This window comes from Nocardia sp. NPDC003693 (assembly GCF_053981095.1).
This window is the reverse complement of record NZ_JBSFNO010000051.1, coordinates 1-55,272: the sequence shown is the minus strand read 5'-3', so window position 1 is coordinate 55,272 and position 55,272 is coordinate 1. Positions and strand designations below refer to the sequence as shown.

The 55,272-nt window shown below is 71.1% G+C and carries 39 protein-coding genes; 16 read left to right on the top strand and 23 right to left on the bottom strand.

Features of this window, described 5'->3' with window-relative positions:
- Together ACWDOP_RS35235 and ACWDOP_RS35230 are read left to right on the top strand one after the other, a co-directional pair.
- Positions 1–10,893, top strand: a 10,893-nt coding sequence (locus ACWDOP_RS35235) for an amino acid adenylation domain-containing protein (protein ID WP_456348528.1), incomplete at its 5' end; no start/stop codon positions are given.
- A gap of 211 nt (positions 10,894–11,104) precedes the next feature.
- Positions 11,105–11,674, top strand: a complete 570-nt coding sequence (locus ACWDOP_RS35230) for a Uma2 family endonuclease (protein WP_456348527.1) — start codon at positions 11,105–11,107, stop codon at positions 11,672–11,674.
- A gap of 60 nt (positions 11,675–11,734) precedes the next feature.
- Here ACWDOP_RS35230 and ACWDOP_RS35225 read toward each other — a convergent pair whose 3' ends face one another.
- Positions 11,735–12,874 carry a GDSL-type esterase/lipase family protein gene (locus ACWDOP_RS35225; RefSeq protein ID WP_456348526.1) on the bottom strand — a complete coding sequence of 380 codons (1,140 nt, stop codon included), beginning with the start codon at positions 12,872–12,874 and terminating at the stop codon, positions 11,735–11,737.
- A gap of 111 nt (positions 12,875–12,985) precedes the next feature.
- Between ACWDOP_RS35225 and ACWDOP_RS35220 the strand changes: the two genes are divergently transcribed.
- Entirely contained in the window at positions 12,986–13,459 is a 474-nt protein-coding gene (locus ACWDOP_RS35220) for a MarR family winged helix-turn-helix transcriptional regulator (RefSeq protein ID WP_456348525.1), read from the top strand.
- A 24-nt stretch (positions 13,460–13,483) separates the two neighbouring features.
- Here the strand turns inward: ACWDOP_RS35220 and ACWDOP_RS35215 are convergent, their stop codons facing one another.
- The 4 genes from ACWDOP_RS35215 to ACWDOP_RS35200 all read right to left on the bottom strand — a co-directional run bounded on the left by ACWDOP_RS35215 (position 13,484) and on the right by ACWDOP_RS35200 (position 18,552).
- Positions 13,484–15,502, bottom strand: coding sequence for a 5-oxoprolinase/urea amidolyase family protein (locus ACWDOP_RS35215; RefSeq protein WP_456348529.1), 2,019 nt, complete (start codon positions 15,500–15,502; stop codon positions 13,484–13,486).
- Positions 15,503–15,507: 5 nt separating this feature from the next.
- Positions 15,508–16,125, bottom strand: a complete 618-nt coding sequence (locus tag ACWDOP_RS35210) for an urea amidolyase associated protein UAAP2 (RefSeq protein ID WP_456348524.1) — start codon at positions 16,123–16,125, stop codon at positions 15,508–15,510.
- Entirely contained in the window at positions 16,122–16,874 is a 753-nt protein-coding gene (locus ACWDOP_RS35205) for a DUF1989 domain-containing protein (protein WP_454201701.1), read from the bottom strand. The genes ACWDOP_RS35210 and ACWDOP_RS35205 overlap by 4 nt, the downstream gene beginning before the upstream one ends.
- A gap of 85 nt (positions 16,875–16,959) precedes the next feature.
- On the bottom strand, positions 16,960–18,552 hold the full coding sequence (locus ACWDOP_RS35200) for an amino acid permease (RefSeq protein WP_454201702.1): 1,593 nt from the start codon (positions 18,550–18,552) through the stop codon (positions 16,960–16,962).
- A gap of 218 nt (positions 18,553–18,770) precedes the next feature.
- Between ACWDOP_RS35200 and ACWDOP_RS35195 the strand changes: the two genes are divergently transcribed.
- A complete protein-coding gene (locus ACWDOP_RS35195; protein ID WP_456348523.1) occupies positions 18,771–19,445 on the top strand; it encodes a TetR/AcrR family transcriptional regulator in 675 nt (224 codons plus the stop codon).
- Between the two features lie 10 nt (positions 19,446–19,455).
- On the opposite strand, the gene ACWDOP_RS35190 is transcribed toward ACWDOP_RS35195, so the two are convergent.
- Entirely contained in the window at positions 19,456–20,787 is a 1,332-nt protein-coding gene (locus tag ACWDOP_RS35190; RefSeq protein ID WP_456348522.1) for a TerD family protein, read from the bottom strand.
- A 340-nt stretch (positions 20,788–21,127) separates the two neighbouring features.
- Between ACWDOP_RS35190 and ACWDOP_RS35185 the strand changes: the two genes are divergently transcribed.
- The gene (locus ACWDOP_RS35185) at positions 21,128–22,801 is read left to right on the top strand and encodes an MFS transporter (RefSeq protein WP_456348521.1); all 1,674 of its coding nucleotides are present in this window, start codon (positions 21,128–21,130) and stop codon (positions 22,799–22,801) included.
- A 27-nt stretch (positions 22,802–22,828) separates the two neighbouring features.
- Here the strand turns inward: ACWDOP_RS35185 and ACWDOP_RS35180 are convergent, their stop codons facing one another.
- The 8 genes from ACWDOP_RS35180 to ACWDOP_RS35145 all read right to left on the bottom strand — a co-directional run bounded on the left by ACWDOP_RS35180 (position 22,829) and on the right by ACWDOP_RS35145 (position 28,644).
- Complete coding sequence (locus ACWDOP_RS35180) at positions 22,829–23,227, bottom strand: NUDIX hydrolase (protein ID WP_454201706.1); 399 nt, start codon at positions 23,225–23,227, stop codon at positions 22,829–22,831.
- Positions 23,228–23,258: 31 nt separating this feature from the next.
- Positions 23,259–23,789, bottom strand: coding sequence for a hypothetical protein (locus tag ACWDOP_RS35175; protein ID WP_456348520.1), 531 nt, complete (start codon positions 23,787–23,789; stop codon positions 23,259–23,261).
- A gap of 125 nt (positions 23,790–23,914) precedes the next feature.
- The gene (locus ACWDOP_RS35170; RefSeq protein WP_456348519.1) at positions 23,915–24,790 is read right to left on the bottom strand and encodes a peptidoglycan recognition protein family protein; all 876 of its coding nucleotides are present in this window, start codon (positions 24,788–24,790) and stop codon (positions 23,915–23,917) included.
- Positions 24,791–24,983: 193 nt separating this feature from the next.
- Positions 24,984–25,781 (bottom strand): family 1 encapsulin nanocompartment shell protein, encoded by a 798-nt coding sequence (locus ACWDOP_RS35165; RefSeq protein ID WP_456348518.1) that lies wholly within the window; start codon positions 25,779–25,781, stop codon positions 24,984–24,986.
- A gap of 3 nt (positions 25,782–25,784) precedes the next feature.
- Positions 25,785–26,825, bottom strand: coding sequence for a Dyp-type peroxidase (locus tag ACWDOP_RS35160; protein ID WP_456348517.1), 1,041 nt, complete (start codon positions 26,823–26,825; stop codon positions 25,785–25,787).
- A 57-nt stretch (positions 26,826–26,882) separates the two neighbouring features.
- The gene (locus ACWDOP_RS35155; RefSeq protein WP_454201713.1) at positions 26,883–27,209 is read right to left on the bottom strand and encodes a cupin domain-containing protein; all 327 of its coding nucleotides are present in this window, start codon (positions 27,207–27,209) and stop codon (positions 26,883–26,885) included.
- Between the two features lie 104 nt (positions 27,210–27,313).
- Positions 27,314–27,814, bottom strand: coding sequence for a dihydrofolate reductase (locus ACWDOP_RS35150; protein WP_456348516.1), 501 nt, complete (start codon positions 27,812–27,814; stop codon positions 27,314–27,316).
- The gene (locus tag ACWDOP_RS35145) at positions 27,811–28,644 is read right to left on the bottom strand and encodes a thymidylate synthase (protein WP_456348515.1); all 834 of its coding nucleotides are present in this window, start codon (positions 28,642–28,644) and stop codon (positions 27,811–27,813) included. Before ACWDOP_RS35145 ends, ACWDOP_RS35150 begins: the two co-directional genes overlap by 4 nt.
- Positions 28,645–28,664: 20 nt before the next feature.
- On the opposite strand from ACWDOP_RS35145, the gene cobF reads away from it, so the two are divergent.
- The 4 genes from cobF (at position 28,665) to ACWDOP_RS35125 (ending at position 32,834) form a co-directional block, all read left to right on the top strand.
- Positions 28,665–29,426, top strand: a complete 762-nt coding sequence (cobF, locus tag ACWDOP_RS35140) for a precorrin-6A synthase (deacetylating) (RefSeq protein WP_454201715.1) — start codon at positions 28,665–28,667, stop codon at positions 29,424–29,426.
- 34 nt (positions 29,427–29,460) lie between these two features.
- Positions 29,461–30,900: a MocR-like pyridoxine biosynthesis transcription factor PdxR gene (gene pdxR / locus ACWDOP_RS35135; RefSeq protein WP_456348514.1), complete on the top strand. Its 1,440-nt coding sequence runs from the start codon at positions 29,461–29,463 to the stop codon at positions 30,898–30,900.
- A 43-nt stretch (positions 30,901–30,943) separates the two neighbouring features.
- Positions 30,944–31,189 carry a DUF2630 family protein gene (locus ACWDOP_RS35130; protein WP_456348513.1) on the top strand — a complete coding sequence of 82 codons (246 nt, stop codon included), beginning with the start codon at positions 30,944–30,946 and terminating at the stop codon, positions 31,187–31,189.
- A gap of 133 nt (positions 31,190–31,322) precedes the next feature.
- Complete coding sequence (locus ACWDOP_RS35125; RefSeq protein WP_456348512.1) at positions 31,323–32,834, top strand: carboxylesterase/lipase family protein; 1,512 nt, start codon at positions 31,323–31,325, stop codon at positions 32,832–32,834.
- Positions 32,835–32,925: 91 nt separating this feature from the next.
- On the opposite strand, the gene ACWDOP_RS35120 is transcribed toward ACWDOP_RS35125, so the two are convergent.
- Entirely contained in the window at positions 32,926–33,792 is an 867-nt protein-coding gene (locus ACWDOP_RS35120; protein ID WP_354985947.1) for an Fpg/Nei family DNA glycosylase, read from the bottom strand.
- Between the two features lie 992 nt (positions 33,793–34,784).
- Between ACWDOP_RS35120 and ACWDOP_RS35115 the strand changes: the two genes are divergently transcribed.
- Positions 34,785–36,032 carry a PucR family transcriptional regulator gene (locus ACWDOP_RS35115; protein WP_456348511.1) on the top strand — a complete coding sequence of 416 codons (1,248 nt, stop codon included), beginning with the start codon at positions 34,785–34,787 and terminating at the stop codon, positions 36,030–36,032.
- A gap of 30 nt (positions 36,033–36,062) precedes the next feature.
- Here ACWDOP_RS35115 and ACWDOP_RS35110 read toward each other — a convergent pair whose 3' ends face one another.
- Together ACWDOP_RS35110 and ACWDOP_RS35105 are read right to left on the bottom strand one after the other, a co-directional pair.
- Positions 36,063–37,043 carry an AraC family transcriptional regulator gene (locus tag ACWDOP_RS35110; RefSeq protein WP_456348510.1) on the bottom strand — a complete coding sequence of 327 codons (981 nt, stop codon included), beginning with the start codon at positions 37,041–37,043 and terminating at the stop codon, positions 36,063–36,065.
- 421 nt (positions 37,044–37,464) lie between these two features.
- A complete protein-coding gene (locus ACWDOP_RS35105; RefSeq protein ID WP_456348509.1) occupies positions 37,465–38,178 on the bottom strand; it encodes a DUF4184 family protein in 714 nt (237 codons plus the stop codon).
- A gap of 81 nt (positions 38,179–38,259) precedes the next feature.
- Between ACWDOP_RS35105 and ACWDOP_RS35100 the strand changes: the two genes are divergently transcribed.
- Positions 38,260–38,952, top strand: a complete 693-nt coding sequence (locus tag ACWDOP_RS35100; RefSeq protein WP_454201722.1) for a pyridoxamine 5'-phosphate oxidase family protein — start codon at positions 38,260–38,262, stop codon at positions 38,950–38,952.
- A gap of 11 nt (positions 38,953–38,963) precedes the next feature.
- On the opposite strand, the gene ACWDOP_RS35095 is transcribed toward ACWDOP_RS35100, so the two are convergent.
- Positions 38,964–40,202, bottom strand: a complete 1,239-nt coding sequence (locus ACWDOP_RS35095; protein ID WP_456348508.1) for a hypothetical protein — start codon at positions 40,200–40,202, stop codon at positions 38,964–38,966.
- A gap of 65 nt (positions 40,203–40,267) precedes the next feature.
- Entirely contained in the window at positions 40,268–41,029 is a 762-nt protein-coding gene (locus ACWDOP_RS35090) for a crotonase/enoyl-CoA hydratase family protein (RefSeq protein ID WP_456348507.1), read from the bottom strand.
- A 65-nt stretch (positions 41,030–41,094) separates the two neighbouring features.
- Here ACWDOP_RS35090 and ACWDOP_RS35085 point away from each other — a divergent pair, with 65 nt between their 5' ends.
- Both ACWDOP_RS35085 and ACWDOP_RS35080 read left to right on the top strand, forming a co-directional pair.
- Positions 41,095–41,721, top strand: a complete 627-nt coding sequence (locus ACWDOP_RS35085; protein ID WP_456348506.1) for a TetR/AcrR family transcriptional regulator — start codon at positions 41,095–41,097, stop codon at positions 41,719–41,721.
- Between the two features lie 29 nt (positions 41,722–41,750).
- Positions 41,751–43,373, top strand: a complete 1,623-nt coding sequence (locus ACWDOP_RS35080; protein ID WP_456348505.1) for an acyl-CoA dehydrogenase family protein — start codon at positions 41,751–41,753, stop codon at positions 43,371–43,373.
- A 51-nt stretch (positions 43,374–43,424) separates the two neighbouring features.
- On the opposite strand, the gene ACWDOP_RS35075 is transcribed toward ACWDOP_RS35080, so the two are convergent.
- On the bottom strand, positions 43,425–43,619 hold the full coding sequence (locus ACWDOP_RS35075) for a hypothetical protein (RefSeq protein WP_456348504.1): 195 nt from the start codon (positions 43,617–43,619) through the stop codon (positions 43,425–43,427).
- Positions 43,620–43,698: 79 nt separating this feature from the next.
- Between ACWDOP_RS35075 and ACWDOP_RS35070 the strand changes: the two genes are divergently transcribed.
- Positions 43,699–45,090 carry a DUF1731 domain-containing protein gene (locus ACWDOP_RS35070; protein WP_456348503.1) on the top strand — a complete coding sequence of 464 codons (1,392 nt, stop codon included), beginning with the start codon at positions 43,699–43,701 and terminating at the stop codon, positions 45,088–45,090.
- Positions 45,091–45,138: 48 nt separating this feature from the next.
- Here ACWDOP_RS35070 and ACWDOP_RS35065 read toward each other — a convergent pair whose 3' ends face one another.
- The 3 genes from ACWDOP_RS35065 to pgi all read right to left on the bottom strand — a co-directional run bounded on the left by ACWDOP_RS35065 (position 45,139) and on the right by pgi (position 53,253).
- Positions 45,139–48,174, bottom strand: coding sequence for a LuxR C-terminal-related transcriptional regulator (locus ACWDOP_RS35065; protein WP_456348502.1), 3,036 nt, complete (start codon positions 48,172–48,174; stop codon positions 45,139–45,141).
- A 572-nt stretch (positions 48,175–48,746) separates the two neighbouring features.
- Entirely contained in the window at positions 48,747–51,428 is a 2,682-nt protein-coding gene (locus ACWDOP_RS35060; protein WP_456348501.1) for a LuxR C-terminal-related transcriptional regulator, read from the bottom strand.
- A 181-nt stretch (positions 51,429–51,609) separates the two neighbouring features.
- A complete protein-coding gene (pgi, locus tag ACWDOP_RS35055) occupies positions 51,610–53,253 on the bottom strand; it encodes a glucose-6-phosphate isomerase (protein ID WP_456348500.1) in 1,644 nt (547 codons plus the stop codon).
- A gap of 184 nt (positions 53,254–53,437) precedes the next feature.
- Between pgi and ACWDOP_RS35050 the strand changes: the two genes are divergently transcribed.
- Together ACWDOP_RS35050 and ACWDOP_RS35045 are read left to right on the top strand one after the other, a co-directional pair.
- On the top strand, positions 53,438–54,889 hold the full coding sequence (locus ACWDOP_RS35050; protein ID WP_456348499.1) for an NAD-dependent succinate-semialdehyde dehydrogenase: 1,452 nt from the start codon (positions 53,438–53,440) through the stop codon (positions 54,887–54,889).
- Between the two features lie 28 nt (positions 54,890–54,917).
- Positions 54,918–55,272, top strand: a 355-nt coding sequence (locus ACWDOP_RS35045; RefSeq protein ID WP_456348498.1) for a hypothetical protein, incomplete at its 3' end; no start/stop codon positions are given.

Below are 55,272 nucleotides of genomic sequence, written 5' to 3'. Positions count from 1 at the left end.
TTGGCGCGCGGGTACTTCGGTCGTGCGGATCTGACCTCGGATCGTTTCGTGGCCAACCCGTTCGAGCCGGGTCAGCGGATGTACCGCACCGGCGACCTGGTGGCGTGGAACGCGAACGGTGAGCTGGATTACCGGGGCCGCACGGACTTCCAGGTGAAGATCCGTGGTTTCCGTATCGAACTCGGCGATATCGAGTCCGCGCTGCTGCGCCAGGAACAGGTTGTCTCGGCCGCCGTTGTCGCACACCAGGATCCGGTGCTCGGCGACCGCCTGGTCGCCTACGTGGTCGGTGCTGCGGGCACGATCGACAAGCAGGCGCTGCAGTCGGCGCTGCTGGCCGAACTGCCGTCCTACATGGTGCCGTCGGTCTTCATGCCGCTGGAGGCGTTGCCGCTCAACGCCAACGGCAAGCTCGACCGCAAGGCGCTGCCGGAGCCCACCTTCGAGAAGGCGGTCTTCCGGGCCCCGGTCACCCCGATCGAGCAGATCGTGGCCGGTGTGTTCACCGACGTGCTGCACCTGGAGAACGGCCGCCTGGGCCTGGACGACGACTTCTTCGCGTGGGGCGGCAACTCGCTGCTCGCCACCCAGGTCGCCGCCCGCCTCGGCGAGGCGCTGAACAGCCGGGTGCCGGTGCGCCTGATGTTCGAGGCGTCCACCGTGGCCGCGCTCGCGGCCCGGGTGGAACACGACGCCGGGGCCGGCGGCCGCAAGGCCCTGGCCGCCGGACCGCGTCCGGACCACATCCCGCTCTCACTCGCGCAGCAGCGCATGTGGTTCCTCAACCGCTTCGACAACCAGTCCGCGGCCTACAACGTGCCGGTCGCGGTGCGCCTGACCGGTGACCTGAACGTGGACGCGCTGCGCGCGGCCATCGCCGATGTCGTTGCCCGCCACGAGATCCTGCGCACGGTGTACCCGCAGACCGAGAACGGGCCGGTGCAGGTCATCCTGCCCGCGGCGCAGGCCGTGCCCGAACTCGAGGTGCGCACCGTGACCGGCGCCGACGCGCCCGCCGCGGTGCTGGCGCTGACCTCGACCATCTTCGACGTCACCACCGAGGTGCCGCTGAAGGTCGCGCTGTTCCGGATCGCGGACACCGCCGGCTCGGAGGTTCCGGAATACGTGCTCGCGCTGGTGATTCACCACATCTCCGGTGACGGCTCCTCGGTCGGCCCGCTGACCCGCGACCTGATGACCGCCTACGCCACCCGCGCCATGGGTGAGACGCCGGGCTGGTCGCCGCTCGCGGTGCAGTACGCCGACTACTCCATCTGGCAGCGCGAACTGCTCGGTGACGAGAGCGATCCGGAATCGCTGGCCACCAAGCAGGTCAGCTACTGGCGCAACGCGCTGGCCGAGCTGCCGGACCAGCTGGATCTGCCCGCCGATCGCCCGCGACCGGCCGTGCAGTCCTTCACCGGCGGCCGCGTCGGCTGGAGCATCGACGCCGAAACCCACCGCGCGCTCATCGATCTGGCGCGCGCCGAGGGCGCGACGCTGTTCATGGTCGTGCACACCGCGCTCGCGGTGCTGCTGGCCCGCCTGTCCGGCACCGACGACATCGCCATCGGCACCCCGATGGCCGGTCGCGGCGAGGCCGCGCTGGACGACATGATCGGCATGTTCGTCAACACCCTGGTGTTCCGCACCCGGGTCGAGGCCGGCGAACCCTTCGCCGGACTGCTCGCCCGCCAGCGCGAGACCGACATCCAGGCGTTCGCGAACGCCGACGTGCCGTTCGAGCGCCTGGTCGAGGTGCTCAACCCGGTGCGCTCCACCGCCAGGCACCCGCTGTTCCAGGTCGGCCTGTCCTTCCAGAACCTGGCCCAGTCCAGCCTGGAACTGCCCGGCCTGACCGTGTCCGGGCTCGATATCGACACCGACATCTCGCAGTTCGACCTGCACCTCATCGCCACCGACCGGTACGCGGACGGTGGTGCGGCGGCGGGGATCACCGGCTTCTTCACCTACGCCACCGATCTGTTCGATCGCGAGACCGTGCAGGGCTTCGTGGACCGGTTCACCCGGCTCATCGGCGAGATCATCGCCGCGCCGCGCATCCCGGTCGGCGACATCGAACTCCTCGCCGCGGACGAGCGCGCCGAACTGCTCGGCGGCCGCAACGCCACCGCGCATCGCACCGACCGCTCCGCGACGCTGGCCTCGATGCTCGACGCCACCGTGGCCGCCATCCCCACCGCCGTCGCCCTGATCGGGCCCGACGGCGCGGTGCTCACCTACGCCGAACTCGGCCGCCGGGTCAATCGCCTTGCCCGGCACCTGATCTCGATGGGTGTGGGCCCGGAGGCGCGGGTCGCGCTGGCGCTGCGGCGTTCGGTCGATCTGGTCGTGGCCATGTACGCGGTCTCGGCCGCGGGCGGCGCCTACGTGCCGGTCGATCCAGACCAGCCCGCCGAGCGCACCGACTACATCCTCGAGACCGCGGCGCCGGTGTGCGTGCTCACCAACGCCGAGGCGCGCTTCACCACCGAGGCCGCACCGCTGGTGCGCCTGGATCAGCTGTCGCTCGATCCCTTCGCGGGCGCGGCGATCGGCGACGGCGAGCGGATCGCGCCGCTGCTGCCGTCGAACACCGCGTACGTGATCTTCACGTCCGGCTCGACCGGCCGCCCCAAGGGCGTGGCGCTGCCGCACGCCGCGATCGTCAACCAGTTGCACTGGAAGACCGCGGAATTCGGCCTGGGCGCCGACGACGCGGTGCTGCTCAAGACGGCCGCCACCTTCGACCTCTCGGTCTGGGAATTCTGGTCCGCGGCGGTCTCGGGCGGCCGGCTCGTCATCGCGGCGCCCGACGGTCACCGCGATCCGGTGTACCTGGCCGAGCTCATGGACCGCGAGCAGGTCACCACCCTGCACGTGGTGCCGTCCATGCTCGACGCGCTGCTGACCGCCGCCGACAACGGTGGCGCGCTGACGAATTCGCTGCGCCGCGTGCTGGCGATCGGTGAAGCCCTGCCCGCCTCGGTGGCGCAGCGGTTCCGCGCCGCCAACCCGGCGGCCCAGCTGTTCAACCTCTACGGCCCGACCGAGGCGGCGGTGTCCATCACCAGCCACCTGGTCACCGACGCCGATCGCGGCTCGGTCTCCATCGGCCTGCCGGAGTGGAACAGCGAGGTCTACGTCCTGGACGCGCGCCTGCGCCCGGTTCCGGCCGGGGTCGAGGGCGAGCTGTACCTGGCCGGCGCGCAGCTGGCGCGCGGGTACTTCGGGCGACCCGATCTGACCTCGGATCGCTTCGTGGCCAACCCCTTCGGGGACGGCGAGCGCATGTACCGCACCGGCGACCTGGTCGCCTGGGCGGGCAATGGCGAGCTGGAATACCGGGGCCGCACCGACTTCCAGGTGAAGATCCGCGGTTTCCGCATCGAGCTCGGCGAGATCGAGTCCGCGCTGCTGGACCTGCCGGAGATCGCGCAGGTCGCGGTGCTGGCCAAGTCCGATCAGCGCACCGGCGACCGCCTGGTCGCCTACCTCGTGCCCGCCGATCAGGGCGCGGGAGTCGATGTCGCACGGGTGAAGTCGGTGCTCGCGGCCGCGCTGCCGTCGTACATGGTGCCCTCGGCCTTCGTGGTCCTGGATGCGCTGCCGCTCAACGTGAACGGCAAGCTGGACCGCAAGGCCCTGCCCGAGCCCGAGTTCGAGACCACCGCCTTCCGGGCGCCCGCGACCCCGATCGAGGAGATCGTGGCCGGGGTGTTCACCGAGGTGCTCGGCACCGAGCACGTCGGCGCGGACGACGACTTCTTCGCCCTCGGCGGTAACTCGCTGCTGGCGACGCAGGTCGCGGCCCGCCTCGGCGCGGCCCTGGACACGCGGGTGCCGGTGCGCACCCTGTTCGAGGCCTCGACCGTGTCCGGGCTGGCCGCCAAGGTCGAGCTGTACGCGGGGGCGGGCAACCGGCAGGCGCTGACCGCGCAGCCGCGCCCGGCCGCCGTGCCGCTCTCGCTCGCGCAGCAGCGCATGTGGTTCCTGAACCAGTTCGACACCGCGTCGGCGGCCTACAACATCCCCGTCGCGGTGCGCCTCACCGGCGAGCTCGACGTGGACGCGCTGCAGCAGGCCGTCGCCGACGTGATCGCCCGCCACGAGACCCTGCGCACGGTGTACCCGCAGGTCGACGGCGCGGCCACCCAGGTGATCGTGCCCGCCGCCCAGGTGATCCCGGATCTGACGCCGGTCGTGGTGGATCCCGCCGAGGTGCGCGATCGCATCGCCGAGATCATCTCCACCGGTTTCGACGTGACCGTCGCCGCGCCCGTGCGCGCCCGGCTGTTCCGCGTCGAGACCCCGGCCGCGCCGGTCGAGGAACCGCGCGGCCATGAGGCGGCCGTGCTGGACGCGGCCGACGCCTTCGAGATGGCGACCCTGCGCGCGGTCGGCGAACAGGCCGCCGCGGCGGTGCTGGGTGCGCGCAGCCGGGTGCCCGAGCGGCCCCCGGTCGAGCACGTCCTCGTCATCGTGGCGCATCACATCAGCGCGGACGGCTGGTCCATGGGCCCGCTGACCCGCGACGTGATGATCGCCTACGCGGCGCGCGCGGCCGGTGTCACGCCGGGCTGGGCGCCGCTGCCGGTGCAGTACGCCGACTACTCGCTGTGGCAGCGCCAGGTGCTCGGCTCGGAACAGGACGCGGACAGCCTCATCTCGGCCCAGGCCGAGTACTGGCGGACCGCGCTGGCCGGACTGCCCGACGAGCTGAACCTGCCGTCGGATCGGCCGCGCCCCACCGCGCAGTCCTTCCACGGCGGCAAGGTGCGGTTCCCGATCGGCACCGCCCTGCACCGCGGGCTGCAGCGCATCGCCCGCGAGCAGAACGCGACCATGTTCATGGTCGTGCACACCGCGCTCGCGGTGTTCCTGGCCCGGCTGTCCGGGACCGAGGACATCGCCATCGGCACCCCGATCGCGGGCCGCGGCGAGGCCGAACTCGACGATGTGATCGGCATGTTCGTCAACACCCTGGTGCTGCGCACCGCGGTGGACGCGGACCTGACCTTCGGTCAGCTCGTGTCGCGCGCCAAGGACGCCGACCTGGCCGCCTTCGCGCACGCGGACATTCCGTTCGAACGTCTCGTGGAGATCATCAACCCGGAGCGCTCGACCGCGCGGCACCCGCTGTTCCAGGTGGTGCTCTCGTTCGAGAACCTGCCCGACAGCACCTTCGAGCTGCCCGGACTGCGGGTCGCCGCCGTCGATTTCGAGAACGACACCGCGAAATTCGATCTGTCGCTGACCATCGCCGAGGCCGGTCCGGACACGGGCATGTACGCCGAATTCGCGTACGCCCGTGACCTGTTCGACGAGAGCACGGTCGAGAAGTTCGCGCAGCGCTTCACCAGGCTGCTCGAGCAGATCACCGCGCAGTCGCAGACCCCGGTCGGGGATCTGGGTCTGCTGGCCGCCGCCGAGCGGACCGAACTGCTCACCCGCACCGGCGCGCCCGCGCTCGCGCCGGCGACCCTGCCGGAGATCATGGCCGCCGCCGTGGCGGCCAATCCGGTCGGCGAGGCCGTGGTCTTCGACGGCATGGTGCTGGGCTACTCCGAGCTGGACGCGGCGTCCTCGCGACTGGCTCGCATGCTCATCGAGCGCGGCGCCGGACCGGATGTGCGCGTGGCCGTTGCCATTCCGCGCTCGTTCGAATCGGTGCTCGCGGTCTGGGCCGTGGCCAAGTCCGGCGCGGCCTTCGTGCCGGTCGACCCGGCCTACCCGGCCGACCGCATCGCGCACATGGTCTCGGACTCCGGCGCGGTGCTGGGCCTGACCGTCAACGCCGAGATCGACGCGCTGCCGCCGGTCGCGAGCCTGGCCGGCTGGATCGCACTCGACGACGCGCTGACCATCGCCGAGATCGAATCGCATTCGCCCGCCGCGGTATCGGACGCCGAACGGTGGTCCGCCATCCGCCCGGCGACCGCGGCGTACGTCATCTACACCTCGGGGTCGACCGGCCTGCCCAAGGGCGTCGTCGTCACCCACGCGGGTCTGGCGAACTTCAGCCGCGAGCAGGTCGAGCGCTACCGCCTCGACAGCTCCTCGCGCGCACTGCATTTCGCCTCGCCGTCGTTCGACGCCTCGATTCTCGAGCTGCTGCTGGCGCTCGGGGCGGGCGGCACGCTGGTCGTGGTGCCCCCGGGCACCTACGGCGGTGACGAACTGGGCGAGCTGATCTCCGGCGAGCGCGTGACCGTCGGCCTCATCACGCCGTCCGTGCTGGCCTCCCTCGAGCCGGCGCAGCTGGCGAGCATGGAGGTCATCATCGCCGGTGGTGAGGCGGTGTCCGCGGATCTGGTGGCCAAGTGGTCGGTGAACCCTGCCGGCCCCCGCCGCTTCCACAACGCGTACGGCCCCACCGAGGCCACGATCGCCACCAACATCTCCGGTGCGCTCGCGCCCGGCGACACCGTCGTCATCGGCGGACCGGTGCGCGGTATGCGGGTCATGGTGCTGGACTCGCGCCTGCACCCGGTGCCCGAGGGCGTCTCCGGCGAGTTGTACGTCGCCGGACCGCAATTGGCGCGTGGCTATCACGCCCGTCCGGGACTGACCGCCGAGCGTTTCGTGGCCGACCCGTACGGCGAACCCGGCGAGCGGCTCTACCGCACCGGTGACGTGGTGCGCTGGCAGCGCGACGCCGCCGGCGACCTCGTCGTGGAGTACGTGGGCCGCAACGACTTCCAGGTCAAGGTGCGCGGTTTCCGCATCGAACTGGGCGAGATCGACGCGGCGCTGGCCGCGCACGAGAGCGTGGACTTCGCGGTCACCGTCGGGCACAAGACCGAGGTGGGCACCACGATCCTGGCGGCCTACGTGCTGCCGGTCGCCGGCGCCGTCATCGACATCGCGGCGCTCACCGAGCATGCCGCGGCGCGACTGCCCGAGTACATGGTGCCGACCGCGATCACCGTGCTGGACCGGATCCCGCTCACCCCGGCGGGCAAGCTGGACCGGCGCGCGCTCCCGGCGCCGGTGCTGGCGCCGCGCGAATTCCGCGCTCCCGTCAGCGATGTCGAGTCCGTGATCGCCGAGGTCTTCGCCGAGGTGCTGGGCGTGGACCAGGTCGGCGTGGACGATTCGTTCTTCGCGCTCGGCGGCGACTCGATCCTGTCCATCCAGCTGGTCTCGCGGGCCAAGGCGCGCGGGATCCTGTTCAGCCCGCGCGAGGTCTTCGAGAAGCGCAGCGTCGCCGGACTGGCCGAGATCGCTGTACTCGGCGGCGACGGCGAGACCGAACGCCTGGCGGAACTGCCCGGCGGCGGGGTCGGTGACGTCCCGCTGACGCCGATCATGACCGCGATTCTGTCGAGTGGCTCCGCGTACCAGCGCTTCTCGCAGTCCATGGCGCTGCGCCTGCCGGACGGCATCGACCGGGCGACCCTGGTCGGCACCCTGGCCGCGGTCTTCGACCACCACGACATGCTGCGCTCGCGCCTGCGCGGAAACGCGGTGGACGGCTGGGAATTCGAGGCGCTCGAGCGCGGCGGCGTGAACGTGGACGCCCTGGTGCATCGCGTCGAACTCGCCGCCGACATCTCCGACGAGGAGCTGTCGCGGGTCGCGAGCGCCGAACTCGACGGCGCGCTGGGCCGGCTCGATCCCGCGAACGCCTCGATGATGCGGTTCGTGTGGTTCGCCTTCGGCGGCGGCCGGGCCGATGTGCTGCTGATCGCCGCGCACCACTTCGTGGTGGACGGCGTCTCCTGGCGCATCCTGATTCCGGACTTCGCGGTGGCGTGGTCGCAGCTGGCCTTCGGGCAGCCGATCGCGCTCCCGGCCAACGGCACCTCCATGCGCCGCTGGGCGCACGCGTTGCTCGACGCGGCCGTCGCGCCGGAACGCGTTGCGGAACTGCCGTTCTGGCAGGGCGTGGTCGAGACCGTCGACCCGCCGCTGGGCGCGCGCGCCTTCGATCCGGCGGTGGACACCTTCGCCACGGTCGACCGCGTCGAGGTCACCGTGCCCGCGGCGGTCACCGACGCGGTGCTCACCTCGATCCCGGGTCGCTTCCGCGGCGGCGTGAACGACGGTCTGCTTTCGGCGCTGGCCATGGCGGTCGCGCGCTGGCGGGCGGACGGCACCGCCGCGGCGCTGATCAAGCTCGAGGGGCACGGGCGTGAGGAAGAGGTCGTTCCGGGCTCGGATCTCTCGCGCACGGTCGGCTGGTTCACCAGCGCCTACCCGGTGCGGCTGGATCTGGCCGGTGCGGATCTCGACGACGCCTTCGCCGGCGGGCGAGCCCTGGGCGACATCGTCAAGTCGGTCAAGGAGCAGTTGCTCGCGGTGCCGGACAAGGGCGTCGGCTTCGGCCTGCTGCGCTACCTGAACGCCGAGACCGCGCCGCGGCTGCGCAGCGTCGGGCAGATCAGCTTCAACTACCTGGGCCGGGTGTCCAGCGGTGAAGTGCCCGAACAGCTCGCGCAGCTGGGCTGGGCGCCGTCCGGGGATCTCGGGCAGCTGGACGCGGACATGGATCTCGACATGCCCGCCAACGCCACCCTCGACATCAACGCGATCGTCACCGACGGCGAGGACGGACCGCAGCTGGGCGCGGCCTTCTCCTTCCCGACCGGGCTGCTGAGCCGCGAACGGGTCGAGGAGTTCGCCGAGCTGTTCGTGGCGGCGCTGACCGCGCTGGCCGAACACGTGAAATCGCCGGACGCGGGCGGATACACGCCGTCGGACATGACGCTGGTGCGGGTGACCCAGGGCGATATCGCCGGCTGGGAGCGCACCTACCCCGCGCTGAACGACGTGTGGCCGCTCTCGCCGCTGCAGTCGGGTCTGCTGTTCCAGGCCATGCTCGCGCAGAGCCGCGGCGTGCTGGACGTCTACACCATGCAGGCCATGCTCGATCTGAACGGCGCCGTCGACACCGAGCGGCTGCGCGCGGCCGCACAGGGCATCGTCGATCGGTACCCGAGCCTGCGGACCGCGTTCGTCACCGACGCCGACGGTCAGGCGCATCAGGTCGCGCTGGAACGCGCGGTCGCGCCGTGGTTCGAGGTCGATCTCACCGATCTGCCCGAGGCCGAACGCATTCCGCGGGTCAAGGAACTGATGGCGGCGGACCGGGCGAACCACTTCGACCTGTCCGCACCGCCGCTCATGCGATTCACGCTGTACCGCACCGGAACCGAGGCGTGGCACCTGGCCATCACCACCCACCACATCCTGGTGGACGGCTGGTCCATGCCGCTGCTCATGCGCGATCTGCTCATGCTGTACGCGGTGCGCGGCGACATCTCGGCGCTGCCGCGCGTGGTGTCCTACCGGAACTACCTGGCCTGGCTGGCCGGGCGGGATCGGCAGGAATCGTTGCGGGCGTGGACCCGTGCGCTGGCGGGGGTCTCCGAGCCCACCCAGCTCGCGCCCGCGGGCAAGGCCGACGAGCAGTACGAGATCGGGCGGCACGTGCTCGACATCGACGCCGAACGCACGCGTCAGCTCGCCAAGCGCGCCGGTGAACTCAGCGTCACGGTGAACACGCTGGTGCAGACCGCGTGGGCCATCCTGGTCGGCAGGCTCACCGGCCGCGGCGACGTCGTGTTCGGCGCCACCGTGTCGGGCCGCCCCGCCGAGCTGCCGGGCGTGGAGTCGATCGTCGGTCTGTTCATCAACACGGTGCCCGTGCGCATCCGCGTCGACGACCGGCTCTCCATCGAGGGCCTGCTCGAGCGGGTGCAGCGCGAACAGGCCGACCTGCTCGAACACCACCACATCGGCCTCACCGACATCCAGCGGCTGGCCGGGGCCGGTGCGGAATTCGACACCCTCGTGGTGTTCGAGTCCTACCCGGTGGACAAGGACGCCATCGCGGCGGCCAGCTCCATCGACGGCATGACGGTGGCCGGTGTCGGCATGAACGACGACACCCACTACCCGATGACCCTGGCCGTCATGGCGGGCGAGTCCGTCGAGATCGTGATGCGCTATCTGGATTCGCGATTCAGCGCCGACGAGGTCGCGATCCTCGCCGCGCGCCTGAACCGGGTGCTGGACGCGCTGCTGGGCGATCCCACCGCCCTGGTCGGCGGCATCGACATCCTCGATGCCGGCGAGCGGGCGCGGATCCTGGCCGACAGCGCGGTCACCACGGGCGATTCGGCCGTGGAGCCGGCGCGCGTGGGCGCGCGCACGGTGGCCAACGTGCTGGCCGAGGTGGTCGAGGAGGATCCGCAGGCGCCCGCGCTGCTCGCGGGTGGTCAGGAGCTGGCCTACCACGTGCTGGACCGGCGTTCGTCCCAACTCGCGCGGTTGCTCATCGACCGCGGCGCGGGTCCCGGCGACATCGTCGCGGTCGCCCTGCCGCGTTCGGTCGACGCCGTGGTCGCGGTGTGGGCCATCCAGAAGGCCGGTGCGGCAACACTGTTCGCCGACGGACTGTCCTTCGGCGACATCCTCGCCGCCGGAGCCAGTTTCGGCATCGCCCAGGATCCGGCCGCCAGCTCCATCCGCTGGCTGGTCCCCGCCGATCCCAAGGTGCAGTCGGATCTGGCGGCCCGCCCCGCCCACCCGGTCACCTACACCGACCGGATCCGCCCGCTGAGCGAGTCCGACCCGGCGTTCGTCCACCGGGCCGCCGACAACACCTGGGCCACCCTCACCCAGGCCGAGTCCCTCGACCGCGCGGCGACCCTGCGCGCCGAGCACGACATCGACTACGAGTCGACGACGTACACGACCGCGACCGCGGGCCCCGCCGCGATAGCCGAGTTCCTCGCCGTCTCGACCGCGGGTGCGCTCTCGGTCCTGCCGACCGGCGACCTCGCCGCCGATCTGGAAGAGGGCGAGGTGACCCACTGGTTCACCCGCCCCGGCGATCCGGTGGCGGAAGCGGGCGAGGAGATCCGGACGATCGACACCCCGTGATCGGAGCCGGTGGCGGTCATCCGACCGCCACCGGAGCCGTTGCCACGGCCACGCACCGCCGAGTGGAGCCGCAGAGATTCTGCGTTATCGGCGCGTCGCGAAAAGGATCTCGTTAGCCTCGGGGCAGCTCAGGGGGCGGATTTGCCCCGACGCTCCGAGGTCGGAGGTGGTTGCGGTGGCTATGCCGGTCTATGAGGCCGACAATTCGGGTATGCACGTTCCCGATTCCGATCGCTGGACCGCGGCCGACCTCGATCATCTGCCCGAGAACGGACTGAGGTTCGAGGTACTCAATGGTCAGCTCGTCGTGAACGCCGCGCCGAAACCCCGCCATCAGTGGCTGGTTCGCTGGTTGGGGCGGGCGCTGGACGATGCCCTACCAGAGGGGTATTTCGTCATCGAGGGCGTGGGGGTGCTCATCGGTGACGACGAACCGATTCCCGACCTGATCGTCGGGACCGGGGCGATTCCGATGGATGATCGAGGGATCCCGGTCGATCAGATCGTGCTCGCGGTCGAGGTCGTATCCGCGTCCACTACCGTGCAGGATCGGCTGGCCAAGCCGCTGCTGTACGCGGAGGCCGGAATTCCGAACTACTGGCGCTTCGAGGTCAAACCCTTCAAAGGGCAGTTGCCGGGTGAGTCGCTGCCCGTGCTCTTCGCCTACACGCTGGGGGAGAGCGGCGAATACGGTGCGGAACAGCGCATCTCGGGTGGTGCGGCGCAAACCCTGAGCAGCCCTTTCGAATTCACGCTGGATCCGGCGACGCTGCTGCCCTGACGGCGCGAGGCCGCCCGTCCGGTGCGATGTACCGGGCGGACGGCGGTGCGATACGAAGGGTCAGACAGCCATTGCACGACGGGGTTGCAGCGCGGAGAGATTCGCGGTCTCGGCCATGACGCGGGCGCCGGCGTCGTTGAGGTGCATGCCGTCCCCGCTGTCGTAGTCGGGGTGGATGTGGTCGGGGCGGGCCGGGTCCTCGACGGCGGCGGCCACGTCGAAGACGGCGTCGAACACCGGCGTCGTGCGGAGCCAGGCGTTGACCGTCCGGCGCACGGGGATGCCCTCGGCGACCGTCAGGCCGGGGTAGATCGCGCCGGCGAACGGGCCGATGGTGTTGGCGTACACGGGGAGACCGGCGGCGCGGGCCCGTTCGGCCAGGGCGGTGAAGCCGGCGATCAGGTCCTCCGGTGCGGCGGCGCCGGCCAGGATCAGATCGTTGATGCCGAAGTTGAGCCAGACGGCGGCCACCCCGGGGACGGCCAGGACGTCGCGATCGAACCTGGTCAGGCCGCTCTCGCCGATCTGATCACTGAGCAGGCGGTTGCCGGAGATGCCCTGGTTCACCGTCCACCCGTGCGGCAGTAGCGCATTGACGACGTCCACCGAGCGGCGATTGGCGCCGGGGGTGGAACCGACGCCCTCGAACCAGGAATCGCCGAACGCGACCAGGACCGGGGTGGCGGCGTCGGTGAAAACGTCCACGCCCGTGAGGAAGTAGCGGCCGGTGGTCTCCTCGGCGTCGGGCAGGGCGGGCGCGGCCGTGTGGTCGCCGGGGGCGATCCAGCCCGATTCACCGGGCAGCTGGGAGAACGCGGCGAGGCCGGTCGGCTCCGGGAAGTACAGGCTCAGCGCGATGTCCGTACCGGCGGTTACCGCCAGATCGATGGGGTCGCTGACGATTTCACCGCCCGCGGGGATCCGCGCCGTGGCCGAACCCGCGAAGCGCACCACCCGACCCGCGACCCCGTCGACCTCGTGCTCCCCGATACGTGGCGCGATGCGCGCCGCGCCGATCACCACATCCTGTGCGGCGTACCGATTGCCGAGCCGCACCCGCAGTCGGGTGCCGTCTCCGGCCAACCGAACCACCTGCCGCAGCGTCTCGCCGGCGAAGCCGCGCGGTTCCGCCAGTCGAATCTCCTCGGCCGGATTCACCAGCGGAGTACGGAAGGCGGCGACCCAGTCCTGTGCAGTCATTGCGAAACCTCATTTAGTTGCTGTGCGGAATATTGCTTGAGCAACAACATACGGGAAATGTTCCGCATGTCAACTATCCGCAGGGCAACTTTATGGTCTACGCTGGTCACCGTGGATATCGAGCAACTCTTCGACGACCCCCGGCTGACCATGGCCGGTCTGCTGTTCGAGGCGCACGACGGTTTCGTCGCCCGGCTGGAGGACACCTACCGCCGGGCCGGGCTCTCGGGCCTGGACCTCAACGCGCTGCTGCGCCTGACCCGTTCTCCCGGTCGCCGGCTCCGCATGACCGATCTGGCCGTGCAGACGCGGCTGTCCACCAGTGGTGTCACCCGCCTGGTGGACCGGCTCGAACGCAACGGCTTCGTCCACCGCGAACCGGATCCGCACGACCGCCGCAGCGCCTACGCCGTCCTCACCGCCGCCGGCGCGGACCGCGTGGCCGAGGTCCTGCCCGCCTACCTGGCGGGGGTCGAGCAGTGGTTCACCGGCCTGCTCGACCCCGCCCAGCTGGAGACCGTCACCGCCGCGCTGCGCGTCATTCGCGACACCGCCAACCCCGACGCCACCCGGATCACCGGCTGAGGCGGCGCCGGAAACGCCCGCTCGTCAGGGCGTCTCGGTCAGCTCGCCCGCCTCGCGCCACGAATTGCGCTCGGCGGTAAATGCTTTCGACTGACCTGCCCGGAAATCGGCGATGGAGTCGGCGTTCTCGGCCAGGAAGCGACGGTAGTCGGCCAGCCGGAACTCGCCGTCCTGCGCGAGCAGCTCGCCGCGCCCGGCCGCCACGTCGGCGCGCAGATCCAGCAGTTCCTCGGCGCTCACCGGGTACCAGCTGATCCTGTCGAAATAGCGCAGCAGCCAAGGGTCTTCGCCGACACCGGTGGAGCGGTGATTCCACACCTGGGTGGTGCGCCCGACGAACTGGTATCCGCCGGGACCTTCCATGCCGTAGATGCACAGGTACGCGCCGCCGATGCCGACCGCGTTCTCCGGGGTCCAGGTGCGAGCCGGGTTGTACTTGGTGGTGACCAGGCGGTGACGCGGATCGGTCGGGGTCGCGACCGGCGCGCCCAGGTACACATCGCCCAGCCCCAGCACCAGGTACTCGGCCGCGAACACGGTGTCGAAGACCTCGTCCACGGTGGCCAATCCATTGGCGCGGCGGATGAACTCGATGTTCCACGGGCACCACGGCGCATCGGCGCGCACCCCGTGCATGTAGCGGGTGATGGCCTCGCGGGTGGAGGGATCGTCCCAGGACAGCGGCAGTCGCACCGTCCGGCTGGGCACCACCAGCTCGTCCGCTGCGGGCAGTTCGGACTCCACCTCCGCCAGCAGATCGAGCAGCTTGCCCGTCGGCAGCCGGTCCGGATCGGTGCGCACCTGCAGCGACCGGATGCCCGGGGTGAGTTCGGTGACGCCCGGCTCACGTCGCGCCAGCATCGCCTGGTGCAGGGCGTGCACGCGGGCGCGCAGCTCCAGATCCAGTGTCATGTCACCGTATTCGACGAGCAGGCCGTCGTTGCCCGCCCGGCGATAGGTCACGGCGGGTTCGGCGTTGTCCGAGCCCTCACGCCGCGCCAGCACCCCGTCGTCGCCGTCGCCGCCCGAGGACAGCACGATCGGCCAGGACGCGCGCCGTTCGGCGCCCAGTTCGCGCAGCGAGGCCGCGCGATCGGCGCGCACCGGCACGAACCGCACCGTGTCACCGGGACAGAGCTGCCCCAGCTTCCACCGCTCGGCCGCCACCACCGTGACCGGGCAGACGAAACCGCCCAGGCTCGGCCCGTCCGGCCCGAGCAGGATCGGGGTGTCGCCGGTGAAGTCCAGTGCGCCGATGGAATACGCGGTGTCGTGAATGTTCGACGGGTGCATACCCGCCTCGCCGCCGTCCGGGCGCGCCCACTGCGGCTTGGGCCCGATGAGCCGGACACCGGTCCGATCGGAGTTGAAGTGCACCTCGTAGTCGGTGCCGATGATGGTGTCGAAGTCGTTGCGGGTGAAGAACTCCGGCGCGCCGTGCGGCCCTTCGGTGACGGCCAGTTCCCAGCGCCTGGTCAGCACCGGCTGATCGTCGCCGGTGACCCCCGCGGTGACCCTGCCGGGCGTCCCGAGGGCGAACTCGTCCGCCGCCAGCAGCGCCCGCCCGTTCCCGCCGCCGAACTTGCCGAGGGTGAAAGTCGAACGGCTGCCGAGGTATTCGGGCACCTCGATACCGCCGGCCACCAGGATGTACGACCGCATGCCCGGCCCGCGCACCGTGCCGACGTCGAGCACCCCGCCGGCGGGCACCAGCGTGCTGCGCCACTGCCGCACCGGCTGCCCGTTCACCGTGACGGGCACCGAGGCGCCGGTGACGCACACCCAGGTGGGCTCGTCGAAGCGCAATGCCGGTCCGCCGAGCACACATTCGAGTCCGGCCGCGCTCGCGGCGTTGCCCAGGGCCTGATTGCCGAGCCGGAAGGACAGGTCGTCCATCGGCCCGGACGGCGGTACGCCCACGTGCCAGTAGCCGACCCGGCCGGGCCAGTCCTGCACGGTGGTCTGCGCGCCGGGGCGAACCACGTGCATGGTGCGCACGGGTTCGGGCGCGGGCGCGGCGGCGTCGGCGGGGGTGCTCAGCATGGTCGTCATCGGGTCACCACCATGCGCACCGGCGTCGGGTCGAAACCGTTGCAGGGGTTGTTGATCTGCGGGCAGTTCGAGACCAGGACCAGGGTGTCGATCTCCGCGCGCAGCGTGATCGTCTTGCCCGGCGCGGACAGCCCGTCCACGATGCCGAGCGTGCCGTCGGCCTCCACCGGCACGTTCATGAACCAGTTGATGTTCGAGACCAGATCCCGTTTGCCCAGGCCCCATTTCATGGCCTCGGCCAGGAAGTTCTCCACGCAGGCGTGCTGGTGCCGGGTGTGGTGGCCGTAGCGCAGCGTGTTGGACTCCTGCGAGCAAGCGCCGGCCACGGTGTCGTGGTTGCCGACCTCGTCGGCGATCACGGTCATGAGCGCGGTCCCGGAGTCGGTGCGCAGCACGCTGCCGGTGCTCAGGAAGATGTTGCGCTGCGCGGTGATCGTGGCCTGGGCGCTGTAGCGCTCGGCGTGGTCGGCGGCCGAGTACAGCAGGCAGTCCACGGCCTGGTTGCCGTGCAGATCGATGATCTCCAGCTGCTCCCCGGCGCGGACCACGGTGGACCAGGGCGCGCTGGCGGGGACGGTCTCGTCCAGGACGACGGTGCGGGCTGCGGTGATCATGCGAGGGCCTCCAGGGTGCGGGCGTGCCAATCCTGTTCGGTGTTCTCCACCGCGCGCAGGTATTCCGGATCGGTGTTGGGGGTCAGGGCCAGATCTGCGGGGGCGGACCAGGCCACCGCGTCGAGGTCGGTGGGCGGGACCGGATCGAGGGGGTGTTCGGCGTTGGCGAGCAGCAGGGTCACCGGCAGGTGGATCAGCAGTTCGACCGCGCCGCCCGCGCCCGCGCCGCCGGTCGAGACGAGCGAGCCGTCCGCCTCGACCCGCACGCCCCGGAAGAACGACACCGTCGGGCCGATGTCGCGGGGTTCCAGGCCCTGCTTGACCCCGGCCATCCGCAAGCGCGCCCGGGCGGCGTCCGAGGGGCCGCACAGGGTGTCGTGGTGACCCGAGGTGTCGGTCAGCACGGTGGCCAGCACCCGGCCCTGATCGGACAGCAGGGGATGTCCGGCCCCCAGATACGCCTGCCACGGCACTTTCACGGTATCGGCGACATTGAGCCGCTCCCAGGGCGATTCGGCGCGCAGGAGCAGCAGGTGCGCGCACGCCGAGCCCGCCGGATCCGACAGCCGGAGCCGAGTGCCCCGGCCGAGCACGACATTCGCGTAGCCGCCCGGCGGAATCCGCTGGGCGAAGGTAACTCTCGCCGGCTCGATGCCCTCGGGCAGGACCGGGCCGTTGCGGGTCGCGGCCGCTGCCTGCGCGCGGGCGTGCGCCCGGGCGCTCGTGGTATCCGCGGTGGTCGTCGTCATGAGAACTCCTTCCGTGCGCCGCTCGTCGGCGAGCGGCGGGTGGATGTGCTGCGCGATGTCGTGCTCGGCGGTTCGGGCCGCCGGCTCAGGCCGGTTCGACGGCGGGTTCCGCGGTGGGGGAGAGGGTTTCGGCCGACTCGGCCGTCCGAGGCGTCACCGTGCGGTACACCAGCGCGCCGACGGCGATCGAGAGCAGCACGAACAGCGGTGCGGCCCAGAGCATCCACCAGGCGCCGCCCTGCGGGGTGTAGATCTCCGGTCGCGGCCACGCCAGGTTCACCGCCATGGCCAGGCCCCAGGCGACGGCCGCGATATTGACCGGAATTCCCCAGCGCCCCAGGCTGAACAGCGGGGTGCCGTCGGCGTCGGTGCGTTCGAACCCGTGCGTGCCCCGGAGCCGGCGGATCAGCAGCGGCACGGTCACCAGCGCGTAGGCCAGGTAGATCATGACGATGCAGACGCTGGCCAGGGTCGCGAAGATGGCCGGGTTGCCGAGGTTGATCACCAGCAGCACGATCCCGAGCACGCCGACCACCACCGCGGGCAGGACCGGGGTGCCGTAGCGCGGATGCACCGCGGCCAGCTTGGCGGCGAAGGGCAGCTTGCCGTCGCGGGCCATGGAGAACAGCAGCCGCGATCCGGCCGTCTGAATCGCCAGGGTGCACACGATGACCGCCACCGCGACACAGCCGAGCACGACCTTGCCCGCCGGGGTGCCGAGCTTGGCGGTGATGACGTAGCCGAGCCCCTGCGAGCCCAGGGCGCCGTCGGTCAGGCTGGGCGCGGCCATGAGCGCGCCGAGCAGGATCAGGCCGCCGCCCAGGGCGGAGGCGGTGAGCGCGCTGATGATGGTGCGCGGGGCGACCTGACGCGGGTTCTTGGTCTCCTCGGAAAGCTCACCGGCGGAATTGAATCCGACCATCACGTAGGCGGCCATCAGGCCCGAGACCAGGAACGCGGCCCAGTACGGCCCCGGCGCGGCGGTATCGGTCTGCAGCACCACGGCCGGACCGCGTTCGGCGTGGGTGAAGAACAGCGCGATCACCGCGGCCACACCGACGATCTCGATGGTCACGCCGATCGAATTGATCTTCGACATGAGGTCGATGCCGATGACGTTGATGGTGGTGGTGAAGGCCAGCAGCACGCTGCCCAGCAGCACCGCGTTCATCGCGCCGTCCGAGGAGGTCAGCGCCGTCTCGGTGCCGATGATCTGGAAGCCGTCCCAGATCGAGGGCAGCACCACCTGCAGCGCGATGGCGGCCGCGGCGGCGGTGACGATCTGGGCGATGATCATCATCCAGCCCGCGAACCAGCCGACGAGTTCCCCGCCCAGGCGCCGGGCCCACTGGTAGATCGCGCCCGAGATGGGATACCGCGCCGCCAGTTCGGCGAAGTTCAGCGCGACCAGCAGCTGGCCCAGGAACACCAGCGGCCAGGTCCAGAAGAACGCGGCGCCGCCGAACGAGTAACCGAGGCCGAAGAATTGGAAGATCGTGGTCAGGATGGAGACGAACGAGAAGCCGGCCGCGAACGAGGCGAAGCGGCCGAGTTTGCGGTGCAGGACGGGTTCGTAGCCGAAGCCTGCGAGATCGGCGCTGTCGGCGCCGGCGGTACTCGATGCGGGCAGGGTGCTCGGCGGGTGGTCGGGCGTGCGGGACTCGGCGGAGGCAACCATGGGCGGATCTTTCGCAGCGATGAATATCTATCGAGTGAAAGTTTTCCTATCGCGATCGCTGATCCGATGACGCCGATGTATCCGTCAGGTCTCCCGCCGTAACTTCTGCATTGCCGGTATTTCTATCGAGTGACAGGAACCTCACGACGGGCCCGGACGCGGCGCGAGGCGGGTATGCGCCGGGCGGGCCGCGACGCGGGGTAGGACAGAATGGGGGCGTGACCCAAGTCGGACCCGGACGCCCCCGTCTCGAACCTCGCCGCCGTGCGGGACAGACGCCGCGCGCCGAGATCCTGGACGCCGCCGCCGAACTGTTCACCACCAACGGATACGGCAGCACCTCGACCCGCGGCATCGCCGACGCGGTCGGCATCCGTCAGGCGTCGCTGTACCACCACTTCGGCGCCAAGGACGACATCCTGGACGCGTTGCTGGCCGAAACCATCGCCGGGCCTTTGGAACTGGCCGAACGCCTGGCCGGGGGAGCGGACCCGGAGCACGCGGCGCTCGCGCCCGCGGCCGTGCGGCTCTACGCGCTGGCGGCGTTCGACGTCCGCCAATTGTGTTCCGCCCGCTGGAATCTCGGTGCGCTCTACCTGCTCCCGGAACTGCGCAGCGAACGCTTCGCCGCGTTCCGCGAACGCCGCGACGAACTACGCCGCCACTACGAGACCCTCGCCGCCGAGGTCATCACCGTGGCCGGGAACACCGCCGTGCCCGGCGCGGAGCTGCTGCCCTTCCGGCTCGTCGAGTCGGTCATCAATATCCGCTCGGACGAAGGGGAATCGCCCGAGTACGCCGAAAAGCTCATCCCCGATGCCGTGCTGCGCCTGCTGGGGTGGCGCGGGGAACTGACCGAGATCGGTTCCGCCGCGGCCGAATTGCTCGCCTAGGGCAGGCTGTTCAGGACTTGCCCTTGGAGGTGCCCCACTTGAGCTCCCAGCGGTAGGCCTGATCGACCGCGAGCTTGCCCCAGAAGCGGTGACCGTCCGGCGGGCGCACGAACACACCCTCGCGGCGCACCACCAGTTCACCGTTCACGTTCTCGAGGATCGCCAGCACCATCTCGCGGGAGTCGTCGACGCAGCCGCTGACCTCCATCTCGATCGGCGGGGCATCGCGCGGGTAGAGCGTGGCGGTCGCGTGCACGCCCCGGAAATCCTCCGCGCCCTCGTACAGCGAGGCGAAGACCAGGATGCGGCGGAACCGCGCCGTGTGATCGAGATTGATGGACAGGTTCTCCCCGCCCGCGCTCGCGCCGCTGCGATCGTCCTGATCCAGTTCGATGAACGGGGCCCGGTGCAGATTGCCCATGGTGTCCAGCGGGCTGATGCAGCCCTTGGTCCCGTCGGTCAGCTCCCAGAAGCAGCACAGATCCAGATCGAGCCCGCCGTTGCCGCCGCGCTTGCGCCCGAACAGCCCGCTGCTCGCGCCGGGCACCGACCAGTTCAGGTTGACCCGCATGATGCCGCCGGTCGCGCCCGACTTGGTCAGCGAGATGGCCGGGGCTTCCTTGGTCAGCGAGATCTTGCCGAGATTCACCGGCGCGGCGGGCGCGGGCGGCTGCTGATTCGGCTGCGGCGGCGAGTAATTCGGTGCGGGCGGCGCCTGATGCGGTTGCGGCGGAGCGTAGTCCGGCTGCGTCGGGGCGCTGTGCGCCGACTGCGCCGGGGCGGGCTGCGGGCTCGGCTCGTCGACGGTGATGCCGAAATCCGTTGCCAGTCCGGCCAATCCGGCCGTGTAGCCCTGTCCGACGGCACGGAACTTCCACGCACCCTGGCGGCGGTACAGCTCGCCCAGGACGAAGGCGGTCTCGGCGGAGGCGTCGGTGGAATCGAAGCGCGCCAGTTCCGCGCCGTTGCTCGCGTCGACCAGTCGCACGTGCAGACCGCGCAATTGGGCGAAAGTGCCGCCGTCGGAGGAGGCGGCGATGACGATGGTCTCGATCTGCGGTTCGACCTGCGCCAGATTCACCGACAGCACGTCGGTGATCTGCGGGCCCTGCTGTTTGCCCTCGTAGCGCACCGCGCCCGAGGCGTGCGCGGGCTGGTTGTAGAACACGAAGTCGGCATCGGAACGCACCCGGCCCCCGGCCAGCAACAGCGCCGACGCGTCGGCGTCCGGAACGCCGGGACCCCCCTGCCACCCCAGTTCGACTCGGACCGCGGCCGCGCCGACCGGCACGTTGGAACCCTTCATCATCGACACGCGCACCAACGTATCCGATTCGGACACCCGCTGTCCCCCTCGTTACGGGCCGCTTCGCCCTGCGCGGAGCCGCCGGCACGCGCCGCCATCGCCCGGGTCACGACCGCTTTTCAGTGGGGGTGAGCAGAGTGGCAAACCCTTGGCTGCGAACCCCTCGGACACTGCTTCCGGGCTGTGTCCGACATCTCGTCCAAGATCGATATCGGGCCGGAACAGCCGAATCGCGCGCAACTCGTTGTGCTGCCGTGACCTTGGGCTATTGTCCAGCCGCTGGCAACTACACTGAGCGACAGTCATACGGCATATCGATAGCTACCCAGGACATCGGCCCTTCGACGGCGGCCACACTGCGCGGCGGGAGCGACAGATGACGGAAGCACGGCGCGACGACCTCGACGAGCTCGAGGCGAACTCCGGCAGGAAATGGATCACCCTCGCGGTACTGGCGCTGGGCCTGTCCATGGTGGTGCTCGACGGCACCATCGTCACGGTCTCGCTGCCGGTCATCATCGCCGATCTGAATCTGAGTTTCACTCAGGCGCAATGGATCACCAGCATCTACGCGGTCGTGCTGGCCGCGCTGCTCATCACCGCGGGCCGCCTCGGCGACCGCTTCGGCCGCCGCCTGGTCTTCGCCGTCGGCGTGCTGATCTTCCTCGCCGGCAGCGTGCTCGCCGCCTCGGCGACCGCGGCCTGGCCGCTCATCCTGGGCCGCATCGTGCAGGGCATCGGCGCGGCGGCGGTCATGCCCGGCACCCTGGCCACCATGAACGCGCTCTTCCGGGGCCGCGACCGGGTCATCGCCTTCGCCGTCTGGGGCGCGGTCATCGCGGGCGTCGCGGCCATCGGCCCGCTCGCCGGCGGCTGGCTGACCACCAACTACACCTGGCCCTGGATCTTCCTGGTCAACATCCCGCTCGGCGCGGTCGTGCTGGTCGGCCTCGTGCTGTTCGTGCCCGAGACCAAGATGAAGACCAGCGCTCCCGGTCTGGACGTGGACGGTTTCCTCCTCAGCGCGGCCGGATTCGCCCTGATCGTCTTCGCCCTCATCGAGGGGCAGACCTACGGCTGGTGGAAGCCGCTGCGCGAATTCCCGCTGGCCGGGTTCACCTGGTCGGCCACCGCGCCCATCTCACCGGTGCCCATCCTGTTCGTGCTCGGCGCGCTGGCCCTGTTCCTGTTCATCAAATGGGAGCTGCATCGCAATCTCATCGGGCGCTCGGCGCTGCTGGACCCGCATCTGTTCCGCATCCCCAGCTTCCGCTGGGGCAACATCACGGCCTTCGCGGTCGCGCTCGGCGAATTCGGCCTGTTGTTCGTGCTGCCGCTGTTCATGGTGAACGTGCTCGGATTGTCCACGCTCGGTGCGGGTTACGTGCTCGCCGCGATGGCGGTCGGCGCGTTCCTGTCGGCCGGCGTCGCCGAGGGCCTGGTGCGCAAGGTCGGCGCGGTGCGGGTGGTGCAGATCGGCCTGGCGCTCGAGGCGGTGTCCATCGCCGTGGCCGCGCTCTGCGTGACGCCGCACATCTCCCCGGTCTGGCTGGCGGTCATCCTGGTCGGCTACGGACTCGGACTCGGCATGGCTTCGGCGCAGCTCACCGGCACCGTGCTGGGCGACGTGCCGCCGGAGTTCTCGGGCCAGGGGTCGGCGACCCAGAGCACGGTGCGCCAGCTCGGCTCGGCCTTCGGCGTCGCCGTGCTGGGCGCGCTGCTCTCGGTGGCCCTGGGCCACGACCTGCCGCGCCGCCTGGACGAGGTGCCCGATCTGCCCGCCGCGGCCGCGGGCACGGTCGCGACCGCCACCCGCGAATCCGGCGGCGGCGCCATCGACGGCGTGCGCGAACACGGCGGCGCGCCCGCGGTGCTGGACGCGCTGGAACAGGGCTTCGCCGACGCCACCCGCACCACCCTGCTGGCCGCGGCCATCTTCCTCGCGCTCGGCCTGGCCGCGGCGACCAAGATCCCGCACCGCGCGACCGCCGCCGAGACGGCTACCCCGGCGGCCCTCGAAAAGCACACGGCGCCGGGCGAATCCGACTGATCGCGGACGGGAGCGGCGTCGGCTCGGTCAGGGATCGATGAGGTCCAGCCCGCGCAGGCGCTGGAAGACCAGCAGCGAACCCGGCGCGACGTGGTCCATGGCGGCGTACTCGCCGAGCGTGAAATAGCGCAGCTCGGCGATCTCGCCCGACGCCCGCGGATCCGCGCTCAGCTCACCGAGATAGCACGTCATGTGCAGCCGGGTGCCCGGCGTGTGCCCGTACGCCTCGGCTTCGAAGACGCCGAGTTCACGGACCGACACGGTCTCGACCCCGAGCTCCTCGCGGACCTCACGGTGCAGCGCCGACTCCGGCGTCTCGCCCGGGTCGATCTTGCCGCCCGCCATGTAGAAGACTTCTTTGCCCGTGGACCTGGCCTGCAACAGCCGACGGTCCCGGATATACGCCAGTGCCGCTGTGCGAATCACGGCGTCCACCCTAGCCACCGGCCGCGCGGGGTCAGCGGGTCGGCGGTGCGATCCGCCAGTGCTGCTGCAGCGCCGCCGCGATCTCCGGCAGCAGCGTCACCGGAATCCGCTTGTTCCGCAGCAGCTCCCGAATCTCGTTGACCTGCTCGCGCTTGCGCATGTCGTAGGCGTTGGCGACCGGTCCCACCACCGGCGGAATCGAGAGCAGCACCAGTTCGCCGTGCTGCTCGGAACCGCCGTTGAGGTCCAGCGCCAGCGACCAGCGGCCCTTCTCGTCCAGGGCGAACCGGCCCGCCACCACGCGGTCCCACTCGATGCCGAGCGCGCCCCACGGGGTGCGCTGCACGATCGCCTCGTCGCTGAGCACCAGCCCGTCCCGGCCGAAGAGCAGGAACAGCACCGTGAGTCCCGCGGCCACCCCGAGCAGCAGCCCGGTGAACACCCGGTTCCAGCCGAAGACGCCCACCGTGGTCAGGGTGAGGGCGATGGTCACCGCCAGCGCCGCGCCACCGTAGGCCGCGGCCCGCCGCCCGGGCACGACGCCCGCCCGCACCATCGTCATTGCGCCCCAACCCTCGACATGCTCGCCCTTCGCGACCGATCGGTCGTCACCGTACCCGGCCGAGCCACCGCGCTCCAGCGCACGTACCCCGCGCGGTGAGGCCGGAGCGCGGGGCGGGCGGGCGGCTACTTCTGCTGCCGTAGCAACTCCAGAATCGTCTCGGTGTTGCGTCGGGCCAGCGTGGCCTCGCGGTAGGTGGCCAGGACGTAGGAGATCAGCGCTCCGCGCCGGGCCCGGTTGGGCGAGTCCGGTTTCTGATCCGGATCGTCCTTGCCGTCGAGCAGGTCGACGGGATTCACGTACCCGTCCCAGACCGTCTCGTTCCAGATGTCGGCCAGGCCGGCCCTGGTCCAGAACTGACCGTCCTTGACGTTGTAGAAGACCTTCTGGAACGCGGTGCGCACCGCGTGCGGCACACCCACCTGGTTGTGGATCTCGCTGAGCTGCCGATCGGACATGTCCCCGCCCCCTCCGTCGATGATGGTCCGAACCTCCCGGCGGAACGCGTCCATGTCGATGCCGGCCGGATCGATCTTGCCTTCGCTGCTGTACTCCTTGTGCCCGACCACATCGCCCCCGCCGAGCCGGCGCACGATCGCCGCGCAGCCCCGCCGGTAGGCGTCCAATTGCACCGGCGTCCAATCCGATCCGTCGCCCCGGGAGACGGCCTCGATGCCGATCGTGTGCCAGTTGGCGTTGTCGGTGGGCCACCCCGGCCACCGGCCGCGCCCGGCATGCCAGCAGACACCGGCCGCGATCACCCGGTACAGCCCGTCGCGCTCCAGCACCAATTGGGCGAGCGGGCCCGGGAGATCGGGGCGGCCGTCCTGCACGATGCGCCAATCGTTGGCGCCGCCGCCGGCCGTGTGATGGCACAGGACACCGCGGATGTCACGAAAGTCGCCGTGCCCGCGCTCTTTCCAGCCGTCGTGTTCCAGGACGCGCAGGCCCGCGGCCCGCAATACATCGGCAAGCCAGATCGGATCGCCGCTCCACGCCATGATGTCCCCCCGCTCGTCCGGACTCAGCGCGGAATCAGCGGCAGGACAGCCGGTGCGGTCTCGGATGAGGCCGCGAATCGCGGTGAGTATCGATCGACAGGAGTTCGTTCACGCCGCCGGGCGCGGATCGGTCCGCACCCAGACTGGGTGCGGACCGGGCGCGTCGGCGGCCTCGCACCGCACGGTCCGGGGCTCAGGACTCCAGCGCCACGGCCGCTTCCGCGGTGTAGACCAGGAACGTCAGGCTCTCCTGGAAGTACAGCTGGACCGTGTCGGCGTCGTGCGACAGGTAGCCGATGGACAGGTCCTGCCCGATCTGCAGATCGAAGTCGCCGCCGCGGGTGGACAGCACGAACGCGCCGTCGATGGCCGGGGCCCAGATGATGTCGCCGTCGATGAGGCGTTCGATATGGGTGCGAATCGGATGCCCGTGGTCCGAGGTCTCACTGACCGCGGTGTACAGATCGGCCGACAGCAGCACCGAGTACGGGCCGTCCACACCGGCCAGCCGCAGCTTGGACAGCGCCTGGGCGACGGCCTCGGGGGTCAGGCGCTCATCGACCGGCAGCTTGACCGGTTCGCAGACGCTCGAGGACCGCACGCCGGTGATGCCCGCGGCCGGAAAGCCCTCGAAGATGGCGCGATCCTCGGCGAAGGCGATCTTCTTCGCCGCCTCCTTGACCGCGTCCAGGTCGGTGTCCTTCGCGCCGCGTTCGACGTTGTCGAGCTCGGAGCGGTTCAGCACGAACGGCACCCGCAGTTCCACCAGCGGGAGCACCACGCGCTGGCGGGCCTGGATGCCTTCCCCGGGGGACTCGATCGGGGCGGTGCGCCCGACCGTGACCGCGGAGTAGTCCTCGCCGTGCGGTCCCGACAGATCGACCACACGCCGACCGGCGATGTGCCGCTTGAAGGTTCGGCTCGCCTCCTCTTCGATCGCCGCCCAAGCGGCGGAGGTGATCGGAGCGAGTTCGCGGTGGAGGTTGTTCATGCCTTAGCTCCTTTTCAACGTGCCGATGCCCAGGGATCCGTTACCCGAAGGAACAACGCCATCGGTCGCCGAGGATTCCCGGATCTCCTCAACGGTTGTACTACCCACTTCTCCCGCTTCCATGGACCCGGGAGCCTCCGGCAGGGCGTCGAAGAACCCCGCGGGCGGGGTGAAGAAGTTCGTGCCGGTCACGGCCTCGGAGAAATCGAGGATGCGGTCGTACGCCGCGTCCTCGGTCCCCAGGAACATGCGGGTCAGCATCTCCTCGGTCACGCTCGGGGAGGCCGCGTAGGCGATGTAGTACGTCCCGAATTCGCCGTCCTTGACGCTGCCGAACGGCATGTTGGCGCGCACGATGGTGCCGACGTCGTCCTGATCGTTCACCGCCACATGGGAATCGGCGGGCTTCTCGTCGTCGGAGAGTTCGAAGTCCGACATCTTGTGCCGGCCGATGACCTTCTCCTGCTCGTCGACGCTCAGCGCGTTCCACTCGCCCATGGTGTGCAGATACTTCTGCACGATCACGTAACTGCCACCGGCGAATTCGGGGTCGTCGTCGCCGATGAGGGCGGCCGAGACGGCCTGCTGCCCCTCGGGATTCTCGGTGCCGTCCACGAAGCCGAGCAGGTCGCGCTGCTCGAAGTAGCGGAAACCGACGGTCTGATCGACGATGGTGCCCGCGCCGGCCAGGCGATCGCCCAGCGCCATCGCCAATTCGAAACAGGCGTACTGGGTTTCGGCCTTGATGTGGAACAGCAGATCGCCGGGCGTGGCGGGAGCCGAATGCTTGCCCCCCGCGTACCCCGGGAATTCGTGTAGTTCAGCGGGTTTGGGCCCGGCGAACAGGCGGTCCCAGGCCGCCGAGCCGATGCTGGTGATACAGGCCAGGTCGGCCCCGGGGATGCGGAATCCCACGGATCGGCGCAGACCGGGCAGATCTGCGAGCAGGTCCCGCACGACCGCCTCGCCGCCCTCGTCGATGGTGACGACGAGAAAGATGGCGGCGGGCGACAGCGGGTTCAGGATCGGCTGCGGCTCACCCATGCGCTCCAGCCTAGAGGCCGGACGGAGCACCGCTACCAACCGGTAGCGGTGTGGCCGCTATTTCGCGACCGTGAGCAGGAAGGCCACGTCCTCCACGGCCTTCACGCTGTGCCGCGCGTCGGGGATGACCAGCAGGTCCCCGGCCGACCCCTTCCATTCGTTGGTGCCGCTGATCAGCGCCAGCACCCCGCTCAGGACGACCATCGTGGCCTCGCCCGGGTTCTCGTGCTCGGCCAGGGTCTGGCCCGCCGCCATGGCGATCACGGTCTGGCGCAGGCTGTGCGCGTGGCCCCCGTAGATGGTCTGCGAGCTGCGCCCGCTGGATGCCGTCGCCGCCAGCTTGAGCTGCTGACGGGCGACCGCGGTCAGCGATTTCTTGTCCATGGACTGCCTTTCGCCGGAGTATCCGTGAGTATGCCGGACACGTGTCGGCCGATCGGCGGTTTCGGGGGTTCGTTGCGGGAATTGGTGCATGCGGGATACCCGCGTTATACGAGGGCCCGCCCATAACGGCGGATGCGATAGCGCAGACCCGCCGCGGACTCGCGCCACACGTCGTCATCGGCGTGCCAGTGCGGGTCGATGGCGGGGGCCCAGCAGTCGCCGTCGATGTCGGCGTCGACCTCGGTGATCACCAGTTCTGTCGCGAAAGGCATTGCCGCGCGGTAGATCTCGCCGCCGCCCATCACCCACACCGGGTCGTCGCCGGCCAGCTCGAGCGCCTGCTCCACCGAGCTCGCCCGTTCCGCGCCCGCGGCCGACCAGTCGGCCTGCCGCGTCACGACGATGTTGCGGCGGCCCGCCAGGGGGCGGAACCGCTCGGGCAGCGAATCCCAGGTGCGCCGGCCCATCACGACCGGGTGCCCCCAGGTGACCTCCTTGAAGTGCGCCATGTCCTCGGGCAGCCGCCACGGAATGGCGTTGTCCAGGCCGATGACCCCGTCCGGGGTCTGCGCCCAGATCAGCCCGACGGTCCGCGCCGTGCTCACACCGCCACCGGCGCCTTGATCGCCGGATGATGCTGGTAATCCAGGATTTCGACGTCCTCGTACGCGTAGTCGAACAGCGACGCCGCCCGCCGCAGGGCCAGGCGCGGGAACGGGTACGGCTCCCGGGTCAGCTGCTCGCGCACCTGCTCGAGGTGATTGTCGTAGATGTGCACGTCGCCGCCGGTCCACACGAAATCGCCGACCTCGAGCTCGCACTGCTGCGCCACCATGTGGGTCAGCAGCGCGTAGCTCGCGATGTTGAACGGCACGCCCAGGAACAGGTCCGCGCTGCGCTGGTACAGCTGGCAGGAGAGCTTGCCGTCGGCGACGTAGAACTGGAAGAAGGCGTGGCACGGGGCCAGCGCCATGCGATCGAGTTCGGACACGTTCCAGGCCGAGACGATCATGCGCCGCGAATCCGGATCCTCGCGCAGGGTCCGCAGCACCTGGCTGATCTGGTCGATGTGGGCGCCGTCCGGGGTGGGCCAGGATCGCCACTGCACGCCGTAGACCGGGCCCAGGTCACCGTTCGCGTCGGCCCATTCGTCCCAGATGCTGACCCCGTGCTCCCGCAGCCAGGTGACGTTCGAATCCCCGCGCAGGAACCAGAGCAATTCGTAGACAATGGATTTCAGATGCACCTTTTTGGTGGTGATCAGCGGGAAACCGCGCGACAGGTCATAGCGCAGCTGGTGCCCGAAAATACTGCGGGTGCCGGTACCGGTCCGGTCCGACTTGGGAGTGCCCGACTCAAGAACGAGCCTGAGCAGATCCTCGTACTGGGTGTCACCGGCGGCCGTGCTCCGGGGGTCTCGAGAGGCACTGTTCACGCCTGGCAAGCTTACGCACCGTGCGGAAGCTCTTTGTGATCGGAATCGGCGCCGGTAATCCCGACCAGGTGACGGTGCAGGCCGTCAAGGCCATACGCCAGGCCACCACGTTCTTCGTCATCGGTAAGGGCGCGGAGAAACAGGAACTGGTCGACGTGCGCGCCGGCATTCTCGCCGAATACGCCGAACAGCCGCATCGGGTGGTGGAGATCGCCGATCCGCCGCGCGATCGCAGCGTGCCCGCGGCGCACGCCGACGACGCCTACCGGGGCGCGGTCACCGACTGGCACGAGGCGCGCGCGGAGCGTCTCGAGGCCGCGTTCGCCGACGCGGACGGGATCGGGGCCATCCTGGTCTGGGGTGATCCCGCGCTCTACGACAGCACCCTGCGCATCGTGGAACGCGTGCTCGAGCGCGAGGTCGTGCATTTCGACTTCGAGGTCATCCCCGGCATCACCAGCGTGCAGGCTCTGGCCGCGGCGCATCGCATCGTGCTGCACGAGATCGGCGAACCGATGCACGTGACCACCGGCCGCCGCCTGCGCGAGGAAGGGATGCCCGCCGGGCAGTCCACGCTGGTCATGCTGGACGCGGACTGCTCGTTCACGCAGATTCCGGGCGAGGACATCTACATCTGGTGGGGCGCGTACCTCGGCATGCCCGACGAAGTGATCATCGAGGGCCCGCTGCGCATCGTGGAACAGCGGATCGTGCGCCGCCGAGCCGCCCTGCGCGAGGCCAAGGGCTGGATCATGGACACCTATCTGCTGCGCTACCAGTAGCGGTCCGAATTCCCGATTGCGCGGAGGCCACTTCATGAGCGAGCGGGCACAGCCGGCGGCGCGCACCACGCGGGGCCGGCGCGGGCGGGCGGTGGTGGACGATCTGCCGTTCACCGTCGATCGCGCGGCGGCCGCGCCGCTGGCGGTGCAGGTGGCCGACGGGCTGCGCGGGGCCGCCGCGGCGGGCGCGCTGCGCGACGGGGACCGGCTGCCCTCGTCCCGGGAGCTGGCGGCGCGCCTGGGCGTGAGCCGGACCGTGGTCACCGCCGCCTACGACCAACTGCACGCCGAGGGCTGGATCGGCGGACGGCACGGGTCCGGGACCTATCTGACCGCCGCGCCCGCACCGGTGGGGGAGCGCTCCGAGCCGGGCGAACGGGCGAATCCGCTGGCGGGACTGCTGGATCTGGGCGCGGGCGCGCCCAGCATCGAGACCCTGGACCGGGCCGCGTGGCGGCGGGCCTGGCGCGCGGCCTCGGACCGGACACCGCTGATCCGGCGCGATCGAGCGGGCGAGCCCGAGTACCGGGCGGCCGTCGCCGAACATCTGCTGCGCCATCGCGGACTCGGCGCGGGCAGCGGTTCGGTGGTGCTGTCCACCGCCGGAACCAGTTCCGCCGTACAGGAAATCGCCGCCGCCCGGCTGCGCCCGGGCGATGTGGTCGCGATCGAGGATCCCGGCTACGTGCGGGCCGTCGGCGCCCTGCGGGCCGCGGGCATGCGGCCGGTGCCGGTGCCCGTGGACGAGCGGGGGCTGCGGGTCGATCTGCTGCCTGACGACGCCAAGGCGGTGTATTGCACACCCGCGCATCAGTTTCCACTCGGCGCGCGCATGCCCGCCGCGCGCCGCGTCGAACTCGTCGACTTCGCTCGCCGCCGGGGCGCACTGGTCCTCGAGGACGACTACGACGGCGAACTCCGTTACGACACAACGCCGTTGCCACTGCTGGCCACGCTCGCCCCGGACGTGGTCGTGCACCTGGGCACCACCAGCAAGATACTCACACCGACCCTGGGCATCGGCTGGCTGGTCGCCGCGCCCGCCGTGGCCGAGGCCGTGCTGGCGCACCGCGAGGCCACCGGCACCTCTCCCGCGCCCGCCGGGCAGCAGGTCGTGGCCGAACTGGCGCGCAACGGCGATCTGGCCCGGCACCTGCGCCGCCTGCGCCGGGACATGCCGGTGCGCCGGGCCCTGGTCATCGAGGAACTGCGGGCCTTCGGGCTGGCGGCGCGCGGCGACGACGCCGGGTCCCATCTCGTGGTGCCGCTCGACACACCGGACCAGGAGGACCGGGCGCTGGAAGCCGCCCGGGCGCGCGGGGTCTACCTCGACGGACTCGGCCGCCACCACCTCGGGCCGCGACACACCTTCGGCATCGCGCTCGGTTATGCGGCGCTGTCCGGGGCGGTACTGCCGGTGGCGGTCCGCCTGGCCGGGGCCGCGCTGGCCGAAGTCGTACAGTGGTCCGGGTAAGACAGGCGGACCACCCTACGACTACCGAAGTGGGTACGAGAGCATGAGCGAACAGGACATCCTCGCGCGGATCAAGGGCCTCGTCGACAAGGAACACGAGCTGCGCGCCGCCAGCGGGCAGGGCGAGATCGACCCGGAGACCGAACGCCGTCAGCTCGCCGAACTCGAGGTCATGCTGGACCAGTGCTGGGATCTGCTGCGCCAGCGCCGCGCCCGCATCGACCAGGGCCGCAACCCCGACGAGGCGCAGGCGAACTCGGCGCGACAGGTCGAGGGCTACCTGCAGTAGATGGCCGTTCCGCTCTGCCGGCCCGGCGGAGCGCGTGGCTACCATCGATGGACGGCGGCGGCCGTGCGCGCACGCGCGGCCGAGCCGTCGCGACCGGCACGACGCGGTGCCGGCGGAGCGAGTGGGTAGGCACATGGTGGCAACGACAGACATCACGACCGCCGACGGCGCCGTCCGCGGCCTGCGGGGCCGGCGGGTTTCACGCTGGCGGTCCATTCCCTTCGCCGCGCCGCCCGTCGGCGAGCTGCGGTTCCGCGCGCCACAGCCGGTGCAGCCCTGGACCGGGGTGCGCGACGCGACCCACTTCGGGTTCGCGGCCATGCAGCATCGGCGCGGCGCGCAGATCGGGCCGCGGCAGCAGCAGCCGACCGGCGAGGACTGCCTGACCCTGAACGTCACCGCCCCGAACACGCCCGCGGCCACCCCGCGCCCGGTGATGGTGTTCATCCACGGCGGCGGGTACCTGCTGGGCACCTCGGCGCTGCGGCTCTACTCCGGCAGTCGGCTGGCCCTGCTCGGCGACGTGATCGTGGTGTCGGTCAACTACCGGCTCGGTGCGTTCGGCTACGTGGACTTCAGCGAATACTCCACGTCCACACATCGATTCGACAACAACCTGGGCCTGCGCGATCAGGTGGCGGCGCTGGAATGGGTGCGCGACAACATCGCGGCCTTCGGGGGCGACCCGGGCAACGTCACCATCTTCGGCGAATCGGCCGGTGCGCACGCGGTACTCGCGCTCATGGCCACCCCCGCCGCGGCCGGACTGTTCCACCGCGCCATCTCCCAGAGCCCGCCCGCGGACTGGGGGCCGTCGCAGGCCGACGCCGCGCTCTTCGCCCGCCGCTGCGTCGAGCAGCTCGGCGCGGGTGCGGGCGACGGTGCGCAGGCGCTGCTCACCGCGACCCCGAACCGGATTCGCAGTGCGGTGGATCACGCCGTCAGCGCGGTCATGCGCGATCAGCCCGGGCAGTTCCCGGTCGCGCCGCAGGTGGACGGCGACTACCTGCCGCTGCCGATCATCGACGCCTTCACCGGTGGGAGCGCGCACCGGGTGCCGCTCATCATCGGCACGAACCGGGACGAGGGCACGCTGTTCTCCCGCTTCGACGACACCCTGCCCACCACGCCCGCGCGCATGCGCCGCCTGCTGCGGCAGGTGGGCGGCGACGCCGAGACCCGGGTGCTCGGCGCCTATCCGGGCTTTCCCAAGCCGAGGGTGGCGGTGCGCGTCGGCGGCGACTTCACGTTCTGGCGACCGTCGGTGGAGGTCATGTCCGGGCACAGCCGGTACGCGCCCACCTACGCCTACCGCTACGACTTCGCCCCGCGCGCACTGCAACTCGCGGGCTTCGGGGCGACGCACGCGCTGGATCTGATCCCCGTCTTCGGCGCGACGGCCACGCCGTTCGGGCGCGCGCTGTCCGCGGCGGGCGGGCAGCGGGCGTTCAACTCGGTGTCCGAACAGTTCCAGCGGAACTGGCTGTCCTTCGCGCGCACCGGAGCTCCGCTGGCGGCCTGGCCCGCCTACACCGAGGACGAGCGGGCGACCATGATCATCGACGCGCCGCAGCGGGTGGAGTTCGACCCGGAACGGGCCAAACGCCTGGCCTGGCAAGGTATTCGGGTTCCCGCGCTGACGTGAGCGCCGGTTCCGGCGGTCACTCGCCCGGACCGAAGATCCGCCCGCGGAACACGGCGTCGTGGGCGGGCCCCGTCTGCCGGTTCCGGGCAGATCACTTGAGCAGCCGGGACATCCGGCGGTCGGCCAGGATCTTGCCGCCGGTCTGGCAGGTCGCGCAGTACTGAAAGGATTTGTCCGCGAACGCCACTTCGCGCACGATGTCGCCGCACACCGGGCACGGCAGACCGGTCCGCCCGTGCACCTGCATACCGGATCGCTTCTCGCCCTTGAGCCGGGCTGCGTCCTGCCCGACCGAGCGGGCGATGGCGTCGGTCAGGATCGCCCGCATGGCCGCGAACAGCCGGGCCACCTGCTCGGCGTCGAGGCCGGAGGCGGTGGCGAACGGCGAGAGCTTGGCGGTGTGCAGTATCTCGTCGGAGTAGGCGTTGCCGATCCCGGCGAGCACGGTCTGATCGGTCAGCGCGTTCTTGATCCGCTGCGAGGTGCCCCGCAGCAGTTCGGCGAACTCGGGCTCGGTCACCGCCATGGCGTCCGGCCCCAGCCGGGCGATGCCCGCCACCTCCTGCGGATCGCGCACCACCCACACGGCCAGCCGCTTCTTGGTCCCGGCCTCGGTCAGATCGAACGCGGGCGTCGCGCCCTCGGGGGTGAACAGGTGCACGCGCAGGGCCAGCGGCCCCTTGCCGGGCTTGGGCGGCGTCTGGCTGGGTTCGTCGATCCACCGCAGCCACCCGCCCCGCGACAGATGCGTGATCAGCCATATCCCGTCGCAGTCCAGCCCGACGTGCTTGCCCCAATGCCCCGCCCCGGTGACGTCGCGCCCCGACAGCGCGGTGATCGGCGGGTCGAATGTCTTGAGCACGCTCAGCGCGGCGACATCCACCCGCCCGACCACCGCTCCCGTCGCATGGGCGCTCAAGAACTGCTCGAGCGCCACAATCTCCGGCAATTCAGGCACTCCCGCAGCCTACCGATCGGTACCGACAGGTGCGGCGCACACGCCCGGGGTTCGGGTTATCGCGGTGTTCGCGCGGATTCCGGTCACGTGACGGAAGGGCGGGGCCGGCCCCCGGCGCACGGCCGAATCGGGCGCGTGGAGAATCGTGGGCATCGCGCGCGCTCGATCGAACGGCCGGGAATTCCGGGTGCCGTCGGGGCATCCGAGACGAGCCGCCGGGTGAATTTCGAAAGTGGGTGCGCCGAGTCGTTCGAGCGGGCTTCCGGAGCGGTGCGGCTCGAATTCGGCAGGGGCAATTCATCGTACGTATCGGATGCCTCGTAATGATCTCGTGTGCAACGGATCTCGGAGTCCGCGCACTCGCTGATCAGCGCCGGTGCCGGGATGCTGGGAGGGTCGGCGGTGTGCCCTGGGTTCGGGGGAGGGGGTGCCCAGTTTTCGACCCCTCGAGACGGGTCGAAATGGGCCCGAATGATGATATCTGAAATCTCTGAACTGACGTCCATTGGACTGTTGTGCCAATTCGCATAGCGAACCAATGTGAATTATAGGAGCTGTGAAGAATTCGCTCGGTTGCCACTAAATGAACTGTTGATTGTCAATCTCGGGACGTCCGTGCATCGACACCGTAGAAGATATACGGCTGAATGATGCTCTTCGGTAGTAAATTTGAGTCGTGTGCACAGTTTGTCCGCCTTGTCGGTTCTTGTGCTCCGAGCCGCGCCCGGCGGAGAGGTTCGTGCGGACCATGAGATGAACCCGCGTCCAAGCGACGACAAAAACGGCGCTTCACATGATCCGGCAATGCGAAAAGTTTCTCTATTCGAACGCCGAATTTTCCCGGTGCGCTCGAGTTGCCGTCTCCGGGCCGCTCGAACCTCGATCAGCACCCCGCGCGTGCTCGCGGCGGGTGCCGGGCGGGCTGCCCGCCCGTAACGGGTGTCGCGGCCGAAACCGATTCGGCGCGTGTGCGGCGCGGTGATACTCGTTGTATGCCTTCGCCTTTGACGCCGCTACGGATGGACTCACCGCTGCTGCGGCGGGTGGTCGGGCAGTTGGCCGGGCTGGCGCAGGACGCGGTGCGGGGCGCGGTGACCGAGGTGGGGGTGTATCGGCAGCTGTCCGCGGAGTTGGCGGGGGCGGAGCTGAATGCGACTGCGCTGTCCCATCTTCTGACGTTTCTCGCGGTGGCCGAACAGGGCCGGGAGGCGGGGCCGGAGGATCTGGCGGCGATCACGGCGTCGGCGGGACGGCGCGCGGAGGAACGAATCCCGCTGCCCGACATGCTCGATGCCTACCTGACCGGAGCACGGGTGGTGTGGCAGACCGTCATCGCGGCGGCCGAGCCCGGCGACCGGGAGGACGTCGAGTCCTTCGTGGCGCACATGCTCGCGTTCCTGCACCGGACGACGGTGGCCATCACCGCCACCTACGTCCGCGTGCACGCCACCGTCTCCAACGTCGAACGCGACGCGCGGCACGCGCTGTGCACGGCGCTGCTCGCGGGCCAGGACGCCGGAACCCTCGCCGCCCAGGCCGAATTCGCGCTGGTGCGGTCCTACGCGGTGGTGACGCTGACCGTCGGCGGGGTGCCGGGCCGGCCCGGCAACACCGGGGAACTGGCGTCCGCGCGGCGCCGGGTGCGCCAGGCGCACGATCTGGTCGAGCGCCGGCACGGCGGTGAACATCGGCTGGTCGCCTTCGACGGTCACAGCGGCGTACTGCTGCTGCCCGCGGTGGATTCGGTGCCGCCGGACATCCTGGTTCGCGACCTCGCGGCCGCCTTCGCGCTGCCCGTGACCGCGGCGCTCGCACCCGCCGCCGAGGTCGAGGGCATCCCGGATGCCTTCGAATTGGCAGGGGAGATCTACGAATTGGCGCGGGCGCTGGAGCGTCCCGCCGGGCTGTACCGGCTGTCCGATCTCATGGTCGAGTACCAGATCACCCGGCCCGGGCCCGCGCGCGACGCGCTCGAGGCGGTGCTGGGACCGCTGCTCGAACACCCGCATCTGCTCGACACCCTGCGGGTCAACGTGCGCTACGGCCTCGATCGGCAGGCGGCGGCGAAAGCGCTGGGCCTGCACGCGAACACGTACTCCTACCGGCTCCGCCGCATCGCGGAGATGACCGGGCTGGACGCCACGGACGCCGCCGACGGGCGGGTGCTGGCCTCGGCGATGCTGGCGAGCGCGTTCCGCCGGACACCGCGGGCGACCGAGGCGGTGGAACGGCGACGGTAACCGATACCCGTCGCGACCGTCCGGCGCGGTCTACTCCGTCCAGCGCCGGTGGCCCAGGTGCACCGCACGATATTCGCCCGGGGTGGCGCGCATCTCGGTCCGGAAGGCGCGATAGAGCCGGCGCTCGCCGCTGAAGCCGCAGTCGAGCGCGATGGCGGCGACGGCCGCGTGCGGCCGGGCGAGCAGCAGGCGGCACGCGTACGCGACGCGCAGCCGGCGCAGCACAGCCCCGACGCCGCCGTCCGGTTCGAGCACCCGGTACAGGGTGCTGCGGGAGATGTTGCAGGACAGCGCGACGCGCTCCGCGGTCAGGGCGGCGTCGGTGAAATTGGCGCGCAGGTACGCGAGTACGCGCTCTCGGGTGTGCGTCGCCGCGGGGCCGCCGCGGGGATGGCGGTCGGACTCGAGGGTGAGCACGGCGGCCAGCAGATCCACCCCGTACGCCGAGAGCGCAGCCACCTCGTGCGGGGCGGCCTCCGGCGTCGACAGCCCCCGGAAGAACGCCGCGACCGCGGCGGCGGCGCCGTGCACCGGAACCGGCGCGCGCAGTACCCGGCGGAAGTGGTCCTCCGGCAGGCCGGTCCGGGCCAGCAGGACCGTGCGCGGCACACTCACCACGATCGAGGTCGTGGTGTCGCGCACGATGCTGCGCAGCGGCACTCCGGAGTCCACCAGCACCATCGAGCCGGGCGTCAGAGTCAGTGCGCCGCCGTCGTATTCGAGGACCTTCTGCCCGTCGGTGGTGATGACGGCGGTGATGATCTCCGACTCCCCGCGCGCCACGTGCCGGGCGGTGCGCCAGGTGGTCTGCCCGCCCACGGTCGCCGTGGTGATGGTCAATTCCGGGCCGGAGAGCACGGTGCCGGCGGATCCGACGAATCGGGTCCCGGGCAGCGGTTCGAATGCCACGGGGGCGAACTCGGCGGCGAGCCGGGTTTCCCAGAGCGCCGCCGATTCCCGCGCGGTGACGTGCCGTGCCGAGGCATCGTTCCGCCCGGCCTCGCCCCGCATGCCGCGATCCTGGCATATCGGTCGATCGCAAGAGTGCGATCGCCATTGTCTCTGTGGCACTGACAATTTCGGGTGTCACCGCTGTCGAATGTCACAAATGAGCGCGTGCACACCGCGCACGCGGGGCGCGGCGCGCGACGGTCCGGCCCCTTCTTGCAGGTGAAGGGACCGGACCGGGGCCGCTTGGGCGAAACGGCCCGGGGCGGAGGTGAATCCGCCCGGCATTCGAGACGCCGTGCCGGTAGGTAACCGGGTCACGAGCGCGGTGGTAGCGATCCGTATCCGCCGTCGAACGCCTGCCGCGAACTCTAATCGCGCCGCCCAGGTCAGATCGCCCGGTTCGTCGCGCCTGAGACTCAACGTCAGGGTGAATGACACTGAATGTCCGGGGTTTCCGTGAGTTTGCCGGCGACCTCGCAAGTTAGCTGGCCGGAACGGGCCCGCGGTTCGCGAATCTCGCACGGGCGGTGACGATCACGGAGTAGCCGACCAGGAGCGCGCCCCCGCCGCGCAGCGCGCCGATGAGCACACAGCGCACCAGGTCGTAGGGCCCGGCCGCCGCCGCCGGATCCAGGGCGCCGAGCACGCCCCCGGCGATCACGGCGAGCGCCGCCGCGACCAGCACCCGATTCCGCTGCGGCACAGGCGGTATCGGCTCCGCACGCCGGAGCCGGCGCGCGGCGAACCACACGAGGATCAGCACACCCGCCAGCGAGGACACGTAGCCGATCACGTTGTAGACCCGGTGCGGGCCGACGACCGACTCGCGGAACAGGTCCCAGTGGCGCACCGCCGCGCCGTCGGTGTGAGTCAGGGCGTCCCAGGCGAGATGTGTCACGGCACCGGCGATCAGCGCCGCGGTCACCCGCCACCACGCGGGCCGGTCCCCGAACGTGACGGCACGGCCGAGCAGCGCGATCAGAGGCGGGACCAGAACCCGCCCCAGCGCCAGCAGGAGCGCGCCGAGCACCAGGATCACCGGCAGTCCGCGCAGATCGTGCGTGAGGCCGCCGTCGATCCCGATCGGCGCGTAGTACACCGTGTCGGGTGCGAGGCTGCCCGCGGCGAGGGCGGGCAGCCACAGCCGACGGCGCAGCGGCAACACCACCGCGGGATGGGCAAGGGTGAACGGCACGGGCTTCCTCCCCTAGTGGTCTGCGAATCGGGCGCGGAATTGGCTATTCGGCCGAGCCATTCGTCGCGCGATGCTGGTCCCATGACCGAGCACGTGACACGAGCGCCATTGTCGTCCACCCCGCGCAGCAGCCTCACCCGCGCGAAGGAGCGCGGGCGGACCGACCGCGCGGAGTTGGACGCCGTGCTGGACGCGGGCCTGCTCTGCCACCTCGGTGTGCTGCTCGGCGGCGGTCCCGTGGTGATCCCGACCATCTACGGGCGGTCGGGCGACACGCTCTACCTGCACGGCTCGACCGGAGCCGGGAACATGCGGGCGGCGCTGACCGGACCCGTGTCGGTCTCGGTGACGCTGGTGGACGGGCTCGTCTACGCGCGCTCGGCCATGCACTTCTCCATGAACTACCGCTCGGCGGTCATTCACGCCCGGCCGGTCGAGGTCACCGACCCGGCGGAGCGGATGGCGGCCCTGCGGGTGATCGTGGAGCACGCCGCGCCCGGCGCCTGGGACGGCGTGCGCGCGCCCAGCAAGAAGGAGATGGCCGCGACCATGGTGCTGGCCCTGGATCTCACCGAGGCGTCGGTGAAGGTCCGCACCGGCGGTCCCCGGGACGACGCGGCGGACATCGAGAACGGCGGGGTGTGGGCGGGCGTCCTGCCGCTGCGCCAGGTCTGGGACGCGCCGCTCGACGCGGACGACCTGGAGCCGGGAGTCGATGTGCCCGGCCACGTGCTGGCCCGGGTGACGCGGGATCGGAGCCCGGCCGGGGCGTGAACGCGGCGCGGTTACCAGGCGGTCGCGTCGAGTCCGAGGCCGGACAGCACCCCGGTCGCGAGTGTGATCAGCGCCGAATTGTCCGGCACCGCATCGGGATCCAGGCTCACCAGGGACAGGGTGTAGCCGTCGGCGATCCGGGTGAGGTACCCCGAGAGCCGGGTGCGTGGCAGGCCGTCGGCGCGCAGGCCGGGGTGGATGGCGCGGGCCGCCACCCCGGTGCACGGGTGCGGGCCGAGGAACAGCAGCGAGTCGGGCAGCGTTCCGATGTTGGAGCACAGGATGTCTCGCTCTCCCGCACCCTTGGCGAGCCGGTACGCCCAGCGATCGGGAACGACCTGGAGCAGCTCTTCCGGTATGCCGCCGGGACTGCTCATCCGATGTTCGTACGCGGCCCTGGCCCGGTGCCGGATCGAGGCCGGGGTGTCGGCGGGCGTGACGGCGATCTCCGTCATGGCCATGTCGTTGTCGACCCGGGGTTCGTCGCGGGTGTCCACCGGCAGGCTGGCGGCGATGGTGTCCGACCCGAAACCGCTGTCCCACAGTATTTTCGCGACCACGTACACGAACAGGCTGTTGGCGGTGCCGGCGTGCGCCACCGCGACCCGATTCCATTCGCGGGCCGGAATCTGCAGTGCCGCCGCGTGTGTCACGGTGCGGCCGGGGTCGCGCGGCGCCGGCCGCGAGATCGGCGCGGGCGGGCGCGCGGGCAACCCGCGCCGCAGCGCGCGAGCGGTTCCGCCGATGACCGTGCGCCACTGCCGCCGGGCGTCGGCCCAATCGGAGTGGGTCGCGGCCGGGTCGGCCAGGGGCGTGCCCGTCAGCGCGTGGTCGATGGCCAGGGTCAGCGCCCGCCCATCGGCCAGCGCGTGCGAGCACGTCAGCGCGGCGACGCTGCCGCCGTCCAGCAGATTCACGCTCGACAGCCGCCACCCGGGCTCGATTTCGGGATCCAGGTGCGCGCCCTGGGTGTCGGCCCAATCCAGCAGGGCGGTCGCGGGAATCGCGGTCTCGTGCAGGGCGAGCGGATGCGCCTGCGCGTTCGGCTGCCAGCGCGGGCGCGCGCCCGGGACGCGGCCGCGGATCACCCGCCGCCCGAGCGGGCCGGTGCGCAGCGCCTCGTGCACCCGCGCCAGCAGGGCGGTGTCGACCGGATCGGCGGTACGCCACAGGCCCTGCAGGGCGATCGGGGTGCCCATACCCCGGTGCGCCCGCAGGAACATCTCGTCCACCACGCTCAGCCGATTCATCGCTGCGCAGCGTACCGGGGCACGCCGACGCGTTCGCGCCGCCGGATCGGCGTGAGCCGTGCGATTCAGCTCGGCTGTCCGTGCCGTCCCGCGCCGGCGGCGAAGCGGGCCGCGCCGTCCAGCGCGCCGTCCAGCAGCGCGCGCATGCCGTGCCGGAACTCGTTCGCGACGGCGGCCGGCTCCTCCAGCCCCTCCTGCTCCAGCGCGGACATGCGATCCGAGCGCAGGCAGGTCTGCGGGAGAGCGGCCAGCTGTGCGGCGAGTTCCTCTGCCGCGGAACGGGATTCGCCGACCGGTACGACCCGGTTGACCAACCCGATCGCCAGCGCCTCGGCGGCGTCGACCTCGCGGCCGGTGAGGATCAGATCCATGGCGCGCCCGGCGCCGATGATGCGGGGCAGGCGCACCGTGCCGCCGTCGATGAGCGGGACGCCCCAGCGGCGGCAGAAGACGCCGAAGGTGCTGTCCTGCTCTGCAATTCGCATGTCGCACCAGATCGCGAGTTCGAGCCCGCCGGCCACCGCGTAGCCCGAGACCGCGGCGATGACGGGTTTGGACAGCCGCATGCGGGTCGGGCCCATGGGGCCGTCGCCGTCGTCGGCGGCCCGGTTGGAACGCTCGGTGCCCAGCGCCTTGAGGTCGGCGCCCGCGCAGAAGGTGCCGCCGTCGCCCCAGAGCACGGCGACCGCGGCGTCCGGGTCGGCGTCGAACTCGCGGAAGGCCGCGGCGAGGGCTTCGGCGGTGGGACCGTCGACCGCGTTGCGGGCCTCGGGGCGATGCAGGATCACGGTGGTCACGGGGCCATTGCGTTCGACTCGTACGCTCACCGGGCCGACCATACGCCGTAAATCCGCCCTTGCGTCAAGAAATGAATCAATGGTTCACTTCTTGTGTGGCCTACCGCAGAACACCCGCAGTCCAGGCCCGCCTCGATGCCCAGGCCGGATCGATCGTGCGGGCCGCCATGACCGTCCTGTCCCGCGACGGCTACGCCGGGCTCTCGGTCGCGGCCGTGGCCGCCGAGGCCGGGGTCGCCACCGGCACGGTCTACAAGAGCTTCAGCGGCAAGGCCGAACTGGTGACGGCGGTCTTCCGCGAGGTCGTCACCCGGGAGGTCGCGGCGGTCGCCGTCGCGGGCGGCACCGAACCCGTCGACCCCACCGCGGCCGGCGTGTTCGCCCGCGACCGGGTCACCGCCGCCGTCGAGACCTTCGCCGGTCGCGCCCTCAAGAACCCCAGGCTGGCCTACGTGCTGCTGGCCGAACCGGTGGACGCCGCCGTCGACGCCGAACGCCTGCGCTTCCGGCGGGCCTTCGCCGAAACCTTCGAATCCGCCATCGCCGACGGCGTCGCCACCGGTCAGCTCCCGCCCCAGGACGCGCGGACCAGCGCCACCGCCCTGGTCGGGGCGATCGGCGAAGTGCTGGTCGGGCCGCTGGCCGAAGAACTCGAGAGCGAGTCGGTGGTGCCCGAACTCGTCGCCTTCGCATTGCGCGCACTCGGTGTCCCCGCCCGGTGAACGCATGGAAACCGAACAAGGAGTCCCGCATGCAGACGCATGAAGTGTTCAACCAGGTCCCGAATCTGGTGCCCTTCGACAACTCTCGCAATCCCGCGCTGCTGGAGGGCCTGCACCGCGAGGGCGCCGGCTGGGCCGAGGACGAGGTGCGCACCCTCGGCGCGCTGGCCGGCGGCGCGCGGGCGCAGGAGTGGGGGCGTCTGGCCAACGACTACCCGCCGGTGCTGCGGACCCACGATCGCTACGGCAACCGGATCGACGAGGTCGACTTCCACCCGCACTGGCACGATCTGATGCGGGTCGCGGTGGAGCACGGGCTGCACGGTTCGCCGTGGCAGGATCCGCGCCCCGGTGCGCACGTGGCGCGCGCGGCCAAGTTCTACACCTGGGGCATCGCCGACGCCGGCCATATGTGCCCGATCTCCATGACCTACGCGGTGATTCCCGCACTGCGGCACAACCCCGAACTGTCCGCGACCTTCGAACCGCTGCTCGCCTCGCGCGTCTACGACTACGGGCTGCGCGACCCCGCGTCCAAAGCCGGTCTCATCGCGGGCATGTCGATGACCGAGAAGCAGGGCGGCTCCGACGTGCGGGCCAACACCACCGTCGCCACGCCGCAGGCCGACGGCACCTACCGGGTGGTCGGCCACAAGTGGTTCACCTCGGCGCCCATGTCGGACATGTTCCTGACCCTGGCCCAGGCGCCCGGCGGGCTGTCCTGCTTCCTGCTGCCCCGCGTGCTGCCGGACGGATCCCTCAATGCCCTTCGCCTGCAACGGCTCAAGGACAAACTGGGCAACAAGTCCAACGCCTCCTCGGAGATCGAGTACGAGAACGCGGTGGGCTGGCTGGTCGGCGCGGAGGGCGCGGGCGTGAAGACCATCATCGAGATGGTCAACATGACCCGCCTGGACTGCGTCATCGGCTCCGCCACCGGCATGCGCGCGGGCCTGGTGCACGCGGTGCATCACGCCCGGCATCGAAAGGCGTTCGGGGCCAACCTCATCGACCAGCCCGCCATGCGCAACGTGCTGGCAGACCTGGTGATCGAATCCGACGCCGCGACGACCGTCATGATGCGCCTGGCCGGGGCCACCGACCGGGCCGCGACCGATCCGGCGGAGGCGAACCTGCGCCGCATCGCCCTGGCGGTCACCAAGTACTGGGTGTGCAAGCGCGCACCCGTGCACGCCGCCGAAGCCCTGGAATGCCTGGGCGGCAACGGATACGTCGAGGAATCCGGCATGCCGCGGCTGTACCGCGAGGCCCCGCTCATGTCGATCTGGGAGGGCTCGGGCAACGTGGCGGCCCTGGACGCGCTGCGTGCCATGGGGCGTCAGCCCGAGACCGTCGAGGCGTACTTCACCGAGGTGTCGCAGGCGCGCGGCGCGAACGCGCACCTGGACAACGCCATCGACCGGATCGGCAAGGAACTCACCGATCTGGCCGACATCGAGTACCGGGCGCGGCGCGTGGTCGAGCTGATGGCGCTGGTGCTGCAGGGCGCGCAGCTGGTGCGGCACGGCCACCCCGCGGTCGCGGATGCCTTCTGCGCCACGCGTTTCGGCGGCGACTGGGGCATCGCGTTCGGCACCCTGCCCGCCGGGGTGGACACCGCCGCGATTCTCGAGCGCGCCTTCGTCGACTGACACCGGACCCGCGCCGGTTCCCGGAAGCGGCGCGGGTTCACTGCGGCCGGATCAGGCCATGGGCGGCAGGCCGGCCTCGGCCAGGGTTTCCCGCAGGACGCGAATGGCCTTGGGCCCCACCCCGTGCAGGGCCAGCAGCTCGGCCTCGGAGGCGCCGGAGAACTGTTCCAGGCGGGTCAGGCCGATCAGGGCGAAGGCCCTGGTCGCCGGGTTTCCGATGCCCCGCGGCAGATTCGAGTCGGTCATGAGCGCAGCCTAGCCCGGTGCGCCCGGTGCGATCCAGGACACGCTTCCCACCCGGGGACAGCGGTAATAGCGTTGCGGTATGCCTCGTACAACGACGTACAGCCAGTGGATCGCCCTCCCGCCGCAGCGGCTCTGGGCGGTGCTCGGGGACCCGGGCCGGTGGCCCGAATGGAACCCGGCCGTCACCGCGGTGCGGATGCACGCCGCACCGGCCGTCGGCGCGACGGGTGACTACCTGCCGCGCGGGCGAGCGAACGAGGCCGTACACGGCAGGTTCGCGAAACCCTTCACGCTCGCGACCTTCGTTCCGGAGCGCGAAATCACCATCGAGCAGCCCGAACCCGCCGGCGTCATGCGCATGCGGTGGACGCTGACCCCGCGGGACGGGGGCACCGAACTGCGCCAGCAGCTCACCTTCGGCGGGGTGTCCGCCCCGCTCGCGCGGGCCGTGGTCGGCACACTGCTGCAGACCGACGCGCACACCGGATTCGCGCGCCTGGCTCTGCTGGCCGGTCTCGAACCCGCCGCTGACGCGCTCACCGTCGTCATCGCGGGCGGCACCGGCGCGCTGGGCCGCGCGCTGGCCGCCGACCTCACCTGCCGGGGCCGACGGGTTCGCATCCTGACCCGCCGCCGGGTGCCGGAGCTGCCGTACGAGCAGTACGAATGGGACGGGCGCGGCGCCGACGAATGGACTGCCGCGCTGCGGAATCCGGGCCCGGTCGCCGTGGTCAACCTGGCGGGCAAACTCGTCGACGTGCGGCCGACACCGCGCAACATCGCCCAACTCCGGGACAGCCGAGTCGATTCCACGCGGGCGCTGGTGACCGCGGCCGCGGCGCTGGACCGGCCGATCGACTACTGGGTGCAGGCCAGCACCACCGCCATCTGGTCCGACGCGGGCGAAACCCGGTGCACCGAAACGACTCCGCTGCCCGTACCCGGCCTGCCGCAGATGACCGGCGTCGCCGAACCCTGGGAGCGGGCGTTCGACGGCGCCAACGCCGCGCACCGGACGGTCCTGCGCACCTCGATCGTGCTCGATCCGGACGCGCCCGCGCTGCGCATGCTCGTCCGGCTGGCCACCCTCGGCCTGGGCGGCAGCGTCGGCACGGGCAGGCAGTGGTTCAGCTGGATCCACCGCCGAGACTGGCTCGCGATAGTGCGCGCGGCCCTGGGCCTGGACCCGGAGGTCGCCCTCCCGAACGGAATCGTGGTGGCCGCCACCGACTTCCCGGTCCGCAACCGCGATCTCATGGCCACCCTGCGCCGCCACGTACGCCGCCCCTGGTCGCCCCCGACCCCCGCCCCCGTGCTCGCCGTGGGCGCGGTGTTCCTGCGCACCGACCCCGCCCTCGGCCTCACCGGCCGCCACGCCACCTCGGAGGTGTTGCGGCGGGCCGGGTTCCGCTTCCACTTCCCGACCCTCGACGAGGCGCTGAGCGATCTGCTGCCGACTCGGTCGAAGTAGAGACCGGGGCCGGGGTATTGCGTGGCCTGCGGTGAAAATTGCTTGCTGTCAGTGCAATTCGAGGCGGGCGAGATCCCTGCGGCCGGCCACGCCCAGCTTGCGGAACGAGCGGGACAGGTGGTGGCCGACGGTCTTCGGGCTCACGAACAGGCGTGCGCCGATCTCGCGATTGGTCGCTCCGGTGGCAGCGAGCCGGACCACCTGGAGCTCCTGCGGGGTGAGGCGGGCGGTCAGGTCCGGTTGCGGCTCGGGGAGCATGCCGACCCCGGCCGCCCGCAGTTCGGCGCGGGCCCGGCGCGCCCACACCTCGGCGCCCAGGCGCTCGAAAGTCCGGAGCGCGTCGCGCAATTCGGTTCGGGCCTCGGTGGTCCGGCGTTCCCGGCGCAACAACTCGCCGTAGAGCAGCCCGGTGCGGGCGCAATCGAAATGGCGGCCCTGGGCGGCGTGCAGTTCCAGCGCGCGGACGAAGGCGGCGGCATCGTCCGCCAGCAGTGCCGTGGCGCGCAGCAGCAGGGCCGTCGCCCAGGGCGCTTCGAGAGCGTCGGCCCACAGTCGCAGCTCGGCGAGCGGCCGGTCGGCGCGCTCGCGCCGGCCCAGGCGCACGGCGGCTTCGACCCGGTCCGCGAGCACCGGCAGCCACTGCGCGTGCCGCCGGGTCGGAATCTCGCCGAGCGCTTCCATGCGGTCCAGCGCGTCCCCGTACCGTTCGGCGCCCATGTCCGCCAGGGCCCGGGCCCAGTCGAAGTGCGCGCGGTGGAAGGGACTCGGTCCCGCCGACTCGGGCGTATCCCCTCCGGCCGGGTTGCGCTGTCCCGCAGCACCGGTCGGTTGGTCGTCCCCCGCGGGGGCGACCGGCGCGCCTGCGCCCGCAACGCTCGCCGGGTGGTCTTCACCGGGTCTGTCCGCCTGGTTGGCGTCGCCTGTGCCGTGCCCCGGGCGGTTGACATTTGCGCTGCCCGCCGGATGGTCTTCGCCTGGTCGGTGCGCCGGCTCGTCTACGCCCGCCCCGAGTACCGAGCGTTCCTCGCTCGTGGCGGACCCGGGGCGGTACACGGTCGCGCTGCCGGCCGGGTGGTCTTCGACCGGCCCGAACACCGGGTCGTCCACGCCCGCACCGCGTACCGCGGCCAGCAGGGCCAGGTTGGAATCGGCGTGCACTATCCGGATCGGCTGATCTATGTGCTCGGCGAGGCGTCTGCCCTCGACGGTCAAGAGCTCCGCCTCGCGAAAGTGGCCGAGCAGGAACTCCACCGTGCCCTGCCACAACTCGGCCAGTGCGAGCCAGCCGAGCAGGCCGCGCGAGCGGCAGGACTCGGCGAGATCGGCCAGGATCTCGCGGGTGGTTTCGAGATCGCCGATGATCAGGGTCTGCGTCGCGAGCACGAACTGAACCTGGGGGGAGTGGTGCCGAATATCTTGTGGCGCTACGGCATTGCTGCGGATCAGGCGGATTCCCGCCGCCGGATCGGCGCTGTAGAGCGCGAGGATTCCGTCGTACGACAGCAGGAACCGCTCCCTGTCCGGGCTCGGCGGCAGCGCCGCCAGGGCCGCGCGCGAATCGCGGAACGCGCCGAGATCGCCCAGGACCCAGGCCATCCGGCCCGCGTCGAAGAGCATGGCCGCCGCCAGCGCCGGATCCGTGGCGGCCGCCTCCTGCGCGCCGGTGCACAGCAGCCCGTGCGCGGTCGCCGGCGAACCGTGCTCGAACTCGATATGCGCGAGCACCCCGGCCAGGCGGGCGCGATGGGCGGGGCTGCGCGTCGATTCCCGAGCCTGCCGGGCGAGCACGCACGCGCGGGTGAATTGACCGGCGTCGGCGGCGTTCTCGACCGCGTGCACCAGCCGGCGCGCCCGCTGGACCGGATCGGGGGTCAGGCGCGCGGCCCGCTCCCACGCGGTGGCGGCCGCGCCGTGCCCGGTGCGCCCGCGGGCGCTCTCGGCGGTGACTTCCAGGGCCGCGGCGACGGTTTCGTCGGGCCCGCTCGCGGCCGCCGCGCGATGCCATACCGCCCGCTCCGGCTCCGCGGCCAGGGTTCGCGCGAGGGCGCCGTGCACCGCGACCCGCTCGGCGGCGGTGGCCGTTCGGTACGCCGCCGCCCGGATCAGCGGATGGCGGAAGCGCACGGCGCGGGCGGTCACCACGATCATGCCGGTGCGCTCGGCCGCCGCCAGCGCGCTAGGGCCCGAACCCAATTCGCGCAGCGCCCCCAGAATCACCCCCGGGTCGCCGCCGTGCTCGGCGGCCGCGACCACCAGTGCGAACCGCGTGCCCTCCGCCAGTCGCGCGATCTGTCCGCCGAAGCCCGCCCGCAGACGTTCGGGCAGCGCCAGCGGGCCGGCGACCGGCGAATCCGCGTTCATGCCCGGCAATTCCAGCAGGGCCAGGGGATTGCCCGCCGACTCGGCGACCACGCGTTCACGAATTTCCATGGCCAGGCCCGGAATCCGCTCCGCGAGCAGAGCGCGCGCGGCGTCGGCGTCGAGCGGCGGCAGCGTCACCACCGGCAGACCCGCCGCCTCGAACTCCGGTCGCCCCGCGAAAAGCATGACCACGCCCTCGTTTCCGAGCCGCCGCGCGGTGAACAGCAACGCGTCCACCGAGGGCCGGTCGAGCCACTGCGCGTCGTCGATCGAGCACAGCACCGGCCCCCGCGTGGACGCCTCGGCCAGCAGCGACAACACCGCCAGCCCGACCAGGAATCGCTCCGGGGGCTCGGCCGACGACAAGCTCAGCGCCGCGCCCAGCGCCGCCCGCTGCGGCGCGGGCAGCGCCGAGATGTGTTCCAGCACAGGCTGCAACAGCCCCCGCAATCCGGAGAACGCGATCTCGCCCCCACTCTGCAGTCCGGTGATCCGCAATACTCGCCATTCCCCGGCGGGCACGCCGGTCACAGCGGCACCCCCACCCCGTCCTCCGGACCACCCAGATGAGCCGGGCGAGACCCAGCCGCGCGCCTGGGCGAGCAGCGCCGACTTCCCCTCACCCGCCCCCGCGATCACCGCCGCCGCCCCGCTCCGCCCCCCGGCGCCCGCCGCCAGCAGCTCCCCGATCACCCGTTCCGCGTCACTCCGGCCGTACAGCATCAACTCACCCTCCGGGTGTGAACCGGGACCTCGTGCACGGCCGAGATCCCCCGTGTGGACGTCGGTTTCGAGGTGTTGACCCCATGGCAAAACCGCACTCGGATTGACGAACACCCGGGATCGCCGTCTGCTTCCACCTTCGTCGCCCCGCGCTGTGTGAGTTCGGCAGGCGCGTCGGGACACTCGTTGTCCCGGTGCGCGTGCGAATTCGCATCAGCCTTCCCGCGTGAGCCAACTCCACCGCAGAGTTTCGGGACGTGAGGTGCATACCCGCACCGGGTTTTCCGCCGCAGCCCAGGTGCACGAGGGCAGTACTCGCAGCAGTCGTATCGTGTTGTGACCTGCGATGTTCGGGCCAGTTCGGGATGAGGCCCCGGCCCGGCGGTCCGAGGTCGGGACGAGTCGTGACGGGGTCGCGCCTCACTGAGCGCTGCGGGCCGAGCCGGTCGTTCGATATGCCCACCGGAGCCGCGGTGGCCTTCGCCGAGTTCGGCTGCGGCGCGTCTGCGAGATTCGGCGAACGTGCGCCGGCCCACGAGGCCGGATTTCTCGCCGTGGAAGCACATCCGAACTCAGCCCAGGGACAGGTGGGCGAGCTCCACACGGTTGCTCACGCCCAGCTTGGGGAACGCCCGGTACAGGTGGTGGCCAACGGTTTTCGGGCTCAGGAACAGCTGGGCGGCGATCTCCTTGTTCGTCGCGCCGGCGGCGGCCAAGCGGGTCACCTGCAACTCCTGGGGAGTGAGCAGGCCGGCGAGGTTGTCGCCGGGCTCCGGCGGCGCGCCCGCACCGGCGGCCCGCAACTCCGCGCGGGCGTGCTCGGCCCACGGGACCGCGCCCAGCCGATCGAACGTGCGCAGCGCGGCGTCCAGGTGCGTGCGCGCCTCCTGCGTGCGGCGCTCGCGGCGCAGCCACTCGCCGTAGAGCAGCGCGGTGCGGGCGTGGTCGTACCGGCGATCAACCTCGGCGTGCAGTTTCAGGGCGCGATCGAAGCTCGCGCCGTCACCGGCGACGAGCGACTGGCACCGCAGCAGCAGGCCCTCGGCCCACGGGGTGTCCAGCGCCGCCGCCCAGTCCTCGATCTCGGCCAGCGCGCGAGCCGCGCGCTCGGGCCGGCGCGCACGCACCGCCGCCTCGATCAGATCGGACAGCAGATCGACCCAGTGCCCGCGAGCCTGCGCGGGCGCGTGATACAGCGCCTCGAAACGCGCCAGCGACTCGTCGTAGCGGCCCAAGCCGAGATCGAGCAGCGCCAGCGCCCATTCGCAGTGCGTGGCGTCGAGCGCGTTGACATCGCCGGTGGCCCGGCGCAGATTCCGCTCGGCCAGCTCCCGGCAGCGCTCGGTCTCACCGCGCCGCGCGGCCAGCACCGCCAGCACCGCTTCGGCCCCGGCGATCCGGGCCGGTTGACCGATGTCGGTGGCGATCCGCACCGCGGCCGTCGCGGTCACTTCGGCGTCGCAGAGTCGGCCCATGATCAGCTCGGCCGTGGCCAGGGTGCAGGCCACGGCCGGGTACCAGCCGATCATGCCGCGCTCGCGGACCAGTCCGGCCAGCGCGCTCAACTGCTCGTGCGCGATCTCCATGTCGCCGACGAGCGCGGACTGCAGCGCGAAAGCCATACGCAGGGAGATCATGTCGAGCGGCACCGAGTCCGCGAACGCGACGTTCGCGCGGATCAGCCCGATGCCGAGGCGGAGTTCACCGTCCAACAGCGCGATACCGCCGCGCAGCGCCGAGTACGGAGTGCGCACGGCGTCGACCGGAACGGTGGCCAGCAGTTCGTGCGCTGCGCGAACACCCGCGATGTCGCCCGCGGTCCACGCGATGCGGCCCGCCTCCACCAGGTGCCAGGCCGCCCGCTGCGGATCGAGCGTCAGCACCTGATCCGCGGCCTCGAGGGTCAGCCGGTGTGCCCGGCGCAGCGAACCGAACTCGAACTCGATCAGCGCCCGGACCGCCAGCACCCGCGCCCGCTGCGCCGGGTCCAGCGGCGCGTGCTCGGCCTCGCGCGCCAGGCGCAGGGCGCGGTCGGTGTACCCGGCCTCCACGGCGGTCTCCACCGCGAGCGTCAACCGGCGTGCCCGGACCTGCGGATCCGGGGTCAGCTGTGCCGCACGCTCCAGCGCGGCCGCCGCCGACGCGTGCCCGATTCGCTCCCGCGCCTGCTCGGCGGCGAATTCGAGTGCGGCGGCGACGGTTTCATCCGGACCGGTGCGCGCGGCCGCCAGGTGCCAGGCGCCGCGCGCCGGATCGGCCGCCAGCGCCGCGGCGAGGGCCCCGTGCACGGCGAGCCGGTCGGTGAAACTCGCACCGTGGTAGGCCGCCGAACGGCGCAGCGGATGCCGGAAGCGCACGGACGGCCCGGATATCGCGACCATCCCCGACCGCTCGGCCGCGGCCAGCGCCGTCGCGCCGAAACCCAAGGCGTCCAAGGCGCGCAGCGTCACGGCCAGATCCCCGGTTTCCTCCGCGGCCACGACCAGCAGTGCCGCCCGCGCGTCGGCGGGCTGCTCGGCGATCTGCCGCTGATACCCGCACCGCAGGCGCTCGGGCAGCGGGAGCGGTCCGGCGGTCCCGGCGGCCTCGGCGTCCATCGCCGGGAATTCCAAGAGCGCCAGCGGATTCCCGGCCGCTTCGCGCAGCACCCGATCGCGCTGTTCGATCGCGAGCCCCGGCCAGTGCCCGGCGAGCAGCTCGGCGGCCGCCGCCGCGTCCAGCGGCCCGAGCCGGATCTCGGGCAGCCCGCCGACCTCGAAACCCCCGCGCGCCCCGAAGATCATGACCACGCCCTCGGACCCGAGTCGCCGTGCCACGAAACGCAATACGTCCGCAGAGGGCCGATCCAGCCACTGGGCGTCGTCGATCAGGCACAGCACCGATTCCCCGGCCGAGAGCTCGGCCAGCAGCGTCAGCGTCGCGATGCCGATCAGGAAGCGGTCCGCACCGTCGGCCGGGCCCAGCCCGAGGGCGCCCGCCAGCGCCCGGCGCTGCGGTCCCGGCAGGCCGTCGATGCGATCCAGTGCGGGGCCGAGCAGCAGATGCACACCCGCGAAGGGCAATTCGGATTCGCTCTCCACCCCGGAACAGCGCAGCACCCGCCGCCCGGCCGCGAGATCCGCGGCGTGGTCCAGCAGCGCGGACTTGCCCGCGCCCGCGTCGGCGGTGATGGCCAGCGCACCGCTGTGACCCTGCTCGGTGGCATCGAGCAGCGTTCGTATCTGCCGCACTTCGGGGCCACGACCGTACAGCACATGCGACAACCTATGCACCGCGGCGGGATTCGGCAATCGTTTGCGAACATTGGTATTCGCAAAAATTCGCGAGCCGGTGCGCCGAACTCGGGATTGCCGGGACGACGGCGTCGAACATCACAGGCCCGGCCGATCGCGCGGGATCGGCCGGGCCCGTGTCACCGGCGGCGGAGCGCCGGGGTCAGTTCGCGCGCTCGGCGCGGTACCAGCGAATCAGCGCGTCGGTGGAGGAATCCGATTGCGGCTCGGGCTCCTGCGCGCTCGTCAGCAGCGGTTCCACCGCGAGGGCCTGCGCCTTGCCGAGCTCGACACCCCACTGATCGAAACTGTCGATGCCCCATACGGCGCCCTCCACGAACACCTGGTGCTCGTACAGCGCGATGAGCTGTCCCAGGACCGAGGGCGTGAGCTGGGGCGCCAGCACCGTGGTCGAGGGCCGGTTGCCGGGCATGACCTTGTGCGGCACCAGGTTCGGCGGCGTGCCCTCGGCCGCGATCTCCTCGGCCGTCTTGCCGAACGCCAGTACCTTGGTCTGGGCGATGAGATTGCTGAACAGGATGTCGTGCATGCTGCCGGTGCCGTCGAGGGTGGGCAGATCATCGGTGGGCCTGGCGAATCCGATGAAATCGGCGGGCACCAGGTGCGTACCCTGGTGCAGCAGTTGATAGAACGCGTGCTGGCCGTTGGTTCCCGGTTCGCCCCAGAAGATCTCACCGGTCTGGCTCGTGACCGGTGAGCCGTCCAGGTGCACGGACTTGCCGTTGGACTCCATGGTCAACTGCTGCAGATAGGCCGGAAAGCGCGCCAGGTCATTGGAATAGGGCAGCACCGCGCGGGACTGCGCGCCGAAGAAGTTCGTGTACCAGACCCCGAGCAGACCGAGCAGCACCGGCGCGTTCTCGCCCAGGGGCGCGGTCGCGAAATGCTCGTCCACCCGGTGCATACCGTCGAGGAACTCGGCGAAGCGCTCCCGGCCGATCACCGTCATGATCGACAGCCCGATGGCCGAGTCGACCGAATAGCGGCCGCCGACCCAGTCCCAGAAGCCGAACATGTTCGCGGGATCGATACCGAACTCGGCGACCCGCTGGGCGTGGGTGGAGACCGCGACGAAGTGCTTCGCCACCGCCTGCTCGCCGAGCGCCGCCACCAGCCAGCGGCGTGCCGCGGTGGCGTTGGTGAGCGTCTCCAGGGTGGAGAAGGTCTTGGACGCGACGATGAACAGCGTCGTCGCCGGATCCAGCCCCGCCAGCTTCGAAACCAGGTCCGCCGGATCGACATTGGAGACGAAGCGCGCCGAGATGCCCGCGTCGGCGTAGTGCCGCAGCGCCAGGTACACCATGGCCGGACCCAGATCCGAGCCGCCGATGCCGATGTTCACCACCGTCGTGATGCGCTCACCGGTCGCACCGCGCCACTGCCCCGACCGCACCGCGTCGGTGAATTCGCCCATGCGCCCGAGGACTTCGTGCACCTGCGCGCCCGCGTCCGCGCCGTCGATCTCCATGACCTGCCCGGCCGGTACGCGCAGCGCGACGTGGCCGACCGCGCGGTCCTCGGAGACGTTGATGTGCTCGCCCGCGAACATGGCGTCCCGGTGCGCGGCGACCCCGGCCGTCTCGGCCAATTCGACCAGCAGATCCAGGGTCTCGCGGGTCACGCGGTGTTTGGAGTAGTCGATGCGCAGGTCCGCGACCTGCACGGTCAGCTCACGACCACGCTCGGGGTCCTCGGCGAAGATATCCCTGAGGTGACGGGCCGCGATGGACGCATGATGATCGTGCAGTTTCCGCCAGGCCGCCGATGCGGTGATGTCGCTGCTCACGTCCGCCGAGATTACAACCCGCCACCGCTACGCGCAGGTAACCCCGGACCAACTCGGGGCCGGGCCCGGCCCCGCGCCGGGCACGCCGCGTCCCGGAACCATGCCGGGCACAAGCCACGCCGAGGGGGTGCGAAGTCGATTCGGACCTCCCGTCGGCGGTACGGGCGCGCCTAGGCTGGTTCGCATGGTGTCGACGCGCGAACTACTCGAATCCATTCCGACCGGGCTCTGGATAGGAGGGTCGGTCGAAGCCACCGGCGGTGCGACGTTCCCGGTCCACGATCCGGCCACCGGCGAGACCCTGCTCGAGGTCGCCGACGCCACCCCGGAAGACGCGGTCCGCGCGCTCGACGCGGCCGTCGCGGCGCAGGCCGACTGGGCCGCCACCCCGGCGCGCGCCCGCGGGGAGATCCTGCGCGCGGTGTTCGAGGCCATCACCGCCCGGGCCGAGGATTTCGCCCTGCTCATGACCTTGGAAATGGGCAAGGCGCTGCCCGAGAGCCGCAACGAGGTGCGCTACGGCGCCGAGTTCTTCCGCTGGTTCAGCGAGGAGGCCACCCGCGTGCACGGCCGGTATCAGTCCGCGCCCGGCGGCACCGGCCGCATTCTCGTGCACAAGCAGCCGGTGGGCCCGTGCCTGGCCATCACGCCGTGGAACTTCCCGCTGGCCATGGGCACCCGCAAGATCGGCCCCGCGCTCGCGGCCGGCTGCACGATGATCGTGAAGCCGGCGGGGGAGACCCCGCTCACCATGCTGCTGCTGGCCCAGCTGTGCCACGAAGCCGGGCTGCCCGCCGGCGTGCTGTCGGTCATCACGACCAGTCGTTCCAGTGCCGTCACCGCGCCGCTGCTGAACGATCCGCGCCTGCGCAAGCTCACCTTCACCGGCTCCACCCCGGTCGGTAAGAAGCTCGTTGAGCAGTCCGCGCACGGCCTGCTGCGCACGTCCATGGAACTCGGCGGCAACGCGCCCTTCGTGGTGTTCGACGACGCCGACATCGACGCCGCGGTCCAGAACGCCGTCCTGGCCAAGCTGCGGAACGGCGGTGAGGCGTGCACCGCCGCCAACCGCTTCCACGTGCAGAACTCCGTCCGCCCCGAGTTCACCCGAAAGCTGGTGGCGGCCATGGCGGAATACAAGCTCGGGCCCGGCACCGACCCGGACACCACCCTCGGCCCGCTCATCAACGAGGACCAGCTCGACACCGTCTCCGAACTGGTCGACGACGCCGTGGCGGCGGGCGCCCGAGTCGAATTGGGCGGCAAGGCGCCCGGCGGCCCCGGCTGGTTCTACCCCGCGACCGTGCTCACCGACCTACCCCCGGGTGCGCGCATCCTGCGCGAGGAAGTCTTCGGCCCGGTCGCCCCGATCGTCGGTTTCGACACCGAGGAGGAGGGCCTGGCCGCCGCCAACAACACCGAATTCGGCCTGGTGGCATACGTTTTCACCCAGAATCTGGACCGTGCGCTGCGGATCGCGGAGGGCCTCGAGACCGGCATGGTCGGGGTGAACCGCGGCGTCATCTCCGATCCGGCCGCGCCCTTCGGCGGGGTCAAGGAATCCGGCTTCGGCCGCGAGGGTGGTTTCGAAGGCATCGAGGAGTACCTGAACACCAAGTACATCGCCCTGCCCTGATGTACATCAGGCGCGTGCGGTCCGGGAAATGAAGAACCGCCCCGGGGTAAGACACCCGGGGCGGCCTCTGGAAAGCGTTACCCGTTCGCACGAGCGCCGCGTGGTCTGTGTGGTGGCCGTCGTCCGGCACCGCACGTTGTATCGGGTCGAGCCCTACCGCGCGTTACCACCCATCGAAAAAAAGTCGCCGACGGTTGTTTCACAAATCCGTTCGCCCCCGCCCCGCAGTTCGCGGCCCGCCCGGTTCTGGACTGAGTGGAGCGGGGGAGCGAAGCGGAGGAGCGGAGGGAGGGAGCAGTACGCCGACTACACGCTGTGGCAGCACGCCCGCCTGGGCGACGCGGGCGACGCGGGCTCGCTGCTGGCCCGCCAGCTTGCGTATT

Coding starts and splice junctions, on each gene's coding strand:
- ACWDOP_RS35205 (WP_454201701.1), bottom strand. CDS start 16,874: ATGACGACGACCACCGCGGATACCACGAGCGCCCGGGCGCACGCCCGC.
- ACWDOP_RS35125 (WP_456348512.1), top strand. CDS start 31,323: ATGGTGGCAACGACAGACATCACGACCGCCGACGGCGCCGTCCGCGGC.
- ACWDOP_RS35210 (WP_456348524.1), bottom strand. CDS start 16,125: ATGATCACCGCAGCCCGCACCGTCGTCCTGGACGAGACCGTCCCCGCC.
- ACWDOP_RS35170 (WP_456348519.1), bottom strand. CDS start 24,790: ATGGCGTGGAGCGGCGATCCGATCTGGCTTGCCGATGTATTGCGGGCC.
- ACWDOP_RS35215 (WP_456348529.1), bottom strand. CDS start 15,502: ATGCTGAGCACCCCCGCCGACGCCGCCGCGCCCGCGCCCGAACCCGTG.
- ACWDOP_RS35115 (WP_456348511.1), top strand. CDS start 34,785: ATGCCTTCGCCTTTGACGCCGCTACGGATGGACTCACCGCTGCTGCGG.
- ACWDOP_RS35050 (WP_456348499.1), top strand. CDS start 53,438: ATGGTGTCGACGCGCGAACTACTCGAATCCATTCCGACCGGGCTCTGG.
- ACWDOP_RS35100 (WP_454201722.1), top strand. CDS start 38,260: ATGACCGAGCACGTGACACGAGCGCCATTGTCGTCCACCCCGCGCAGC.
- ACWDOP_RS35070 (WP_456348503.1), top strand. CDS start 43,699: ATGCCTCGTACAACGACGTACAGCCAGTGGATCGCCCTCCCGCCGCAG.
- pdxR (WP_456348514.1), top strand. CDS start 29,461: ATGAGCGAGCGGGCACAGCCGGCGGCGCGCACCACGCGGGGCCGGCGC.
- ACWDOP_RS35200 (WP_454201702.1), bottom strand. CDS start 18,552: ATGGTTGCCTCCGCCGAGTCCCGCACGCCCGACCACCCGCCGAGCACC.
- ACWDOP_RS35175 (WP_456348520.1), bottom strand. CDS start 23,789: ATGACGATGGTGCGGGCGGGCGTCGTGCCCGGGCGGCGGGCCGCGGCC.
- ACWDOP_RS35110 (WP_456348510.1), bottom strand. CDS start 37,043: ATGCGGGGCGAGGCCGGGCGGAACGATGCCTCGGCACGGCACGTCACC.
- ACWDOP_RS35130 (WP_456348513.1), top strand. CDS start 30,944: ATGAGCGAACAGGACATCCTCGCGCGGATCAAGGGCCTCGTCGACAAG.
- ACWDOP_RS35065 (WP_456348502.1), bottom strand. CDS start 48,174: ATGCTGTACGGCCGGAGTGACGCGGAACGGGTGATCGGGGAGCTGCTG.
- ACWDOP_RS35160 (WP_456348517.1), bottom strand. CDS start 26,825: ATGGGTGAGCCGCAGCCGATCCTGAACCCGCTGTCGCCCGCCGCCATC.
- ACWDOP_RS35095 (WP_456348508.1), bottom strand. CDS start 40,202: ATGAATCGGCTGAGCGTGGTGGACGAGATGTTCCTGCGGGCGCACCGG.
- ACWDOP_RS35165 (WP_456348518.1), bottom strand. CDS start 25,781: ATGAACAACCTCCACCGCGAACTCGCTCCGATCACCTCCGCCGCTTGG.
- ACWDOP_RS35075 (WP_456348504.1), bottom strand. CDS start 43,619: ATGACCGACTCGAATCTGCCGCGGGGCATCGGAAACCCGGCGACCAGG.
- ACWDOP_RS35185 (WP_456348521.1), top strand. CDS start 21,128: ATGACGGAAGCACGGCGCGACGACCTCGACGAGCTCGAGGCGAACTCC.
- ACWDOP_RS35080 (WP_456348505.1), top strand. CDS start 41,751: ATGCAGACGCATGAAGTGTTCAACCAGGTCCCGAATCTGGTGCCCTTC.
- ACWDOP_RS35225 (WP_456348526.1), bottom strand. CDS start 12,874: ATGACTGCACAGGACTGGGTCGCCGCCTTCCGTACTCCGCTGGTGAAT.
- ACWDOP_RS35230 (WP_456348527.1), top strand. CDS start 11,105: ATGCACGTTCCCGATTCCGATCGCTGGACCGCGGCCGACCTCGATCAT.
- ACWDOP_RS35155 (WP_454201713.1), bottom strand. CDS start 27,209: ATGGACAAGAAATCGCTGACCGCGGTCGCCCGTCAGCAGCTCAAGCTG.